We start from the raw sequence: 57,671 nt of genomic DNA, 5'->3' as shown, positions 1-57,671 counted from the left end.
CACCATGTTGTATTTAATTTGAAAAACTACATTCAAAAAGATTTTAAATGATTAACATTTTGTCATATTGACAAATTATTTGTCATCTGCTATAATGTATTCATCACTTCGTAGAGTAATGCACTCTACGAAAAATCCACATCATGAAGGAGGAACAATCATGGTTTACAAAGAAGGTCATAGTTCGTATGGACATTGCTGGATTGAGGGTGATGGTGTAACATTTTACGTTTATGTGATGGATGGCAGATCCCAATATGGTCCGTTTTCATCGCTTTCCGATGCAATCAGTGAGTATAATCGCTATTGTTCTTAATCAGCGTGTCTGAAGGACAGAGAACAGAAACTGTGTTCTCTGTCCTGTAGTGATTAAAAAGATGGGTTAAAATAATGATACTCTGCAGAAGGAGACATATATTTTGGTAAGAGATAAATGGTTTATATCCGCTGATTACAAAACGGCCAGTACGTCCATTCTTTATGATAATCTTGCTTCGCTTCGTGCAAGAATTGGAATTACGCAGGAGGAACTGGCAAATGTGATAGGAGTTTCCAGGCAGACTTATTATGCAATAGAAACTGGCACCAGAAAAATGACTTGGGTGATATATCTGACCTTAGTATTCTTTTTCAATAGTGTTGAGGAAACATCGGAAATGCTGAAAGAGTTGCGGATATTTCCTATTGATTTGGTTGTTCGATTTAATGAACAGCTTGAAGATGTTGAACCTTTGGATGTTTGAAATTGTTTAAAAAAGGGAACGTTTCGGTAAGATGGCGTGTCGCTTTTGGATTGACATACGATTAAACTGTTGCACAAATGGAAGGATAATGCACTTGGAAAAAGGAAATAGTATAAAGCGTGCTACATCAGCAGAAGCTCAGGAAGAAGGCAAAAGAAAAATAAAAGCTTTCAGATCGGAAATATATGATCTACTGGATAAAGGAAATAAAAAAGTTTTTACTAATCACGGAGAGAATGGTAGTCAGAACAAGCTGACAGAAGGCAAGGATAATGGCAGATCAGAAAACCGGTAACGGTGTAAATTCAGACGATGAAGCCATGATGGATTACAGGCTCAGCGATGCCGAATGGCAATTAATTTTGAGGAAGTACGAAAAGTGTCAATCAGAGTTAAGTCCGTTGGCTCGGAGCAATATATCCAGGCTAATCCATTCAATAGCAGCTTCGAAAACGATTACAACGGTACAGCAGGTTAATCTGCTCATAACCTTACTGCTTTATAAAGAAGATGTACAAGAATACGAGGAAACGGAACAAACGATTTCTCATAAGAATAATACAGGAATTAAGGCATTTGATGATGACGATAAAATAATGAGAATAAATGAAATTGTGGAGCAACTTCGGCTGTTGATTATGCAATACCAAGCACATGATAAATGTAAAATAATGTGCCATGAGTTGGTGCGTAACAGGAGGTGAGACTGTGGATGTAAAATTGAATCCGTTATATGGCTCAACAGTAGACCAGAACCCTGTCGCGACGGATGGCAATCCTTTTGTGCTTATTCCTGGAAGTTTTAAGAATAAGCCAACTCCTCTTTGCATGAGCAAAGACACTTTGAGTAAACATACAATGCTGATTGGAGGAACGGGTTGTGGCAAATCAAATGTTTTTTATCACATTGTTAACCAGATAAAAAAGAAGCTGACACCTAACGATGTGATGATCGTATTTGATACAAAAGGTGATTACTATGATCTTTTTGGAACAAGCAATGATTATGTTATTGGCAGCGGAGCTTCATTCGAGGGTAAAAGTGAGAAATGGAATATCTTTAAGGAAATAGTCTCTGATGGTTGGGATCAAAGAAACGCGGAATTAAATGCCCATGAGATAGCGTGGTCGATATTTCGGGAGGCTATTGAGAAGAGTAAAGATCCGTTTTTCCCTCAAGCTGCAAGAGATCTACTCGCTGCAATCTTTCTATGCATGATTGAAGAAGGCCGGGAGAATATTGAATACCGAAAAGAATGCCTCTTCAACTCCGAACTGAAAAGAGCCCTAGACGAGTCCACAATATTTGATGTAAAGGCCATGATTGAATCTCATCCTCATTTTGCATCGGTGCTAAGTTACATAGGAGACGGCACAACTGGTCAGGCTCTTGGAGTCTATGCCGAGATGCTTGGAACAGTCAGGAAACTGCTTGTTACCTGTTTCGATGATAAAGGAATGTTTTCTATACGGGACTTCGTCAGAAAGACCGGAGGGAAGACGCTATTTATTGAGTACGATATTTCTCTGGGGCAAACAATGACGGCAATATATAGCTTACTTTTTGACCTTGCATTGAAAGAAGCCCTTGGAAGGAACAAACCTCAAGGAGATGTTTATCTGATCTGCGATGAGTTTAGGTTAATTCCACATTTACAACACATCGATGACGGCGTGAATTTCGGACGGAGCCTTGGCGTCAAAATAATAGCTGGTCTCCAAAGCATTAATCAGCTGACAGAAGCGTATGGTGAATATAAAGGAAAGAATATTCTTGCCGGATTTTCGTCAGTGTTTGCTTTTCATGCTAACGACAAGTACACAAGGGACTATATTGTAGGACTGCATGGGAAAAATATAGTAATGGAACAATATAAAACCCTGTCGAACTCAATTCATGAAGAAAGACATGAAGCACATGTTGTGGAAGATTGGAATATGAGTGAATTGGAGATTGGCGAAGCTGTTATCAGTTTCCCATTTGACAGGCCTTTCAAATATAAGTTTGATTTGTACAGGAAGGTTTAATCTATGAGGAATTATCTGAATGGATTAGCCGGAATGCATATAGTGGGAGCGAATAATCGAATGAACAGGAGAACCCTTCGAAAAATTCAAGAAGCTAATGAAATGAACCAAGGAATAATTCGGTATCGTCCCAGTCAGATAGAGGCATTTATAGATGATACGGTTCCAGTTGAAAGCCTGCTCTTTTCCGGCGGAGCAAATTCGATTCGTGTTCGCAAGATGCTAAGAGCTATAGAGTGCGCCTGTATTCAAGGTTATATGGTGCTTGTGATGCATTGTGGCAATTCAGAGCTGGAACAAGGTTTAAACGGGTATTTTGGAGTTAATAATGTTTGCTTGGCAAACAGGAACAACCCGATTTATGATCCATTCGTAGGTGCTTCCAATGCGGAAATTGCCAGACTTGTTATTTCTTCGGCACCGAAGAATAATAAGATCAATTCTGTCGGGAGATACTATCTCAACGGAGTGAGCGATTATATCAAGTACAATCATAAAAGTCCGAGATGCTATATGTTTATTAACTGTCCGCACCTTACGTTTATCGATAGAGTAAATGATGCTGAAAGCCAGGGGAGAATTAGTTCAAATGAGGCCAGAATGGTAATCTCTCAGATCATGCAGGGTGAGGTCGAGAGGGGAAACATCGAAAATTTCTTTCATGAATTGTCTCTTCAGGGAAGTGCTGTTTTAGCGAAGAAGTCAAATGCAGCATATGCAGTAAACCTTTTAGCTGCAGCCAACAGGCAGCAGATTTTTTCAGTGGATATACAGTCAGGGGCAAATGCATTATTGATCAACCTTCTTGTGAATGAAACAGAGGCAGTTATTTCACAAGGGAGCAAAATGCTTATTGTTGTCGACAGTTTAAAAATTAATGCTGGTGAAGCTTTAATGAATTATATAAAACGCGGAGGAAGTGCCAATGGTGCAATTGTATCTTCCGATGATGTGTTTGCTGAATTTGGCGGGTCAGATAGCGATTTCTTTGCGTTTGCAGGAAAATGCTCTAAACTGATTATTTCAAAGCATTCCTCGGCGTATAGCTGCCAAAAACTGTCGGATGCCATAGGCTCATATGATAAGCAGGAAGTGAGCAGTTCGTTTTCCAGAAATGTAAATTATTTTGGGAGATGGGGGGTCGGTTCCGGACAAACAGAAAATATAAGTATAAAACGTGAAAATATAGTTAAGCCTGAAGAAATTCAAAGGCTGAATAATGATGAGGTTTATATCCTTGACAAGGATTCTGGAGAATTGTCCTATACCTCAGTAATTTAGGAAACTATGGTCAATGGCCATTGTTTATAAAAATGTAAAATCAAACCAAAATCAAAAACCTTATAGGAGGAAAGTAAAATGGAAGAAATGGTTCAGAGAGGTTTTGGCGACTTTGCTCCCCAGATTGTTAAGGCTAGTGAGCCGCATATGGCTTGCTTGTTCCTTCTTGACACATCAGGGAGTATGCAAGGTGAACCAATTAATGAGCTCGAATCTGCGCTTAACAGATTCAAGATTGAGGTCTGTGAAGACAAGACAACAAGAGATGTACTTGATGTGGCAATCGTAGAATTTAATTCCACTGTGAATGTGGTGCAGGAATTTGTCCCGATCGAATACATGGAGCCGGTGTCTTTAAAAGCTTATGGCGGAACAGACATGAATGGCGGTCTAAGGACGGCAATTGATATGGTTATTGAAAGAGGAAGATTTTATAGTCTATCTGGCACACAGCCTTATTGCCCTTGGATTGTCATGATTACAGATGGTTATCCGAACGATTCAATAGATAATGTTGCAGAGGAGATTCTCTCTCTTGATCAGCAGGACAAACTTCGCCTTTGGTCGCTTGCCGTAAAAGGAGCCGATACTAAGCCTCTGAACAAATTGGGACATGGCAAGAGAGTGCTTGCGTTAGAGGGCTATGATTTCTCAAAGTTCTTTGACTGGGTTAATAAAAGCATGCGTTCTATTTCGGTAAGTTCTCCAGGAGAAAAAGTGCGTGGACAGGAACTGCCAGATAATGTTAACAAGGCAATAGATGATGATTGGATGTAAGAAAATCCAATATTATCTGCAACGGAGGCTGATAATAATATGATTTATACTTATGGAATAACGCAACAAGGAACATACCATGTAAAGCATGGCTTGATTTGTCAGGATGCTCACAATATTATCAAATGTGATGAGTCGTATGTTATTGCCGCCGTTGCAGATGGACTGGGTAGTGAAGAACATTCGGATATTGCTTCGCAGATGGCGGCAAAAATCTCTACAGAGTACTGTGCTGAGAACATAAAAGATGATTGCTCTGATGAACAGATTATGGAAATTATCAGAGACTCTTTTGCGCTGGCACAGTCTCGTATTGAGAAGGTTGCGACTGACAACGGACACGACTTAGATCAATACGATACAACACTCTCCTTGGCCGTATTTAGGGGGAATGCTCTTTATTATGGCCAGTCGGGAGATAGTGGAATTGTAACGCTGACAGCGGAAGGTCTCTACAAAAAAGTTGTTGAGCAACAAAGAGATGAAGAAGGACGTGTTTTTCCACTATATTTTGGTGAAGATAAATGGGTTTTTGGCAAATTTCCTGAGCCGGTGGTAAGCGTTTTTCTGGCGACTGACGGAATGCTTGAAACGCTTTTCCCTGTATACATTCGAAATGAACCTGTGAATATTTATGTTGCGCTGGCAAGATATTTTATGGGACCAGATTCCCTGCATATTGAGGAATCCGGGGAAGACTACGTAAAAGAAAAAGTGTCAGAATTTATGGACAGCATACCGGATGCACAGGTCAACGATGATAAAACTGTGGTGGTTATGGTAAATCCGGATTTTGAAATGAAAATACAGGAGCCAGATTATTATGCAGAACCAAATTGGGAAGAACTGCGCCGCAGGTACGAAGAAGCATGGAAAAGAGCCGCATATCCACATCTTTTCAAAGATGCAGAAAACGATCAAGAGGAAATAAAGAATAACATGGAAGCGAACGGTGGCGCCGGGGATGAAGAAGATAATGATAATTCTTGCAGTAGTGTTACCAGGAAAAGTGCAGGTAACGAAGGAGCTTTATCAGATGAAACACAGGATTTGAAGAAGGTTCCTTGTGAGGGATTCATCAACGATGAAGAACAAAAGGGAAAAACTCAAATAAAATATGGTGCCAAACTTGATAAGGGAAAAGGTGTGTTCAAGAAGCTTTTTTCTAAATCTGAAAACAGTCCCGATACAGAATGATCGTGCATTTTTGAAAGGAGATTTGATGATGGGCATTACCTCAAAAGCAGAAAGGCATGCTTTAAATAAAATCATCGAATCTCTTTATCTTTATTCTGATGAGATAACGGTGGCATCTTTATTTTCTAATGAAAAATTGCAATCGTGTCTTCAGAACGAACTGGTATGTAATCCGGAGTTGTTTTTCGTAAACGGATTTAAGTTGATGTATAGCCCGATAACTACGGCGGTATATCCAAGCTACGGTTATGATGAAGCGACATTTAAACGGATTTTGGATTCGTGTCGAAAAAAGAGGAGCCAGTTGGTATCAAGAATCCAAGGAAATGATAACTATTCCAGAGTTCTTCAGGCACACGATTTTCTGGCACGGAATGTCAGATATATTAATGGAATTGATAAAGATCTTCACACCATTGTAGGGCCTTTTACCAAAAAGCAAGGGGTCTGTGAGGGATATGCAAAGGCATATAAATATTTGCTTGATATGATGAATATTCCTTGCCGAATTGTATATGGATATGGCTGTGATCCGGGGGTTGAGATTGAAGAAAGTCATGCATGGAATATGATCCAATTGGACGAAAACTGGCTTCATGTAGATGTGACTTTTGACACGACTATCAGAAGCGGACAAGTTCTCAGGTATGATTACTTCGGGTTATCAACTGAACAGATTGCCAGGGATCACCGGTTTGAAAAAGAAAAGTATCCAATAGCTGAATGCTTAGGCTATGGATATTATGAACGGAATAATCTTGTGATGACTACAAGGAAGCAAATGAGAGATTATTTATCAGGCGCACTTCATTCCGGCAAGACAGATTGTGTGTTTAAGCTTCCAGATTCATCATCTGGAGAAAATCTTGATGCTAAGGTTTCATCGGAGATCCAGAATCTTTTGCAACAACTGAGAATGAATCTTCGGTACACCATAAATTTCAATTTGAAGCAGCGGGTATTTCATGCGAGCTTTGAAAGATAGGAGAAATTAATGAATTTGGATATGAAGGCCGCATTCGGCAAATATTTTCCAAAACTTGATTCATTATATAATAGCACCTTTGGAACAAAACCGACGGTGCCTTATTCGAAAACTATTAACAAAGCACTGCTAATTGGTTCTCCAGATGAGGATGGAGAAATACAATGGGCTCCAAAAGAGCAGGATGTGGAATCTGACTGGGGTGTTTGTGAAGATGAACTGGGCTTCAAGTTATCCCGAGAGCTTAAAGATTATTACAACACGTGCTACTTTCTTGCGATTTCTGGAGTGTTTGGAAGCTGTGAACTGCATTTTTACAAGATTGACGGCTTTGAGCCATTAGAAAGAGTTATTCTGAGGAACTTCAATGATGCTCAATACACATTTCCAGGAACGGAGATGTTTCTAATCGGAAATGCCACAGTGAATGATGATGACAGTTATTTCATATATTATGACAACGCTACGGGCAAATTATTTTGCTATGAGTCTGATACAAAAAATGAGGTGCTTCTGTCATATTCTCTTGCTAAGACAATAGGGAACATGGAGGCAAGCTTGTGATGGGAGTGAGTTTATACGAAGGAATTACCAAGAGCGAGCTTAATGCTGATAGAACCACATCTGAAGGAAAAACGTATACTATTAACCATCCGAACGAATTATTGGTAAATATGCGATATAAGGGGAATGCTGGTCCAAACGTAAACTCGCAGGGATGGGAAAGAAGCAGCTCTTATTATTTTAAGGAGCTTCAAGGTCAGCATCCAGAATACTTCAGTAAGAAAAATAATATGCTGATAGAATCCGGAAAATCACCTGTTGTTGATAAGAAGTTTGTGGATAATTTCCCGCAATATAAAGAGTATAAAGGCGAAACATTGGTTCATCATCATATAGGACAAGACGGACAGGCTGTTGCCTTGCCGCAAAGTGTTCACAAGGGTTATGGGGAAATACATACTGTTGAGCATGATCTGGGGATAACTGACAAGGCTAAGGCTTTCTCCCAATCTTGTGGGGAGGCATGTAAAAAGAATCCATCTCTTTGTGGGCAGACTTCAGACAAGTTTAAGGCAGCACATAATAATAGAACAAGGAAAAATAATTATGACAATGGCGTAGCATCTGAAAATAAAGCCAACGTAAATAAAAACTCAATAAAAGGTGCTACTCATGGCACGCAAGGTACAGCAGATAGCCACCAAGTGTCAAATTCACATGGAAAAAGTACGAGCCAGTCACGTGGCTGAGATGGCACGTTAATAATATATGCGAGGTATTCAGTATTATGCAGAACAGAGAAACAAGTTTTGAAAAGGATCCACATCTTAGAAGGAACGATTCTCTTGCCCAAAAGTCGGCAAGTAATTCCGGTAATAAATGGGCTGAAGCTATGAAAGGTGTCTCTTCTTATTCTGAACATATGAGGCAGGTTGAAGCGAGAAATGCGGCAAATAAAAATGCTTTCAAACAGGCATCTGGAAAAACAGGTTCAACACAAAGCCAGGCCAACGCTTTTTCAAGAGCATCTTCTCCTGCTCAAAACACCTCGCGAACAGTTTCTAATAATGCTGTCAAATCTTCCTCAAACACGCAGTACAGGAGCACATGGGGAACGGGGCAAACGACATCGGCTTGGCATGGACAGTCTGCAAGCAGGTCAAAGTAATATAAATCTTAATGTGGGAGAGCTAAGAGAATGGTTAGGACGTATGAAGAATACATAAAGTTGCTCGAAGCAGAGCTGAAACAGCACAACTATAATGAATTGAATGAAAGTGAGATAGCAGCATTTATCAAAAAACATCAGCTCGATAAAAATCAGGGTATAGTGGTAAAGGACGTTTTATCTGATGTTAGGACTCTGATTAATTTACATAGTAAGGGGAAAACAGCGTATCCCTCCAGCACTGTCAATTCGAATAGTACCAGATCCTATGCTCAAAGCATTACACCGACCGTCAATTCGAATAGTACCAGTTCCAATGCTCGAAGTGTTGCGACAAGCCACGCATATAATTTGAAGCAGGGGCAACTCGTTGGATTGTCCGGTAAGATATATACATTGGAAAATAGATCATTTAGTAAGGGTGGAGAGGGAGAAATTTTCAGGCTCGTTGGAAATCAAAATCAAGTGATTAAAATCTATTTCTCGAGTAGAGTATCGAAAGAATTGGAACAAAAGTTACGTTATATGGCAGATAATCCACCTGAATCTAGTGTGCTAAATCAAGTGGCGTGGCCAATAGATGTTGTTTATGATGAAAACAGGATTTTTAAGGGCTTTGTTATGCCAAAGCTTGATATTAATGCTGAGTTGGGAGACGTCTACCCATATCCACCGACCAACCCAGAGTCAAAGATAGCTCTGAATTATAAGCTGATTATAGCCATGAATATATGTACGGTTATAAATGCTGTCCACAGAGCAGGGTATGTATTTGGTGACTTTAATCCAGGTAATATTGGAATTAATATGAAAACTGGAATGGTAGCTTTTCTTGACACAGATAGTTACCATATAGTTCTTGACGAAAGGAATAACAAAGCATTCAGGTGTAAGGTGTGTAAAGATGGATATGTTGCCCCTGAGCTACTTAAGCAATGTGAGCCATACAAAACAGATGCTTATGCTAATGCACCGCTACCTACATTCACAAAGGAAACCGATAATTTTGCGCTAGCAATTCATATTTTTAGGCTTTTAATGAATGGCTACACTCCTTTTAATGGTATTAAAGAAACAGAGAGGATCTCATCTGCATCACCTGGTGTAGGCAACCAAGCCATTAAACGAAACTTATACTGTTTCAATCCTGGAAATAAGCCGCAGGCGACTGCTGTTCCTCCTGTAAGCATTTTGCCGGATAAAATAAAGAAATTATTTAAAAGAGCATTTATTGATGGTGCAAAAAATCCAAAGAAGAGACCTGATGCTTCAGAATGGTATTCAGCACTTTCTGAGTATGAAAAGGGTTTAATTAAATGCTCAAAATATCCCAATCAGCATTTGTATAAAAAAGGGCTCTCATCTTGTCCGTGGTGTGAAGCTGATGAAAGATTCTATCAGTCCATTACAAACCAAAGGCCGTTCCCCTCTCCTGTTGTAACACCGCCAACGAATACTATAAATAGTTCGTCAGGTGTTTCAGGTGTTGTTAAACCACCTTCTTCAACTCAAACAGTAACAGGTACACCTGTAACAAAATACAATGTCCAACCATCACAGGGAGCGTTAGCTGGCTATGCTAATGTGAAGACATCACAAGGTAAAACTAGAATCCCTTTACAGGACAAAATAGCGAATGTTGCAGGATTTCTATATCCGATTAGTTGGATTATTTTTATTGCTAACATCTGTTTCTGTCTTGCTCCCTTTGTGAGCAATGGATCAATTTCCTACAACGATTCTATGCTATATGGTTTGAATTATAAACTATATACAGTTTCAAGCCTGGTTTCGATAGCATTAATGTGTTTTGCAACTAACCTAAAAAATACAAGTTCTGTAGGAATTGTGTTCAGTTGGATTTGGGGATTTATAACCTGTTTCGGTGTTACCACGGTAAGGTATACACAGATGGGATTTAACTCTACAAGTGCATCGAACGCATGGAAGTTCTTTGGTATTCTTATCGTTACTTTTGTTGCCGCAATAATTAGCAGTGCAAAACTTGGAGATAGAATCAGAGTAGGAGCTGCCAACAGACAGTCCCGTCTGAAACAGAGATTTAGCACTTTCGACGTAATTTTTCTCGTTTTGTTAATTGGTGTGTCGGCATTTTGCATACCATTGTTACTTGATCTTAACAAGTTTTATTCCTTTGCAAGTAACTATAACTTATTCGCAATCGCAGTTTGGGTAGTTCCAGTAGTGTTCTTTATCATGTTTATGGCTTCTTGGTCAGGAAATGAAGTCGTTGGATCATGGTTTTGTGCTACTATGGCAGTTCTTTTTGAATGTGTTGTTTTAAGACTTGCAACTATGGATAGCGCAGGGGCTATTATTCTTTGGTTTGTCTTAGCATGTGTGGCTTTGGGACTAATTGCTTATATGCAGTCAGAGGTTGAAAATATAGTATCAATAGTGACTTTTATTTCATTTTTTGTATTCTTTATAGTGGGTGCATTTACGGACTTAACCATACTGGGAAATGGAGTTAGTGCAGTTGGAGAAGGAGCACATTGGTGGACAGTCGCTCCCGCAATAATAGATGTTATCGTTGCTACAATTTTTTCAATATCGGAAATTGTAAGGAAATAAAATATTCTAGTTATAACCAACAATTGAGAAAGTGTATGGATGTTTCAAGATGGATAGCATAAAATGTCATTTGATTACTTTAGAAAAACATGGGGGTATAAAAAAGACAAAACGTCTTGATGCCGGATCAGAATCTGTGAAATATATGCTCACTGCACATGATGGTAGTAAGTATCTTCTCAAAATATACAGCTATAATAATGAGCGTAATGTGCAATTGAATGCCGAAATCAATAGACGTATCTTGGAGAATGGCATCCATACTCCATTGATACTTGAAGTCGGGAAAACCGATGTGGATTTACTCCCATATGAACTGCTTGAATGGATTCCTGGCACATCGGTTGACATATTGCTATTGGGAAATGCTCCAAGTGAAGAAAAGTACAAAAGAGGTATTGCAGCTGGTAAGTATCTTAAAAGGATACATGAATTGGATTACCATGCTGTATGTGAACCTAAACATATGCTCTTGAACAAACGAATAAAATATATCCTTGAAAAATATGTGGAACTTGAAATCGCCGGACAATACACATACAGAGGGAGCATCTTCAGAGATTATATTCTAGGGACACCTTACTGTGATACAGAAAGCAAACATTGTTTGTTGCATGGTGATTTTCATATAGGAAATATAATTGAAGGTAGCACTGGGGATATATGGATTATTGATTGGGTTTACAACTTAATAGGTAATCCTATTGAAGATTTTGTTCGTATATTTGTGAGCGCCGAAAAAAGCTCTGAATTTGCAAAAGGACAGATAGACGGATATTTTGGAGGACATCCCTCGGAAGGCTTTTGGGAAAGCTTGAAAATGCTTGTTGCAATACAGCAGCTTGAAATCTTGTTGCTCCCATTAGGAAAACTATCAGATGGACGAGATGTATGTGAGCACCAGCATGAGATTATTTTTGAGCAGTACAAGGGGATGGAGTCTATAATACCCAAATCCTTCTTTACAGACAGGGACACCATCCTTACCGATGGTAAAGTCGTTTTTGTATTTGACTTTGATACCACGTTTTTCATTCAAATCAATGAAAGGCGTGATGTTTTCCTGTTTACAGTACTCGTAGATAGGCATTGCATCATGGGCAGAATCTAAAAGGAGCTTTGTAACGATGAAATCAGGAAGAAGGGATTTCATTCTGAAAAATGTTTCTAAAAATCCATGAGAATCATGTTTAGAAGCAGGATTTAATAAAGGGAAAACAGGCAGGTCGCTTTCAGAATCGGATGCAACCAGCATATATAAATCATATCCATGATACCAACAGTCTCTGGAAGAATCCCATCCGATATCGCAGTCCGGTTGGGAAAAGTATCTGTCACAGCTGCATTCAGAAATACCCTTTTTGCGACAGCAACAAATACGGCTGCTTCTTATTCTATGAGAGGTAACAACAGGAGTGCCGTCACCTGCTACAGATAAAGAATCAGCATTGATTAATCCTTTAGATACAGACACATCAAGAAACTGCTTTTTATAAATTTGAAGCAGTGAATGATAAGGCTGCTGTTCAGGAATAAAAGTAGTGTGGTCATGCCTGGTAATCAGCTGGTCAACGGTTACTTTTTCAACAGATGCAGCTTTTGCACCTTTGCTTTGTGGTTTCTTTACATTCGCTTTTACGGGATGAATCCTGGGAGAAAGATTATTATCTTCAGAATCCCATAAGCGGTTAAAAAAATCATAAAAAGTACCGACACCCGGTATATTTCCTACTTCGAAACCGCTGAGTATTGCGTACAATGGATTGATTTTAAGTTGAGCGACCCAATCGGTTATGGAAGTAACCTTAAAGTCAATGGATAAAAGATAAGAGCGTTGCATGCAGGAAGGTGTTCTTGGAGCCGGACCAAATTTAGAGTATTTATCACGCATGAGTTCATCAGTGTAAGATAAATCCAAAGTCCAAAAACGTTCAATGATATCCCAAGTAGAGCGGGCAATTGCATCCGGGTTAGGATAATATTTACGAAGATTTTTAACAACAAAGTTTTGGTAGTCGGCATGGCTGCCACAGTTAACAGGTAACATAAAATCGCCTCCAATCGAAAAATATGTATTATAAATAAGGGCGCGTAGCGCCGCATTTTTCGATAGATTTGTCAAGTGTTTTTGTCAAAAAAAGTGGGGGATTTTAATAAAAAAGGAATCTGAAAGCCTTATATTTACTGGCTTAGAGATTCCGAGAGATTATTAAATTAAATGGGAGGAGAGATTATGAACAAAATAGGAAAAAGGATTGTAACTGTAGTTTTTGTATTTACATTTTTGGTTAGTTATATCTTTAATGTTAACGCGTATGCAGAAACTGCCCGTACCAGAGAAGAGGCACTAAATTGGGTCAGAAGTCAGGAAGGTAAATTTTTAGACTTTGACAGACAATATGGTGCACAAAATGGTGCACAATGTGTTGATTTTTTGAGTTTTTATTATCAATACTTAGGTAAGCCTATACTTTGGGGAAATGCTAATGCGTTTACCTGGAGCAATCCACCTGCCGGTTGGACAAAATACCCTACTACAGGTAACTTTGTGCCACAGCCCGGTGATGTGGCGGCGACTACTGCGGGTCCTTACGGCCATGTAGGAATTGTTCTAAGTGCCAACAATGATACGGTTGAGATTATGGATCAAAACCGAAGCGGGAAGAATAGCTACGGTAACTATGATCCGGTTAAAAAGGGCATATTTAGGAAGGCTTACTTCACACATTATATTAGACCTGATTTTAAAACAGATTCAGTGCCTCCGCTCCCAAGCACTACAACTGAAATATATAATGGTTGGTATATAATCAAAACTCTTGGCAGCAGCAATATGGTTGTTACAGCTGATAGTAACATGGGAGTTGAAGCTCCTAATGTATATATCAGTAAAAACAATTTAGCTGATAATCAGCTTTGGTATTTTGAAGTTTTAGGAGATGGAAGTTATAAAATTGTAAATAAACTTAGAAATAAGGTGCTTGATGTCAAGGATATACTTAAGGATAACGAAACTAATATTTTGTTGTGGAACTGGACGGGAACAGATAATCAGAGATGGTATCTGACAAAAAATCCTGACGGAACTTTTGGGCTTATAGCCAAGCATTCACATTTCAGATTTGATGTAGAGTACGAGTGGTTAGATAAAGAAGGAGCAAATATCTGGCAGATTGTACCAAATGGCAGCAGGGCACAGAAGTTTATTATAGAAAATCCTTTCAAGCCGGCTTCAACTACGACTTCTGTAAGCAATGGTAAATACATCATAAAGACAGTTGGTAACGCTGACATGGCTGTAACTGCTGATGATAATATGAGCGTTGAAGCACCTAATGTATATATAAGTAAGGCTAATGGTCAAAAGAATCAGGTGTGGAACTTTGAAGTTTTAGAAGATGGAACATATAAGATTACAAACGAACTAAGAAATAAGGTTTTTGATGTAAAGGATATCAGTAAGAATCTTGGAGCTAATGTTCTTTTGTGGTATTGGACGGGAACAGATAATCAGAGATGGTATCTTGTAAAGAATGCAGATGGAACCTTTGGAATGATGGCTAAGCACTCAGGTTTTATGTTTGATGTAGAAAATGAGTGGATAGAAAAAAATGGTGCAAATATCTGGCAGATTATCCCGAATGGAAGCAAAGCTCAAAAATTCAGACTGGAAAAACTCAATGAAGATTCAAAGAAAACAGATGAAAATGCTAAAAAACAAGAAGATGCAAAGAAGCAGGAAGCAAGTTGTATTGTAAGATTTTTAGATAGTAGCGGAACCCTTATTAAAAAAGAATCTGTTAAGAAAAATGCCAATGCTACAGCTCCGGTAGCTCCGTTAAAAACCGGCTATATCTTCAAAGGCTGGGATAAGAATTATACCAATATAACCGGTAATACTGATATTTATGCAGTATATGAGAAAATTACTGAAAACAGCGTTGAAAATAGTGCTGAGAATAATAATGAACCTGTTAAAAATCAGAATAAATACGATATTACATCTGGTAATGTTGAGGTAAGACTTGTTCCTGTACTAAAAAAATATAAAAATAATAAATATGCATTAAATATATCAGAGGATGCTGTTTATAAGGCATTAGATGAACTGGAAGATGAGGGCGTAATAACTGTCGAAGCTAAGGCTGTTCCTGAGAACTTTAAGAAATTAACAGTTAATCTTACATTAAAATCTATTGAGGATATGTTAGATGAAGAGTTGGAAACTCTTAAACTTGAGTTACCTATAGGAACTGTTACTATATCAGGTGATGCTTTAGAAGATATCTGTAATAAAGCTGCCGGTAAGAAAATTGAAATCCAGATAAAAAGAGTAGTAAGAAAAGATGTAAGCAAAAAGACCTGGAGCAAGCTTAAGGGAGCAAAGCTATATTTTTTGGATATAAAATCAGGACATAAAACCTTACCTAACCTGAACAAAGATGATATAAGTGCAGATGGTCTTTTTGTAAACATGAAAAAGAATGAACTTAGAAAGCACTTAATTTATATTAAAAAATAGGTTAGAGCTTATATAAGAATTATATGCTTGTTTTAGGTTATCTGATTTTAACATTTAAAAGCCTTATATCCGAACTAAAACCGGTTTGTAAGGCTTTTATAAACTTGGTAAATATATAAGTGATCAGGAGGAATGATAAATGAAGCTAAAATTAAAGTGGTATATGTATGTGGTTAGTTTTTTAATTATAGTATCTTTCGTACTGGTAGTTGAAGAAAAGGTATGCGGTGCAGAATTGCACAAAGAAACCTTGGCAGTGACGAAGAATGAGGCAGCAAAAAAATCTACGGCTAAAAAGAAGGCAGAAATAAGGAAGTTTGAGAAAGTAATCCTGCCTGCTTACGAGAAGTATGTGAGAGAGAATTTTTCGAAAGCAGTGGCACATGATTCCCCTTATTCATTTATATATCTGAATAATGACAATATACCTGAACTTGTGGTAGAGGGGGGATTTTCCGCTGCAGGCTGCTTGGTTTGTACATATAACAAAGGTGTTGTTGCATTAAATACCGACAGACTTATGCTGGGATATGTAGAAAAGAAAAATATTCTTCATAATCCATTTGCATATATGGGTTATTTTTCTGATGATGTATATTCGATAAAAAAAGGGAAGTTTGTAAAGGTATGGTCAGGGCATTATGAAGATAAAGAGGATGGAAAAATCCCAATAGAACATACATATTATTATAAAGGTGTTGAAATTTCTGAAAAAAAATATAAGGCTAAACTGAAACGAGCCTTGGGTAATAACAGTGAAACAACAGGGGAATTTATCAAAGGTGATACAATTAGAGAGGCATATAAAAAATTCAAAAAGGCTAAGGGGATTAAATAATCTGCTATTTGACAAAAATCCTGCCTCTATGCTATAATCTATCAGTTACCGGGCATCTCATTACGGAGATGCCCTTTTCTTTCAGTAATAGATAATCAATAAGAGAATGTTATTTGAACACGAAAGGTGGAATTATAATTTGAAATTTAATGAAATGGAACTTGATGAGCGTATATTAAAGGCTGTAAAGGAGCTTGGCTACGAGGAGGCAACTCCTATCCAGACTGAGGCCATACCTGTAGCCATCACAGGAAAGGATATCTTAGGCCAGGCACAGACAGGAACAGGAAAGACAGCAGCATTTTCTATACCTATCTTAAATAATATTGATTCGAGCAATAAGCATTTACAGGCCGTAGTACTTTGCCCTACCAGAGAACTTGCGCTTCAGGTATGTGGAGAGATAAGAAAGCTATCCAGATATATGCATGGCATCAAGCTGGTGCCTGTGTACGGCGGACAGGACATAGTTAAGCAGATAAAGTCCTTGAAGCAGGGAGCACAGATTATAGTGGGAACTCCTGGCCGTGTAATGGATCACATGCGAAGGAAGACAGTGAAGTTTGACCAGGTTAAGATTATGGTACTTGATGAAGCTGACGAGATGCTTGATATGGGATTTAGAGATGATATAGAGACCATCCTAGCTGAAGTGCCTGAGGAGAGACAGACCATGCTTTTTTCAGCTACCATGCCAAAGCCAATCCTTGACATCACAAGGAAGTATCAGAAAAAGGCACAGAATATAAAGATAGCTAAAAAAGAGCTTACAGTTGAGAACATAGAGCAGTATTACTTTGAGGTAAGAAGAAACTACAAGGATGAGATTCTTTCAAGACTTCTTGATATCTACAATCCTGAGTTAAGTATAGTATTCTGTAATACCAAGAAGAAGGTAGAAGAGGTTGCAGGTGAACTTCAGGGCAGAGGCTACTTTGCAGAGGGTCTTCACGGTGACCTTAAGCAGCAGCAGAGAGACAGGGTAATGGGCAATTTCCGTAATGGAAAGACCGAAATCCTTGTAGCTACTGACGTGGCTGCTAGAGGACTTGACGTAAAGGGAGTTGACCTTGTTATCAACTACGATTTGCCACAGGATGACGAATACTATGTACATAGAATCGGAAGAACCGGAAGAGCCGGTAAATCAGGCCTTGCCCTTTCCTTTGTAAGCGGTAAAGAGGTGTACAAGCTTAAAGAGATTCAGCGTTACTGCCATACTAAGATTAGGCTTAAGCCTGTGCCATCACTTGATGATGTTACCAATACAAGGGTAGACAGCCTCTTTAGCGAGCTTTCAGAGATTATTGAGAATGAAGACTTAACCAAGATGACAGAGCTTATCGAGCAGAAGGTAAATGAAGAAGACTTCACCTCTCTTGATGTGGCAGCGGCTTTCTTAAAGCTTTATCTTTCTTCTAAGGAGAGCAGCAGTGATGAGGCGTCCGATTCGGATGTTGATTTTGGAGGAAGCAATGAAAGCGGTATGGTGAGACTCTTCATCAACATTGGAAAGAAGGACAGGGTTAAGCCTGGTGACATCCTTGGAGCAATAGCAGGTGAGTCAGGCATCTCAGGCAAGCTCGTAGGAGAAATCCAGATGTATGACAAGTACACCTTTGTAGAGGTGCCTGCAGAGAATGGTAAGGAAGTTCTTCATGCTATGAAGAATGCGAAGATTAAAGGAAAGAAGATAAACATAGAGCCTGCAAACGCGAGGTAATGATATGAAGACGGAATATGTGGATCTAAGGGATGAATATGACATAAAGGAAGGTATAAAGAAGGCTGCAGGTATCATAAAGAAAGGCGGCCTTGTGGCCTTTCCAACGGAAACTGTGTATGGCCTTGGTGCTAACGGACTTGATGAAAACGCAGTTCCTAAGATATATGAGGCAAAGGGAAGGCCTTCCGACAATCCTCTTATCCTGCATATTAGTGAATTTGATGAAATAAAGAGTATAGTAAAGGAAATACCAAAGACTGCCCTTATCCTTGCTGAGGAATTCTGGCCGGGACCTCTTACTATGGTGCTTAAAAAGAGTGATATCGTGCCTTACAGGACTACAGGAGGACTAGAGAGCGTTGCGGTAAGGATGCCTTCCAATAAGATAGCAAGAGAGCTAATAAATGCTTCAGGTGTACCTATTGCGGCTCCAAGTGCCAATTCATCAGGAAGGCCAAGTCCTACCAAGGCTTCACACGTCATCCTCGACCTTGATGGTAAGATAGATATGGTGATTGACGGAGGGGCAGTTGACATAGGCCTTGAATCTACAATTGTAGATGTAACAGGAGATGTACCTGTAATACTTAGACCGGGCTTCATTACTGAGGAAATGCTGTCTGAAGCCATAGGAAGGGTAGAGATTGATGAAGTGGTTAAGAGCCTTAGCCCTGATAAGGACTTAAAGCCTAAGGCGCCCGGTATGAAATACAGGCATTATGCACCTAAGGGCAAGATGACCATATACAAGGGTAAGCCTGAAAGGGTAGTAGAGAGAATAAATGAGGAAATAGCAAAGTCTGCGGGAAAGAAAACTGCTGTACTTGCAACTGATGAAACAAAGATGTATTATAAGGCTGATGTGGTTATATCCGTAGGCAGCAGGGAAGATGGAGAAAGCATTGCGCACAATCTTTTTGACGCTCTCAGGAGGTTTGATGATGTTGGCGCAGAAGTCATTTTTTCTGAGGGATTTGATGAGAATAGGCTTGGCTTTGCCATCATGAACAGGTTGCATAAATCTGCGGGATATAATATCATAATGATAAAAGAGTAAAGAATTTTTACTTTTTCCAACAGCTTTTGGCTTGTACAGGAGGTAACTGTGTACGATAGAATTATATTTGTGTGTGAGGGAAATCATTCCAAGGGGCCAATCGCAGAAACCATATACAAGAGTCTGACAGAGAATGAGAATATTCAGGCTATATCAAGAGGGCTTGTTGTACTTTTTTCTGAGCCTGTCAATGAAAAGGCTGTCTCAGTCCTTGAGAATCACGGTCTTACCTGTGCGGTGGAGTTCTCAAAGGAGCTTACAAAGGAAGATATAACTGAAAATGCGCTCATACTCACAATGACTGACAAACAAAAGAAACAGACCATCGATAAATACGAGATTGAAAACAATATATTTTCAATAAAGGAGTTTAATGGCGAAGAAGGGGAGGTAAAAGACCCATACGGTGGAACTCTGGTTGACTATGAGGAGTGCTATAATGAACTTCTGAGACTGATTAAAAAAACTATATACAAACTTGATGAAATGGGGAAATGATTATGGAGAACAAAGCAATAGCTATTGGGAGTGACCATGGCGGGTTTGAACTAAAGCAGGAGATTATTAAGCATCTGACTAAAAAGGGAATTGGCTTTGAAGATTTTGGCTGCTTTTCTGAGGCTTCCTGTGACTACACTGACTATGGAAAGGCTGTGGCAGAGGCTGTAGCAGCAGGGAAGTATGAAAAAGGCATACTAATCTGTGGAACAGGTATAGGCATATCCATTACAGCCAATAAAATAAAGGGCATCAGATGTGCCCTTTGTAGTGATTGTTTTTCAGCAAAAGCTACCAGAGAGCATAATGATGCCAACATCCTTGCTCTTGGCGGCAGGGTAGTTGGCGTAGGACTTGCTCTAAAGATAGTTGATACCTTCTTAAATACGCCATTTTCCAATGAGGAAAGGCATATAAGAAGAATCAGTAAGATAGAGAGCTGAGATATTCTTCAAGTGCATATATAGGCTCCTGAAGTAAAGAGTATTCATCATTGTAGATATAATCGAGCAGGGCGTGGAAGCTGTTAAGAGCTCTTACCTCCTGCTCTTTTGTTATGTAATTTTTCTCTACTGCTTCGGCAAATTCATCCAGATCAAGGATTCTTATGCTGTTGTCAGGATAAACGACTAAATCGATGAGCAAATCAGTGAAATTAATATTTTTTCCAATAAAGCTAAGTTCGGATATATCGTTATACCAGTATAGAAGCCTTCCGTCACCGTCAAAGAGCTTGCTTACCTTTATACCAAGTTTAGGGTAATAGGCAGAAAATCCCCCCGAGATGTCAGGACGAGTACGGATGGCTCTCCAACCTGTGACAATTAGCTCATCAGACACGTAGTAAATGGTATCATTTGTTAACGATATTATTTCATCGGGAATATAGCGTTTTCTGTTAACTATATAAGTTTGATAAAGATCAGTACTAAATTTAATCATTTTTTGCCCTCTCTGACTGTGTTAAAATTATATAATCTATGGTATCATTTTAGTTAGAATAAGTAAACCATATTTATAGGAGAAATATATGAATATTCCAAAATTTTTGAAAAAAGATGATGTTATAGGGGTTACAGCTCCATCTGCAGGCTTTATAGAACAGGCAGACCTTACAAGGCTTGAGAGCGCCAGACTCAATCTCTCTGAGAGAGGCTATGAGCTTATAGAGACTGATAATGTGAGAAAATGCTACAAGGGGAGAAGCTCTACGGGGAAGAAGCGTGCTGAGGAATTTCTCTCTCTTATAGAAAATAAAGATGTAAAGTACATTGTCTCAACAAGCGGTGGAGACTTTCTTATGGAAATGCTTGAGTACCTCGACTATGACAAGATAAAGGCTAATCCTAAGTGGATACAGGGGTATTCTGACAATACAGGACTTATATATCCTATTACTACTATCTGCGATATGGCTACTGTTTATTCGGGAAATATCGGCGACTATGGGATGTCTCTCTGGCATGCGGCAGTTAGAAACAATCTGAAGATATTAGAGGGAAATGACATTGCGCAAAAGGAATTTGACCTCTTTGAAAATGAATATGTAAAGAAGATAACAGGCTTTGAGGGCTACAATCTCACTGAGAAGGTAAAGTATGAGTTTGTTTCTGAGAATAAAACTGAGAGTTTTAGCGGCAGGCTGCTTGGAGGCTGTCTTGATGTGCTGATTATGCTCTGTGGCACCAGGTTTGACAAGACTGTTGACTTCGTAAGGAAATATAAGGAAGAAGGCATAGTATGGTATCTGGAGAGCTTTGCACTTTCATCAGCCAGACTTCAATGTGCACTTTGGCAGCTAAAGGAAGCAGGCTGGTTTGAAGGGGCTAAGGGCTTCTTATTTGGAAGACCTTGCTTTTTTGCTGAGGAGTATGAAACAGACTTCAATGAATCAGTAAAGACAGCTCTTGATGGTCTTAATCTGCCTATAATTACAGGCTGTGATATAGGACACAGACCCCCAAGGCTAACTATGATAAATGGTATGATGGCAGAAGTTAAATTTGACGGCGAACACTTTGAAATGAGATATCCGGAGGTAAGAGAGTGAAAAAGAACTTTTTTGCCAGATTATTTGGGCATTTATCTACAGTGGGAAAGCATAGGTCACTGGTTAGAAAGCATTGCTTTAAGCTGGGACTTTATCGTCAGGGGCTTATGCACGATTTATCAAAGTACTCATTTGTAGAGTTTTGGACAGGTGTTAAGTACTATCAGGGAGATAAAAGTCCTAACTTTGCCGAGAGGAAGGCAAATAACGGCTACAGCTATGCCTGGCTTCATCACAAGGGAAGAAATAAGCATCATCTTGAGTATTGGATAGATTATGACCTAAGCGACGGTGCAACCATGATGGGACTGGAGATGCCTGCCTGCTACCTTGCGGAGATGTTCTGCGACAGGCTAGCTGCAAGCAAGACTTACAGGGGAGATAGTTACAAGGATTCAGACCCTTATGAGTACCTGATGCTTGTAAAAGACCATTACATAATTCATCCCCAGACCTTGTCTGAGCTTGAAAAAATGATGACTATCCTAAAGGATGAAGGAGAAGAGGCTGCATTTAGCTATATCAGGAAAGAAATATTAAAAAAATAAACTGAAATTTATAAAAAAGATAAATACAAATCATAAGTAGAATACTGGACTTTCTCTTTTTGAGATGTATAATTATTCTCAAGTCGGAAAACTAATAAACAACTCCTATATCAGTGGGTGTCAAATGTATATCGTTGACACCCACTTCGTATAGTAAAGGAGTCTGAAAAAGGAGAAAGAAATGGGCAAAAAGTACAGTTCTGTGCAAGATTTTCTAACTAAAAAAGGTATTGAAATCTCGTTCAAACGTTATGGAATTGACGTCTTAGGCTCGATGGCTATGGGACTTTTCGCATCACTTTTGATAGGAACGATACTAAACACAATCGGCCTCAAGCTTGGTATACCATTCTTTTCGGAGACAATATGGCCAATAGCCAAGGAAATGACCGGACCTGCCATAGCTGTAGCAATTGCGATGGCTCTTAAGGCTCCTAATATGGTGGTGTTTTCATCACTCATTGTAGGCTATGCGGGCAATCAGCTTGGAGGCCCTGCCGGTGCCTGGATTGCATCCTGGCTCAGTGTGGAACTAGGCAAGGTTGTATCCAAGGAAACAAAGGTAGACATAATAGTTACTCCTGCAGTAACCATAATATCAGGAGTTAGTATAGGCACTCTTTTAGGACCTGTGATAAACAATCTGATGAGCGGCCTTGGGAAAACCATCATGCTTGCAACCTCTCTTCAGCCATTCTGGATGGGAATAGTAATATCAGTAATTGTCGGCATAGTCCTGACCCTGCCGATAAGCTCCGCAGCACTTTGCATGATGCTTTCTCTTGCAGGTCTTGCAGGCGGAGCAGCAACAGCGGGCTGTAGTGCCCAGATGATAGGCTTTGCAGTAATGAGCTTTAAGGAAAACGGCTGGAGCGGGCTGCTTGCTCAGGGGCTTGGTACTTCTATGTTACAAATCCCGAATATACTTAAGAACTGGAAAATATGGATTCCACCTACACTTGCATCAGCGATAACAGGGCCTATTGCCACTACGATTTTTAAAATGGAGAACATACCTCTTGGCTCAGGCATGGGAACCAGCGGACTGGTAGGACAGATAGGTACAATTACTGCTATGGGTGAGGCAGGAGCATCTGCATTTACAATCTATACAGGAATAGTGGTGGTTCATTTTCTATTGCCGGCTGTATTAAGTCTTATATTTTGCAAAATTCTGAAAAAAATGGGCTGGATAAAGGAAGGAGATTTAAAATTAAACTTATAGAAAAATTAAATAAAAAGTTTGATTGATTTGATAAAACAATAGCAACAAAATTGACAAAATTAACTGGGGAAGGTACAATTTTATTGTGAAATATACATTTTTAAAACAATTCAAAAATGTATAAAATTTTATCAAAAGGGGGATTTTAGTATGGAGTTCTTCAGTACTAAAAAAGGATTATTCACATTGGGAATAATCGCAGGATTGGGTGCAGCACTTCTTGCATTTCTTGGCAATCCTAAAAACATGGCGTTTTGTATAGCCTGCTTTATCAGAGATACAGCCGGAGCTATGCATTTTCACAGCGCAGAGGTAGTTCAGTATGTAAGACCTGAGGTAATAGGAATTATAGTCGGAGCTTTCGTTATCTCATTACTTACCAGGGAATATCGTTCAACAGCAGGTTCTTCTCCTGCACTCAGATTCTTCCTTGGTGTAATAATGATGGTATGTGCTCTCGTATTCCTCGGCTGCCCACTTCGTATGGTACTTAGAATGTCAGCAGGCGATATCAGCTCTTACGTAGGCTTAGTGGGGTTTGTAGCAGGTATAGCTACAGGAGCCTTCTTCCTTAAGAAGGGCTTTTCACTTGGAAGAGCTTATACAGCTAAGAAAGAAAGCGGATACGCACTTCCTATAGTTGTGGCAGTAATCTTCGCGCTCTTTTTAGCAGTACCTTCACTTTTTGCCTTCAGTGAAAAAGGACCTGGAAATATCCATGCTCCTGTAATTGCATCTATAGCTGTTGGTATCCTTATCGGATTTATCGCTCAGAAGAGCAGAATGTGCTTTGCTGGCTCAGTTAGAGATATCATCCTCTTAAAGGATTTTAGACTTATTTCAGTAATCGGCGGTATTTTCCTTGTTATGCTTATCTACAACATTGCGACAAGTAACTTTGCCTTTGTAGCATATGGACCAATCGCCCACGCACAGACACTTTGGAACATTCTTTCAATGTATGGTGTAGGCTTTGCAGCTGTTCTTCTTGGTGGCTGCCCTCTTAGACAGCTTGTACTTGCAGGAACAGGTTCATCTGATGCTGCTATCACTGTTCTTGGTATGTTCGTTGGTGCTGCTCTTGCACACAACTTTAAGCTCGCAGCAGGTGCAGCCGCAGTAGCAGATGCAGCCAAAGGAATAGAGGCATCAGCAGGCGGTCCTGGAATAAATGGCCAGATATTTGTAGTTGTTTCAATTATAGTATTGTTTGTAATTGCAGCCGTTGGTCTAAAGAAGGCTGATAAATAGGAGGGAAAATGAAAGAGATAGATGTAAGAGGCTTATCCTGTCCGGAGCCGGTCCTTATGCTCAAAGAGGCTCTTGAAGCAAATAAAAATGATACATATAAGATTCTTGCCAATGAGGCTCATACAGTGAAAAATCTAAAGAACTTTGCCGAAACCCATGGCAAGAAGGCGGACATCAAAGAGCTTGGGGCAGAATATGAGGTAACTGTAAGCTAATGAGACGTGAAAAGCCGGTTAAGTTATATGTGACTTTTTATACATACGCAGAGGCTATGGCTATGGATGCTGCCTGCAAGAGGGCCAATATTGGTGGAAAGTTAGCATCCATACCAAGAAAACTTTCCGCAGGCTGTGGAGTGGCCTGGGAATGTGACTTAGAGCTTAGAGCCGACATTGAGAAGCTTCTTAAACAGGAGAATATTGAGTTTGAGGAAATGGCAGAATTATCCGCTTGACAGAATGTGATTAATGTAGTAAGATTTCTGTCAAAGATATTCTCTTATTCAGAGTGGCGGAGAGTGAAGGCTCTGTGAAGCTACGGCAACCCCTGAGATATGGAAGGTGCCAACCTGAGCGAAGTTATACTTCGAGCAATAAGAGGATTTGATTATTTCGTCAAGTCCAATGAGGTTAATTAGAATAAGAGAGGTTATCGAAAGATAGCCTCTTTTCTTTATGAAAAACAATATCTTTACAGAAAAACTCAGTATTATGAAAAAGGAGAAACAATGGATAAGTTTATTTTTACATCAGAATCAGTAACAGAAGGACATCCTGATAAAATCTGTGATGCAATATCAGATGCCATACTTGATGCCTGCCTTGCAGAAGATCCAATGAGCCGCGTTGCCTGCGAAACAGCTACCTGTACAGGCTTTGTACTCATAACAGGAGAGATAACCACCAATGCTAAGGTGGACTATGCCAGGATTGCAAGAGATACTATCAAAGAGATAGGCTATGATGATTCAAGAAAGGGCTTTGATGGTGAGACCTGCGCAGTTCTTGTGGCAATAGACGGTCAGTCACCTGACATAGCTATGGGTGTTGATAAGGCGTATGAGGTACGTGAGCAGGATATGACAGAGTCTGAGCTTTCTGCTATAGGAGCAGGAGACCAGGGAATGATGTTTGGATATGCTTCAAATGAAGGTGATGAGCATATGCCTTATGCACTTTCTTTGGCGCATAAGCTCACAAGAAGGCTCACAGAAGTAAGAAAGAATGGTACCCTTCCATATCTAAGACCGGACGGTAAGAGCCAGGTGTCTGTGGAATATGATGAGAACGACAGGCCTGTAAGGCTTGAAGCAATTGTCGTATCCAGCCAGCACGACGAAGATGTTAGCCAGGATAAAATCAGAAAAGACATCCGTGCAGAAGTAATAGATAAGGTTGTAGATAAGTCAATGGTAGACGAGCACACCAAGATATATATCAATCCTACAGGGCGCTTCGTAATAGGAGGACCTCACGGAGATGCAGGACTTACCGGAAGAAAGATAATAGTAGACACCTACGGCGGTGCTGCAAGGCATGGCGGCGGTGCATTCTCCGGGAAGGATGCTACCAAGGTAGACAGAAGTGGTGCTTACGTGGCAAGATATGTAGCTAAGAATATAGTTGAAGCAGGATATGCAGACAAGGTAGAAATCCAGCTTTCATACGCTATTGGCGTAGCAGAGCCTACTTCAGTTCTTGTGGATACCTTCGGCACAGGAACAGTAAGTGAAGAGAAGCTTGTGGCAGCTGTAAGAGAGGTATTTGACCTTCGCCCGGCAGGAATAATCAAGATGCTTGACCTTAGAAGACCTATATACAGAGGAACAGCTGCTTATGGGCACTTTGGAAGAACTGATATAGACCTTCCTTGGGAGAAGACTGATAAGGTAGATGAGCTTAAGAAAATATTAGGGTAAGAGGAAGCAAAGTTTTGAAAATCTCATGTTTGTGGAACTAAGCCTTTTGCAGTACCAAGCTGCTTAATATCAAAAAAGACTTCATAAAAGCCTATGGCAGATATGAAGTCTTTTCTTTTATTCTTAAAACAGAATATAAAACAATATTTCAAAATGTAATAATGCAAGGTCAAAAGTATAAAAACGGTGAAAGCTTGATTGCAAGAGAATCTATTATCTTTTGGCACCCGCATCATGTAATACAAAGTAAAACTACTAAATTACTCTACTGAAAGCAGATAGTAGTATACAGGCTGCCCGCCAAAATGTACCTCAATGTCAAGTCCTTTGTAAATGCCTGCAACCTTTTCAGAGAGTGCGTTGGCAGCAGATTCACTCACATCATTTCCGTAGTAGAGGCTGATAATGCTGGAATCCCCGTCTACAAGGTGGTCAAGCATCTCAAGTACAGCCCTGTCAACTGAATCACATACGGAGATTATGCCTTCATCACCTATACCCATGATGTTGCCCTGGCTGATGGATTTACCGTCAATTGCTGTATCGCGGACTGCGTATGTAACCTCTCCTGACTTAGTGTACTGCAGGGCATCAGTCATCTTTTCGGTATTTTCCTCTACATCACCGTCATTTACATAATTTATAACAGCTGATATACCCTGAGGTACAGTCTTACTTGGGATAACAATTATATTCTTATCCTCTGTAAGCTCCTTAGCCTGATTTGCAGCCAGGATGATATTCTTGTTATTAGGCAGGATGAAGATATTCTCAGCATTTACCTTATCAATTGCATTTAAGATATCATCTGTGCTTGGATTCATTGTTTGTCCGCCTTCAAGCACAAAGTCAACTCCAAGCCCCTTAAATATTTCGCTAAGGCCTGAACCAGCTGATACAGCTATAAAGCCGTCTTTCTTTTTAGGCTCATTTGCAGCCTTTTTTGCTTCTTTTTCAGCCTCTTTTTCTCTATTTGCTATCTGGGTAGCATTCTCAATAACTCTTTCATGGTGCTCTTCTCGCATGTTGTCTATCTTCATACTCGTAAGCTGTCCGTAGGTAAGAGCCTTCTGGATAGCAAGTCCCGGGTCGTTAGTATGAACGTGAACCTTAACTATCTCATCATCTGCAACCACTACTATACAGTCTCCAAGTCCCTCGAGATAGTGCTTAAAATCAGCCTCATCCTTCGCAGTAAACTCTTTTTCCGACATTATAATGAATTCTGTACAGTAACCAAACTTAATGTCGGCGGTTTCGATATCATCAGTGATTCCAGACTTTCCTGATGAAACTTGTGCAGTTGTAATGTTGCCGTCTGCAAGTGGAACTACTTTACCAAGGATAACATCATAAGCACCCTTAAGTACTTCTATAAGGCCTGCACCGCCTGAATCTACAACGCCCGCTTCTTTAAGGACAGGAAGCAGTTCAGGGGTAGAAGCAAGAACTTTTTCCATATGTGAAAGGACTTCACCAAAGAATTTAGCTATATCGTCTGTTGTGCCTTCAAGCTCAAGAGCCTTATCAGCGCCACCCTTAGCAACTGTGAGTATAGTTCCTTCCTTTGGCTTCATTACTGCTTTATAGGCTGTTTCTGATGCTTTGTCAAATGCAGAAGCAAGAACTGATACATTTACATTGTCAGCATGTGCAGTAATCTCCTTGCAAAAGCCTCTTAAAAGCTGTGAAAGAATAACACCTGAGTTACCTCTTGCTCCTCTTAGGGAACCGCTTGACATAGCCTTTGCGATACTTTCAATGGTAGGATGCTCTACCATAATTACGGCCTTTACAGCAGACATAGCTGTAAGGGTCATGTTGGTACCGGTATCTCCGTCAGGAACAGGGAATACATTTAGCTCATTAATTCTCTCTTTTTGAGACTCAAGTCTCGCAGCACCTGCTAGGAACGCCTTCTTTAACAATTGTGCATCTAATCTGGATATTGCCACTTGTCATCCTCCTTAGTCTACGACTCTTACACCTTCAACATATACGAAGATGTTCTTAACTTTCATTCCGGTAAATTCTTCAACCTTGTATTTAACATTTTCAATAAGGTTGTCAGCAACAGCAGAAATACTTACGCCGTAGGCTACAATTATATGAAGCTCAGCAGTAATTTCGTTATTTTCAATGGTGATTTCAACACCCTTGCTAAGGTTATCTTTCTTAAGCAGGGTAGCAAGACCGCTAATCATACTGAGGGAGGCCATACCAACTATACCGAAACACTCGATGGCAGCTGAACCCGCATAGCTTGCGATAACGTCTTCGTTTATCGAAACCTCTCCAATATTTGTATTTACATATCCTTTCATAAAACCTCTTTTCCATGTGATAACACATTGATTTTGATGTTTTGTGCATACTACAAGAATTATACCCATTATGAGATAAAAATTCAAGTTTGATATCTGACTTTATTTTTTCTGATAAATATGGTAGTATTAGAACATAGTCTAATACTGAAAAGGAGAAGAAAAATGTCAGAATTTGAAAACAGTGATGAGAAGGCTTATAGAAGCATGAATTTTATAGGAATAGTGAATATTTCACTTGGTATAGTTATGGTTGTGGTTTCTGCCGTATGTGGAGCTTTTATCATAGCCGGAGGGGCAAAGCTTCTTAAGGACAAAAAAGGAATAACTTTTTAATGGAGATGTTTAATGAAGCTAAGCGCTAAGGAAAAATTTTCAAGAATAATTGATGCCATGCTTTATGGCGATTTTACTACCAAGAAGTATTTGTACGGAATAGTATTATTTACCATAGCTACCCTTGTAACAGGAATAATGGCTGTCTTTGGTGCAGGGATATGGTTTGGGCTTTCTGCGATGCTTGTCGGAGTGGTGGATTTGATATGGTGGCAGTCAATGACCCTTACCGCAAATGACCTGAAAGAACAGGGCAGTAAGGAAAGGTATTTGCAGGAAAAAAAGACAAAGAAGCTCGAAAAGGAAAAAGAAAAGGCTGAGGAAAAGGCAAGGAAGGAAGAAGAAAAACGCCTTAAAAATGAGCCTCAGAGCGAGGTAGAAAAGGCACTTGGTAAGGCAGAGGAGGGCGCCGGTGAGAATGTCGGGTATAGGATAAGCAGCGAAGAGATAAAATATGTCTTAAAAAAGTATAAGGCAAAAAAAGACCACAGAGAGATAATCATTGACTCCTGTGAATCTTTGGGGCTTAAGGAAGCTCCTGCTTATATCTGGGCGGACAAAAAGAAGTATTACTTCCTCATTCTTGGAGACGGAGAGCCTCTTAAGCTTGACTACCCGCTTGAATACAACCTTAAGCTTCATTATGAAGTCGGGGTAAAGGCCAATCCTGATGCTGAATACAAGAAGTTTAAGGGAGTGAGCGTTGTAGCCATTGCCTTTGCACCTTTTTTACCTGATTATTATCAGAAAAGAACGGATACAGGAACTGCATTTTATAAGAACCTCTACAGGCTTGGGAAGGACATGTATTTTACCAATACCTCAGCTAAGAATGTGTTTGACATCACGGGAGCAGACTTTGAGATAAAGGATGATGTGACTGAGGATATGCGCCACGGAGAAGACTTTAAGAACGCATACAAAGCAAATATTCTCTGGCGGGACGGAGCCATTACTTCCAATGAGTACAAGAATATCATCACAGGGCTTTTAAGCAGCCTTGCGAGAGCCGATATAAGGTTTGATGACTTCAACAGAATACTCGAGCAGATGAGGGAGTATAACTTCATCACCAAGGCTTATAAGGATTTCTACATAGACTACAGAAAGAAATACAGAGAGAAGATGGCAAAATAGAATAAACCAGATGACAAATCCTTTTGCAGGGTAACTTGCAGAAGGATTTTTGTCGTTTAGAACCACTCTTAGACAAATGTCGGATAGAGGACAAATATATTCGTTACTAATTTCACAAATAAACAGATTTGAACATATGGCCAATTTTGTGTTTATGACTAAAAAATACCCTAAAACACCTTGTCAAGATGTTGATTTTTAAATTATTATAAGTATAATCAATGTAACAACATATTCATCTCTGATAAATAGCAGGGTAATATGATAAAACACACTCAAGGAGGAAGAAGAATGAAAAAGGGGCTTAAGAAGTTTTTGGCTCTGGGGCTTTCCACAGTGCTTGCGGTAGGAGCGCTTGCAGGCTGCGGAACACAGGGTGACTCAGGCAAATCAGGAAGCGCAGGAAAGGCTTCGGGAAGCACAGCCGGAAGTGCATCAGGAGTAGTACTTAACGATGGTGGCACTTATCCTGTAGTGAAAGAGGGTAAGCTTGAACTCTCCGTATTTACAATGAGCATGCCTAATGTACAGGATTTTGCTACCAATGACTTTACAAAGTTCTTGGAGGAAAAGACAGGCATCCATATTAACTTTGTGACAGCAGGAAGAGATGAGTATGAGGAAAAGCTTAATCTCCTCTTACAGTCAGGCGACTATCCTGACGTAATACTTGGAGGCGCACCTAACCTTGCTAAGTACGGCGTTAAGGAAGGAGTTATTATCCCTCTTGATGACTATCTTACTGAAAAGAATGTACCTAACTACCTTAAGATAGTTGCTAACTATGATATAAACAAGACAAAGGAAGCAGACGGCAAGATATATTCCTTAGGTGGAGTAAATGACTGCTACCACTGCCAGTACGCAAGAAGAATGTGGGTAAATCAGAAATATCTTAAGGAAATGGGAGTTGAGATACCTACTACTACAGAAGAGTTTAAGAATGTATGTAAGAAGTTCTTAGAGTATAAGAAGGGTGGAATTGCAGTTGCAGGTGCAGCTCAGGGCTGGCATACCCGTATGCAGGACTGGCTTATGGGTTCATTTACCTTTGTACCAAGTAAGTCCGCAACCCTTAGTGCAAGAGACTATGTAGTCCTTAACGATGAAACAAAAAAGGTTGAAACTGTAGCTATTACAGATGCTTATAAAGCAGGTCTTAAGTATATGAACGAGCTGTATAAGATGGGAGCTATCTATGACGGTAACTTCACTCAGACAAGTGAACAGCTTAGAACTCTTGCCAATCAGGCAGATGCACCTATCCTTTTCTTTACAGCAGGTGTTAACTCAGACGTTATAGACCCTGAAAGCAACAACGAGCTTTATAGAAACTACGTACCTGTAGCACCTCTAAAAGGACCTGATGGAACCCAGATAGCTTGGACCATCCGTAACTCAGGCTTTGGCTCAGGTGGTTTCTGTATAACAGATAAGTGTAAGAATGTAGAAGCAGCTCTGCGCTGGGTAGACTTCTTCTATAATAGTCCGACAGGTGACCTTTGTTCTCAGTATGGAGCTGAAGAAGGAAAAGACTGGGTGCTTAACCCTAAGGGAAAGGTTGGCTTAAATGGCGAGCCAGCGCTTTATGAAGTACTTAACCTCTACTCCTCAGACCCTCAGAACCACGACTGGCAGGATGTAGGACTTAGAGTTGCTCCTGCTTCATACCGTCTTGGACAGGCAGTTGATCCAAATGTAGACCCTTATTCACCTGCTGGACTTGAGAAGCTCTTGTTTGATACATCAAAGAACCTTTACGAGCCATACGCCAACAATACAAAGCTCCTTAACCTCTCAGAGCTTAAGCTCACAGATGAGGAGAGTACAGCGGTATCTACAATGGCAGTTGAGCTTGAGAAGATTATTGAAGAAAACTCTGTTGCATTTATAACAGGAACCAAGGATATAGACGCTGAGTGGGATAGCTACAAGGACGCTGTTAATAAGGCAGGAATTGAAGAAATCCTAAAGACATATCAGACAGCGTATGACAGACAGACTAAATAGTGTTTTTGCCTGAAATTAGGCAGATAAAGTTAAGGAAGCTGTCCACACTTTGGACAGCTTCCAGACATTTAAGTGACTTATGTGAGGACAGGAAGTGATTAAGAGGTAAGAAAGGAATTATGCAGCTATGGCAAAAAACAGTGCTACGATTAGTAAAAGTAACAAGATTAAGTCTGCAAACTGGCAGTTTTGGGTTATTATAGCCGTTCCAATCATTTACGCGATAATATTTGCCTATATCCCTATGGCGGGTATAGTCCTTGCCTTTCAGGACTTTTCTATCAGGAAGGGTATATTTGGAAGCGAATGGGTGGGACTCAGATATTTTAAACAATTCCTGACTTCAACAAGTAGTGTTTTGGTTATCAAGAACACCTTGATTCTCGGTATATATTCATTTTTAGCTTCATTCCCTGTACCTATCCTGCTTGCGATAGGAATCAATGAAATGAGAGCTAAGAGATATAAGAAGGCTGTGCAGATGGTTACTTATGCACCATACTTCATATCCATAGTTGTACTTGTAGGTATGATGATGCAGATGATGGACCTTAGAAGCGGTATTATCAATGTCTTCATACAGAAGTTAGGTTTTTCTCCGATTAATTTCTTCGGCGACCCTAAGATATTTAGGCATCTCTATGTATGGAGTGGTGTATGGCAGTCTGCGGGCTATGCTTCTATCATTTACCTTGCAGCACTTTCGGGAGTAAGTAAAGAACTACAGGAAGCGGCTATAGTTGACGGGGCGAACAGAGTTAAGAGAATACTGCACGTAGATATTCCTGCAATCCTGCCAACTATTATAATCATGCTGATATTTAACTGTGCAAGCATAGTGAGTATAGGTCTTGACAAGGTCTTCCTTATGCAAAACTCTCTAAATGCTTCAGTATCTGAGGTTATATCAACCTTTGTGTACAAGGTGGGTGTAGTTAACTCCAATATCGGATTTTCTACAGCTGCCGGACTCTTCCAGTCAGTTGTGTCATTTGTACTTCTTGTAATAGTCAATAGGGTATGCAAGAAGATTACAGAGAATAGTTTATGGTAAAGAGGTGATATAATGGAAAATACAAAATTCAGATACATGAGCATAGGTGACAAGACATTTACAGTTGCCAACTATGTAGTGCTTACAGCGATATTTTTGATAGTGCTTTATCCGATTATCTATGTGATTTCAGCCTCATTTTCCAGCCCTCAGGCAGTTATTAGCGGAAGAGTTCTCTTGCTTCCTGTAGAGCCTACCTTAAGAGGATATGAGGCGGTATTTCAGAATGCAAAGATACTTTCGGGTTTTGCCAACTCTATATTTTATCTGGTTGCGGGAACTGCTATTAATATAATAATGACAATACTCTGTGCCTACCCACTCTCCAGAAAGGAGTTTAGGGCAAGAGGAGCGGTGGCTATGTTCTTCATCTTTACAATGTACTTTAGCGGTGGTATAGTGCCATCTTACATCCTTGTAAAGAGCCTCCACATTATGGATACAAGGTGGGCTATGATAATACCTACAGCTATGTCTACCTACAATATGATAATCTGCAGGACCTACATAGTAAATTCCATTCCTGACGAGCTGTACGAGGCATCTCAGATGGATGGATGTACACCTTTTAAGTATATGATGAAGGTAATCGTACCTCTTAGCAAGCCTATAATTGCAGTTCTTGTACTCTACTACGGAGTTGCAAAATGGAATGATTATTTTAACGCAATGCTTTATCTCTACAAAGAAGGTCTTCAGCCTCTAACCATAGTTATGAAGGAAATCCTCATTCAGAACAAGGTGGATTTGACTAAGGTGGGTAATGCTTCGGCTGTAGCAAAGCTTCAGGGAATGTCAGAGCTTCTTAAGTATTCTACAATAGTAGTAGCATCTCTCCCTGTTATGCTTCTTTACCCTTTGATTCAGAAGCATCTTGTTAAGGGTGTAATGGTTGGAGCAGTGAAAGGATAAGTATGGAAAATTATATATTGGAATGTTGCGTAGACAGGCTCGCATCAGCAATAAACGGTGAAAAGGGCGGTGCAAACAGGTTCGAGCTTTGTGCCAATCTTGTAATAGGCGGAACTACTCCAAGCTTAACATTATTCAGGCAGGTTAGGAAGCATACTAACCTGCCAATTCATGTACTTATAAGAAACAGATTCGGAGATTTCTGTTATAATGATGACGAGATAGAAGAAATGTGCGATTCCATAAAAGCCTTTGCGGATGAAGGAGCTGATGGGGTTGTGGTTGGAGCTTTGACACCTGAGGGAGACTTGGACGAAAGAGCTCTTAAGAAGTTCATAGAGGCAGCAGAGAAGGCTAAGGTCGTGCTTCATAGAGCCTTTGACATGTGTAAGGAGCCATTTGCGGCACTAAGTAAAGCTAAAGAGCTTGGGATTGACACCATCCTTACTTCAGGACAGAAAGGAAACTGCGTAGATGGAAGCCCGCTCATAAAGGAGCTGATAGAGAGGGCGGGTAAAGAAATCAACATACTTATAGGAGCAGGCGTCAGTGCTGATGTTATTAAAAAGGTATATGAGATGACGAGAGGAACCAATTATCATATGTCAGGAAAGAGGGTAATAGATAGCAGGATGACTTACAGAAGAGAAGAGGTAAGTATGGGACTTCCCTCTCTTAGTGAATATGATATATGGGAGACTTCAGCTGACGAGATAGCAAAGGCTGTAAAGGTGTTAAAGGAATTATAGGAATTTTGAAACAGGAGGAAGTATGTTTTCAAAAGAGTTTAACAAGAGAATAGAAGAAAGGCTTAATCAAAGAATAAATGAATTAGGTCTTAATGTGTTAAAATCCGAGCTTTATAGCTTAAAAGAAACCGAAGATACTGATGTAATGGAAGCCTTATATTATCTGTATGCATTTATGCCTCTAAGTGATATAGGTGACTACAAGATAGAGACCTTCCTTGATTTTGCAAGACATGGAGCCTTTCTCTTTAATGAGGGAGAGTTTAAGGGAGCGGCAAATGAAGAAATGTTTGCAGAATATGTACTTGGCGCAAGGATAAATAATGAGGATATAGTTGAGAACAGAAAAATCTTCTATGACAGGGTGAAGTCTCTTATCAAAGGCAAGACTATGAAGGAGGCTGTAATCGACATAAATTACTGGTGCTCATCAAAGGTAACCTACAGGTCCACAGACGGAAGAACAGCCAATCCATTGACAGTCTACAACAATACTTACGGAAGATGTGGTGAGGAGTCCACCTTTGGAGTTTCAGTATTTAGAAGCGTGGGCATACCTGCAAGACAGGTATATGTGCCTCTTTGGTCACATTGTGACGACAACCACGCCTGGGTAGAGGTATGGTGTGACGGGAAATGGTACTTTCTCGGAGCCTGTGAGCCTGAGGATGAGTTAAATCAGGGCTGGTTCTTAAATGCTTCTAAAAGAGCCATGATGGTTCATGCAAGATGCTACAATCCTGAGCTTGAAAAGGATGTGAATGAGGCTGTAGGTATACCTGTAGCTGTAAATGCCCTTAGCACCTATGCTCCAACCAGAGAAATCTTTGTAAAGGTTATGAATGAGGCGGGAGAGCCATTTTCTGGCATCAAGGTGTATTTTAAGGTAATTAACTACAGTATGCCGGGGGAGATAGCTGTTACCTGTACCGATGAAGAAGGTGTAACAAGACTTAAGACAGGCAGAGGCAGCCTTATAATATCAGCCTATGAAGATGGAAACTACGGTGAAGTCTTAGTGGATACTGCAGAGGATATACAGATAACATTGGTGCTAAGCCCTGATGGCTATAAGAAGACGGAAGGTTCATTTATTATGAGGGCACCAAGCCTTGTAAACAGTGGAAAGGCTGAAAATAAGGCAAAGTCTGAAGCAAGTGATGCAAGGAAAAAGGAAGAGGCTGAGAAAAGAGCTTATAAGGAAGCAAGCTTGTTTGACAGGGAAGCGGCTGAAAGGACCATCAAGAGATTTAAGGGAAAGGACGGGGAGATTCTTAGCTTTGTCCTTCTTAAATCCTGTGAAAACCAGAGAGAATTGCAGAAGTTCATATCAGAAAAGAGAGAAATCCCTGACAAGTGGAAGGTGGGGCTGATTGACAGCCTTCCTCAAAAGTACTATCAGGACACTGATGCTGATACCCTGTTTGAACACTGCCTCTATACTGATGAAAAGCTATATGAAAAATATCCTGAAGAGATTTTTTACCAATACATACTTTCTCCAAGAGTGGATTTAGAAAAGATAGTTCCTTACAGGAAGTTCTTGTCTGAGAAGTTTAAGGATGAGAAGGTATCAAACTTAGATGAGATTAGGGCATTGTTTACTAAGGTGGATGCTCTTCTTAAAGAAAAGCCTGAGTATGAGTATGGAAGTTTAGTAAGCTCAGCAGTTGGAGCATTTACACTGGGCTATGCAAGCAAAAAATCAAAAAGAATAATTTTTATTCAGCTCCTTAGAAGTCTTGGTCTTCCTTCAAGGTTAAACCCTAATGACAGGACCATGGAAGTATATATAAATGGTGGCTTCGCTGCCATTGAAGAGAAAAAGGAAAGCCCTAAGGGGAGCCTCGAGCTTGAATTTGAGGCAGGTGTCAACTGGAGTTATTATGATAATTTCAGTATCTTAGCCTACTCTGAAGGAGAGTTTAAGCCACTTTATCTGGATATGGAAGACATAAAGAAAGATGGAGGTGTACTTAAGTTGAATGTGGGAACCTATAGGCTTATAACAAGCAACAGGCTTCCAAACGGCAATATATTTGCAAAATCAGTGCTTGCAGAAGTAAAAGAAGGTGAGAGTACCAAGCTGTCCGTAGCCTTTTACGAGGCAGGCATAAGCGATATGCTTTCTGACTATCCTATTAGAAACATAGAATTTGAAACTGAAAAGAAAGAAAAGACTTCGATTGGTGAACTCACAAAAGATAAGAACGGTATCTTCATCTGGCTCTCTGCAAAGGCGGAGCCTACAGAGCATATCTTAAATGAGCTTCACGATAAGAAGGAGTTGTTTAATAAGCTTAAAACTAAGCTACACCTCGTGGTTAAGTCTGAAGATGAGCTTGAGGATGCCAATATAAAAAGGATTGCAGAAGAGCTTAGCAACAGGGATATCCTTTTTGAAAGCTTTGATACAGAGGCAGGAAAGCTTGCCAGAGAGCTCTACCTTGAACCGGGACTCTACCCTCTTATCTGTGTAGTGGATAAGGAAGGAAGGGGAGTTTACGCAACTGCAGGCTACAATGTGGGAACAGCAGATATGTTACTTAAAATATGCGGATATTTAGAGGAGGAAAATCATGAATCAGGTCATTAAAGATAGGACAGAGCGTACAAAGTGGTACAACAGTGCAAGATTTGGAATGTTTATCCACTGGGGCTTATATGCTATTCCTGCCAGAGGAGAGTGGGTAAGAAGTGTATACGAAATACCTAAAGAAGAGTATGAGCCTTATTTTGATGAATTTTATGCTGAAAACTACAACCCTAAAGAATGGGCAAGGCTTGCCAAAGAAGCCGGAATGAAATATGCAGTCCTCACTGCAAAGCATCACGATGGATTCTGTCTATATGATACTAAGCTTACAGATTTTAATTCTGTGAAAGCGCCTTGTAAAAGGGATCTTGTTAGGGAGTTTTTAGAGGCTTTTAGAGCAGAGGGAATAAAGGTAGGACTCTATTATTCAATAATTGACTGGAGACACGAGGACTTCCCTCATTACGGAGATATGCACCACCCTATGAGGAATAATGAAAAATGCAGTAATGAAAACAGAAACTTTGACCGCTATCTTGAATATATGTTTGGACAGATAAAAGAGCTTCTTACCAACTACGGTCACTTAGACCTTATGTGGTTTGACTTCTCTTACGGAGATATGAAATGCGACAAGTGGAAAGCTAAGGAACTTATGGAAATGGTTCGCTCCATCCAGCCGCATATCATAATCGACAACCGTCTTGAGGGCAGTGCAGAGGATGCAGGCTCAATAAGAACTCTTGAGCCTACTACATACTCAGGCGACTTTGCTTCCCCTGAGCAGATGATACCACCTGAAGGAATCAGAGACGTGGCAGGGAACCCTCTTCCTTGGGAAGCCTGCATAACCCTTAACAACCACTGGGGGTACTGCTCCTATGATAAGCATTATAAATCAGCTAAGATGGTTATAAGAATGCTTGTAGAATGTGTGAGCAAGGGAGGAAACCTCCTCTTAAATGTGGGACCTAATGCAAAGGGTGAGATTCCGGTAGAATCCGTGGTCATACTTGAAGAAGTAGGCAGGTGGATGAAGCAAAACGGAAGAAGTATCTATGACTGTGGGTATGCAGAGCTTCCAAAGCCTGAATGGGGAAGATTTACAAGGAAGGGCAATGTTCTTTATGCCCATGTAATGGAAGAACAGGCAGGAGCAATCTGCCTGCCTAACTTGGCTGGAAAGATAGAGAAGATGCGCCTTGTAAAGGACAATTCCGTTATAGATGAAACCTTTTACTGGAACTTAAAGGAGTTCTCAGAGCATTCATTCTTCTTCTTTTCACCTACTGCTGCGGACTGCTATCCTCTCCCTGATGAGATAGATACTGTGGTTGAGATATTTCTTAGGGAGGAATAGATGAGCGTAGTCTTAGGAAATGTAGGAAATACAGAGGTTATTTTTGTAAAAAGGGGTGAGAAGGGATATCCTTATGAAGAGAGGGTGGGCACTGTCTTTAAGGCAGAATATCTTGATGTGCTCTTGTTGCCGCTTGAAAAGGATAAGAAAGTCTTGTTTGTAGGTCTTGGTAAGGAAAATGTAAAAGAGCCTTCCACCTCTATGGAAATCTCTGCAAAGGCCTGTAAGGAACTTAAAAAATATGAGATAAGTGAATACAGCTTCAATGTAGAAAACTTAAGGCTTAATAAGGAGAGCTTTGTAAACTTTGCAAAGGGGATTTATCTCTCTATAAAGGCAAAAAGAAGCTACAAGAGCGATGCTAAGATAGAAGAGGCCAAGGTAGGAATAGTAGGCACAAACCTTGACATAAGCCCTCTTCTAAAGAAGGCAGAGATAATAAGCGACAGCATTATATTTGCAAGAGACATGGTAAATGCGCCGTCAAACTACCTTCACCCAAAGGAGTTTACAGAGGAAATAGCCGAGTTTGTAAAGGATACAGCCATAGAAACTGAGATATTGGATGAGGAAGAGCTTAGGAAGCTTAAAATGGGTGGAATCCTTGGGGTAGGGGGAAGCAGTGCCTTCCCTCCTTACCTTGTAGTGCTTAGATACAGGGGTAATCCTAAGTCTAAGGAAAATACTGCCATAGTGGGCAAGGGAATAACTGTAGATACAGGTGGATACTGCCTGAAACCTTCGCAGTTTATGGCAGGCATAAGGGGAGATAACGGCGGTGCGGCAGCAGTTGTGGGAGCGATAGCCATACTTGCAAAGCTGAAGGCTAAGGTGAATGTAACTGCCATTGTGCCAACAGCCGAGAACAAGATTGCCCCTGACAGCTATGTGGACGGAGATGTGCTTACATCCTACAGCGGTAGAACGATAGAAGTCTGCGATACAGATGCCGAGGGCAGGCTCATCCTTGCAGATGCAGTCACCTATGCCGTAAGAAATGAAAAGGCTACAAGGGTGCTTGATATTGCAACCCTTACAGGTGCTGTAGTAGGAATGTATGGCTTTACCATAGGAGGAGTGGTAACGGACTCTGATGAGATGTGGGAGGAGTTTTACAGGGCTTCTCTTAAAACAGGAGAGAAGCATGCCCGCATCCCTTTTGGAAGAGAGCATGAGAAGATGCTTGAAAGTGACATAGCCGATATCAAGAACCTTGGTGGAAAATTCTGCGGAACAATAACTGCGGGGCTATTTATCAGAAGTTTTGCCGAGAAAAAGCCTTGGCTTCATATAGACATAGCCGGTACAGCCTGGGTAGACACCCCTGACTATGCTTATCAGGATAAGTATGCAACTGGGGTGTGTACTGATACCATAGCTGAGTGGCTGATGGGATAATAAATTTTTGCAACCAATTTGCAAAATTTCTCTTGACAAATATACAAAAGAGTAGTATTTTATCCTTTGTAATATTGCGACTGAGTTGCAAAATCTTTATGTAAAGTTATAAAGGAGAAGATATGAAGAAAAGAGTTATTATGCTTACAGCTTTGGCTGTGGCAGTATGCGGAATATTTGCAGGCTGCTCTAAGACAGGAACTGAGACTAAATCAAGTACAAAGTCAGTAACATCTGCTACAAGCAGTGCGGCTGCTTCAAGTACAGCAAGTACCAAAAGTGAGGCCAAGACTGATGATGCCAATAAGAAGTTCAGTGTAGTGTGTACCATTTTCCCGGAGTATGACTGGATTAGACAGCTGGTTGGAGATAAGAAGGACAATTACGAGATTACCTACCTCTTAGATAAGGGTGTTGACCTTCATAGCTACCAGCCTACTGCTGAGGACATTGCAAAGATTGCAAACTGTGACCTCTTTGTATATGTAGGCGGTGAGTCTGACGGCTGGGTTAATGATGCGCTTAAAGAGAGCAAAAATGATAAGATGCAGGTGGTAAATCTTCTTGAAACCTTGGGTAAAAATGTAAAGCCTGAAGAAGTAGTGGAAGGTATGCAGGAAGAGGATGAGCACGACCATGACCACGATCATGATGATAAAGACCATGATGATAAAGACCACGACCATGATGATAAAGACCACGATCATGACCACGAAGAAGAGACAGAGTATGACGAGCATGTATGGCTTTCACTGAGAAACGCTACAGCTCTTGTAAATACTCTTGCTGAGAAGCTTCAGACTATAGATCCTGAGAACAAGGATTATTATGCAACAACGGCTGCTGATTATACAGCCAAGCTTGGAGATCTTGATTCAAGATATCTTGCAACCATTAAAAAGGCTAAGGTAAAGACAGTGCTTTTTGGTGACAGATTCCCATTCCGTTATCTTGTGGATGATTATGGACTCAAGTACTACGCAGCCTTTGTAGGCTGTAGTGCAGAGACTGAGGCAAGCTTTGAGACAGTAGCCTTCCTTGCAAAAAAGACAGACGATCTTAAGCTAAAAAATGTTCTTGTTATAGAGAATTCTGACCAGAAGATAGCAAAGAAGATAGTTGAGACTACTAAGGATAAAAACCAGAATATAGTTGTACTTAACTCAATGCAGTCTATTACCAATGAAGATATAGCAAATGGTGCGACCTATCTTTCCATTATGGAGAGTAACTTAAAGGCTCTTGCGTCAGCGCTTAAGTAGTAAGAAGACGCTGCTTAGGCTTGCGGTTATTACAAAGTATAGTGTATAGTTTTCAGGTGGGTGTCAAAATTGTTTGACACCCACATCATATTATAGATTTGGAGAAATAAAATGGCATTTATCACTTGTAAAAATCTTGAACTGGGCTATAAGGATCAGCTTGTAGCCACAGGCATCAATTTTACGGTTGAGAAGGGTGATTATTTATATGTAATAGGGGAAAACGGAGCAGGCAAATCCACCCTAATGAAGACTCTTTTGAGGCTGATGAAGCCGGTATCGGGAGAAATTACCTACGGTGATGGTCTTCTTCCCTATGAAATAGGCTATCTTCCGCAGCAAAGTCTTGCACAAAAGGACTTCCCTGCATCTGTCTGGGAAATTGTATTGTCAGGCAATCTTTCAAGGATAGGCAGCAGAGTATTTTACAGAAAAGAAGACAAGCTAAGGGCTGAGGAAAATCTTGACAGGCTTCATATTATGAATCTTAAGAAGAAATGTTATCGCAATCTTTCGGGTGGACAGCAGCAGAGAGTGCTGCTTGCGAGGGCACTGTGTGCTACAGATAAGCTCCTCCTCCTTGATGAGCCTGTGAGTGGTCTTGATCCAAAGGTGACAGCGGAGTTTTACGGACTTATAAGTGATTTAAATAAATCAGGAGTGACCATAATTATGGTTTCACACGACTTGGCAGCAATAGAGAATGAGGCAGGAAATGTTCTTCACATAGGAAGCCGTGGACAGCTTTTCTTTGGAAGTAAGAAGGATTATCTAAAAAGCGATGCCAGAGAAAGTCTCGGAGTATAGAAGGGAGAAATTATGGCAGAAATTTTAGAAAAATTGCAGTATTATCTTCAATTTCCATTTGTAATCTATGCATTTATAGTAGGAGTGCTTATAGCACTGTGTTCCTCGCTGCTAGGCGTAACCTTGGTTCTTAAAAGGTTTTCATACATAGGGGATGGACTTTCACACGTAGCCTTTGGTGCTATGGCTGTAGCAAGTGTTATAGGGCTTACGGATAAAATGATTATCATCCTTCCTGTCACAGTAATTACAGCTATCTTCCTCCTAAAGACAGGGCAGAACAGCTCCATAAAGGGGGATGCTGTTATAGCTATGCTTAGTGTAGGAGCCCTTGCGATAGGATACATGCTTATGAACATATTTAACACTAAAGGTAATGTGTCAGGAGATGTCTGTACTACCCTGTTTGGCTCAACCTCTATACTCACACTAAGTAAGGAAGAAGTTCTTATCTGTATAGTATTTTCCATACTTGTAATGGTCTTCTTTGTGTTACTTTACAACAGGCTCTTTGCTGTGACCTTTGATGAGAATTTCTCAAAGGCAACAGGAGTGAAGACAGACAGGTATAATCTCCTTATAGCGATAATCATAGCTGTGATTATAGTGCTTGGGATGAATCTTGTAGGCTCACTTCTTATATCCGCACTTATTATCTTCCCTGCACTTTCTGCGATGAGACTTATAAAAAACTTCAAGGGAGTAGTTATTTTTTCAGCATCCTTATCTGTGGTTTGTGCGGTTATAGGAATGCTTATTTCGATATTGGCATCCACACCCGTAGGCTCAACCATAGTGGCGGCTGATATGGTGGCGTTTTTTATCTGTGTTATAATAGGGAAGATAAAAGGTTGATTTGCACACTTTTTAAACACAAAGTTATGCTTTAATTAGCTGAGGAGGTTTTTATTTATGAGAAAGAGAATATTAACACTGCTTGCCCTTAGCACAGTTATTACGGTGACAGCCTGTGGCAGCAATCAGGCCTCTACCAAGATGCAGCAGCAAAATACTGTGGAGAAGGCAATAAGCAATCAGATAAATAAGGAAATAGATGACCAGGTTAAGAAGCTTGAGGATGAAGAAAAGTCTGGAACAGGCGGCCCTAGTTCTTCAGGTTCGAGTACGGGAAGTCAGATAGTAACCCAAAATGGTCAAATCTTAGGGGCAACCTCTGACTTCGAGGCAAAACTAAAAGAAGCCAGAGAGCAGAAGCCTGTTGACGGCATAGACTATGACCTTACTACAATGGGAAGTGATATGATATATGCTACGGTTTATCTTATGATGACTGACCCTGACCAGTTTGAAGGAAAGATGATTAAGATGAAAGGGCAGTACCTGTCTGCTTACTATGAGCCTAGAAAAGAGTATTACAACTATTGTTTTATCTCAGATGCGGCGGGATGCTGCAGTCAAGGTATAGAGTTTGCTACAAAGGACAAGCTAAAGCAGAGGAACCTTCGTCCCGAGGATAATACAGATATAGAAGTCGTAGGCAAGTTTGAGACTTACATGGAAGATGGCAAGATGTACTGCCATCTAAAGGACTCTAAAATGACAATATTAAAAGATGATGGAAACTAAGAATGTGATGTGAGATACCTCTAGGGGTATCTCTTTTTTTATCGACTATAGTCGAAATGCTGCTTGGATTTTAATTTTTATCGACTATAGTCGAAACGATTGTTGATTTTGCCATCTTTATCGAGTATATTTGAAACAGATAAATATATCTAAGCATGGAATTGACTTTAGTACAGCCACTCTTGTTTTTGGTGATGATAATCGTATTGAAAAATATGATGAGTCGCATTCCATGACTGAAGATAGATATGTTACTATTGGAGAAATAAACGGAATAGCTGTCATAGTTGTTGTAGTTTATACAGAGAGAGAAGATTCTATTAGAATTATATCGGCAAGATTAGCTACAAAGATTGAAAAGGAGGCATATTATAATGGTTAAAAATATTGATGTTAAAAGTAAGCCGACTCCAGAGCAGATACAGATGCTTGAAAATGCAAAAAAAATTGCAATCTCAAAAGATGATGAGTATCCGGAATTTACCAAGGAAGAATTGTCAAAATTTAAGAAGATTTCTGAGGAAAAGAAAATTGACAGGCAAAAACAGATAGTGACCTTACGACTGTCAGGTAAGGCTTTGAAAAAGGCTAAATCTTTAGGGAAGGGATACACATCAATTCTTAGCAGAATTATTGAGGGAGCATTAGAAGATCCTGAAATAATTAAACATTACATTTAATTTCCATTTGATTAATTGATTTTTTGTGATAAGATGTAGAAGTAAAAATTAACCCAAAAGGAGAATGAGAAAATGAATGATTTTGTTCTGGTTTTTATTAAGCTTATGATAGGATTTCTATCTGCAATAGCCGTTATCAATTTTACAGGTAAGGGTAACCTTGCACCAAATTCTGCCAGTGACCAGATACAGAACTATGTCCTTGGTGGAATTGTCGGTGGTGTGATATATAACAAGAATATAGGTATATTTGAGTGTCTCCTTGTTATGCTTGCCTGGTTCCTGCTTGTGACAGGATTTAGGCTATTAAAAAAGCATAATGTTAGAGTTAAACAGATTATAGACGGGAAAGCACTTATTATTATAAATAATGGTAAGGTAGATATTGAGAATTGCAAGAAAGCAGGACTATCAGCACATGATGTGGCATTTAAGCTAAGAGCGCAGAATGTATATTCAGTTAAAAAGGTTAAAAGAGCTGTAGTCGAGCAAGACGGTAAGATTATTATAGTGCTTGATGGAGAAGAAAATCCTAAGTTCCCTATAATCACTGATGGACATCTTCAGACAGATATCCTTGAAGTAATCGGAAAAGACGAAGACTGGATCAAAGAAAAAATGAGAGAGAAGGGCTTTGAAGAATACAGTCAGATTTTCCTTGGAGAATATGTGGACTGCAAGGCTATATTTGTGTCTTATGAATAGAACTGCTTGAACTCTACCGCCCAAAGTACAGCTGTAGCAATCCTGTATCAATTGGTGTCAAATACTTTTGACACCCACATCATATCATATAAGCAGACTTATTTGAGAAGTCTGAAAGTTAAGAACAAGTAGAGGAGATATTGTGGGGATGGAAGCAATTACAAAGTTAATCTGGCTGGATTCTATGGCTAAGGTGTTTCACGATGAAGAACCTGTGGAAAGCATAGAGGGCGAATGTCCCTCTTTTTTTGTAAATGAGGTCTTTAGTGTTCAACTGGGCATAAAATCGACAGATGAGAGCGACAATGACCTGGCTGAAATCGAGATAGGCGGCTTACTTGCACCATTTACAAGACTTAGAGAGGTAGTGGCTGTGCCTGTAAGGTACGCAGGAAAGGAGAGGCATGGGGGAGAATATCTAAGGAAGTCTCCAGGGCTTTTCCCTGATTTACTAAAAGATATTAAAGGAGGGAAGCTAAGGCTTGCAAGCGGCTACTGGCAGGCACTTCATTTTACCATTGACCTAAGAAATGCTGATAAAACCAAGCTTAACTTCGGTAAAAACAATCTCATCGTTACTATTAAAACTGAGGGAAATGAATATAAAAAAGAAATAGAGCTTGAGGTTTTAAGAGGGGAGCTTCCAAGGCTTAGCATTTATCATACTGAGTGGTTTCACGGCGACTGTCTTGCAGATTACTACGGGGTAGAGAGTCTTTCAGAAAGACACTGGGAGATAATGGCTAATTTTATAAGACATTACGGAAAGTCAGGAATGAATACCATACTTGTACCGACTTTTACACCGCCACTTGATACCGAGGTAGGTGGAGAGAGGACTACGGTGCAGTTGGTTGAGGTTCATAAAAACGGCTCATCCTATAGCTTTATCTTTGATAAGGTAAAGAGATTTATTGATATCTGCCTTGAAAGTGGCATAGAATACTTTGAGATGGCCCACCTTTTTACCCAGTGGGGCGCAAATGCCGCACCTAAGGTAATGGCGTATACTGAAGGAGAATTAAAGAAAATATTCGGCTGGGAGACTGATTCTGAGGGTGAAGAGTATATGGACTTCCTTTCTGCCTACCTTCCTTCTCTCACTAAAAAGCTTGATGAATGGGGACTTAACGGCAAGGTGTTCTTTCATCTCTCAGACGAGCCTGATGAAAACTGCATAGAAAAATACAGTAGACTTAGAAAAAGAATAGCTCCGTTTTTAGGTGACTATCCTATCCTTGATGCGGTGTCAAGGTATAGCTTCGTGGAAAGAGGAATAGTTGACAGACCAGTGCCTGGCAATAATCATCTGGAACCATTCTTAGAGAATAATGTCAAGGGGCTTTGGACTTACTATTGCTGTGCTCAGGGTGATAAGGTTCCGAACAGGTTTATGTCCATGCCATCAGCCAGAAACAGGATAATGGGAGTCCTTATCTACTATTTTGATATAAAGGGCTTCCTGCACTGGGGGTATAATTTCTATAACTCTCAGTATTCCATAGAGCATATCAACCCTTATGCAGTTACTGACGCAGGAGGTGCCTTTCAGGCAGGAGATGCCTTCCTGGTATATCCGGGTGTTGACGGAAAGCCGGAGGATTCTCTTAGAATGATGGCTCTAAATGAGGGCTTTCAGGACTATAGAGCTCTTGTAAAATATGAAGAAAAGGTTGGTAGAGCAGAGGTGATAGCCCTGATTGAGAGGCTTTATGGTGGGAAGCTGTCTATGGAAAACTATCCTGCAAGCTATAAATACATAGAAGATTTAAGAGATACAATAAATCAAAATTTTCCACTTTAAATACTAAAAAAGTCCATTGTGTATAAATAAAAATCCATTTAAACTGTTACTGATACAGTTTGAGTGGATTTTTTATGTGATATACATATAAGGCAGGGCAGCCTGTCTTAGGGTACCACACATCTCAAAGTGTGTGGTAAGAAGGAATATAAGAGAGAGGTATGCAGATGGCCCATGAACTTAGATTTAATGAAGATGGCAATATAAAGATAATGCAGCTAACTGACCTGCATTTTACCAATGATGATGAGGCAGACCATAAGACGGTAGAGCTCGTAAGGCAGGCACTTAGAGATGAAAAGCCTGACTTTGTTATAGTTACTGGAGATATGGTATACGGTGAGCATAATCTAGAATTCCTGCCTAAGGTCTTTGCTCCTCTTACAGAGGGAGACTGTCCTTGGACCTTTGTATTTGGTAACCATGACTCTGAATGGGGACATAGCAGGAAGGAACTCCTAGAAGCCGGCATGAAGCTTAAAGGCTGTGTAGCCTGCCATGATGCAGCATCTATTGATGGAGTAGGCAATCACGTAATAGAAATCAAGAATAAAAACAATGAAACAAAGTGGGCTATATTTGCCATTGATTCAGGTGATTATTTCCCTTGTGAAAAGATAGGTGGCTATGCCTGCATCACAAGAAATCAAATTGACTGGTATCAGGCAAAGATTCGTGAGCTTGAAAGTAGCCATAAGGACTTCTCAGCCCTTGCCTTTCAACATATAGCTGTGCCTGAGCATCAGGAAGTATTCAAATATGAGAAATGCTACGGAGTAAAGAGAGAAGGAAGTGGGGCACCGAGATTAAATTCAGGCTTCTTCTACGCCTTAGTTGAGGCAGGACATACAAAGGGGCTCTTCGTAGGACATGACCATGCTAATGATTACTACGGCAATCTCTACGGTATTACCCTGGGTTATGGAAGAGCAGGAGGCTATGGCACCTACGGCGCACCTGACCACATGAAGGGAGCAAGGCTTTTTGTACTAAATGAAAATAATACAGAGAGCTTTGAAACCTATGTCTACCTTGAAAATGGCACAGTGATTAAAGAACCTTGGTGTTATGAACCGCTTTGCAGAAGAGATGAGGCTTAATATGGAAGGTATCAAACTTGTTACATTTAATATCCGCTGTGATTATGAGCAGGATGGAATCAATAATTTCGCTTTCAGAAAGCCTATGATAGTAGAAAAGATAAGCTCTGAAAAGCCTGATATAATCTGCTTTCAGGAAGTTCTTCCACATGTTGCGGTCTGGATTAAGGAAACCTTGTCAGACTACTATGTAGTAGGTTGTGGACGAAGTGAGGACTTTACGGATGAACAGGAGAGCATAGCCTTTAAGAAGGATAGGTTCAACCTTGTTAGTATGGAGACCTACTGGATGTCGGAAACCCCTTATGTGCCTGCAAGCAGGTATAAAAAACAGAGCACCTGTCCTAGGGTTACTACAGAAGTAGTCTTATATGACATGGCTGAAAAGAAGATGTTCAGGCTTCTTAACACTCACCTTGACCACGAAGGAAGCGAAGCAAGACTCTTGGGACTTAATCAGCTGCTAAGAAAGCTTGAGGCAGAAAAAGCCTTCTCTGATATACCTGTGATTATTACAGGAGACTTTAACGCAGAGCCTGACTCTGAGGAAATGAAGTCTATAATCACATCCGGAAAGTACCAGGACTTAACGAAGGATATTGACTTTACATTTCACGATTACGGTAAAGAAAAAGAAAAGATAGACTATATATTTGCAACTAAGGATGTATTTTGCAAGAGCACTGCAAAATGGGCTGAGGAAAGGGACGGAGTTTTTCTATCCGACCATTATCCTACAGAGGCTGTAATATATCTAAGTGAAGGAGGTAACCATGGATAATAAGGCAGTAAAGCTAAACAAAAAGAGCCTGAAAAGCAAGCTCCTTCATTATTGGCCACTTTATGTGATGCTCCTTCCTGCAATAATATATTATATTTTAATCTGTTATGTGCCAATGGCAGGCAATGTACTGGCATTTAAGGAATATTCCTTTAAGAAGGGAATCTGGGGAAGCGATTTTGTAGGGCTTAGGTATTTTGAATCATTTTTTAAGAGCTATGATGCCTTAAGGCTGATTAAAAATACTCTGACTGTAGGCTTTATAAAGTGTATACTTGAGTTTCCTTTTGCCATCATCCTTGCCCTTCTCTTAAATGAGCTTAAGAACATGAAGTTTAAGAAGGCAAGTCAGACCATTACTTATTTGCCTCACTTCCTCTCAAGCGTAATCATAGTAACGATGATTCAGCGATTGCTCGCACCTAACAACGGTGTAATCAATCAGATTATAGCAGGACTTGGAGGAGACGGAAGTACCTTCTTCCTTATGGATGCAAAGTATTTCCTTGGAATTCTCTTCTCGATGGACCTTTGGAGGAACATAGGCTGGGATTCCATTATCTATCTGGCTGCGATAAGCAGTGTGGACACCTCACTTTATGAGGCGGCTCAGATGGATGGCTGTGGCAAACTAAAGAGGATGTGGCATATAACGCTTCCGGGAATCAGAGGAACCATAGGTCTCCTTTTCATTATGGGAGTGGGAGGTCTTCTCTCATCAGGCTTTGAACAGATATATCTGCTTAGAACACCCGGAAATATGCAGCTTGCGGACACACTCGATACCTACGTGGTTAGAGTAGGTTTGCAGGGAGGTCAGTTTGGATATGCAACTGCTATAGGACTTATTCAAGGTCTTGTAGGTCTTGTCCTTGTGATAGGAACCAACAAGATATGTAAGAAGCTAACAGAGGTCAGTCTTTGGTAATGTATTCTCCCTGATTATTGCTATATAACAATGGGAATGACAGGGAATAAAAACATACATAAAAAGAAAGGGGTAGTAGTTTATGAAAACAAAAAATCTCAAAAAGGTGCTTTCACTTGCACTGCTTGGCAGCATGATGGTGAGTATGCTCGGTGCCTGTGGTAATTCCTCTGAAAAGAGTGGAAGCAGTGCAGGAAAGGCAAGTACTGCATCAACAGGAAAGTCATCTACAGCCAGCGGGCAAACAGCAGATGGCAAGCCATCTACCTGGATAGCAGACAGAACAATCAACATCCAGGCATATGTAGATGACATCGGCTACAGTCTTCCAAAGGACTTTAACAACACACCTGTGATGCAGGAACTCACAAAGCGCACAGGAATCAAGTTAAACATCCAGTATACACCTGGAGACAGTGATGCTAAGGTACTTGCGTCACAGCTTGCGGCAGGAACCATTCCTGACGTAATCATTTCCTATCTGGATGACTCCACAAGACCGGAGTTCCCACTCCTCTTAAAGGCAGCGAAAGAGGGAATGTTTGCTGATGTTTCCGCAATGATGAAGGATTCTCAGGTTTACAAAAAATACTATGAAGAAGGCTATCTTCCAAGAGACAGCTACAAGAACATTGTATTCAGAGAGGAATTTGGCGATGCAGTTTATCTTCTTCCAATGAAGATTGAAGAAGTAGACCGCTCTGCACAGTACATCCCTGAGGATGCCTACCTTGGAGGTCCTTATATCCAGAAATCAATTGCAGACAAGTTAGGAATCGATCCTACTTCAATCAGAACTTCAGAAGATTTCTACAACCTTCTTGTGAAGATTAAGAAGGGCGGATTTAAGGATGACAACGGAAATGATGTATGGCCTTTAGGACCTAAGTACTGGGGCGGCTCTTATGATTCACTTGCCTTTAATATAGGTGAGCTGAACTGGGGAGTAAGCGGTAAGGGTTCTCTTGGTGGATACAACATAGATAAAAAAGACGGCAAGATTAAGCATGAGGCGGAGACAGACTATGTATATGACAAGATTAACTATGTAAGAAAGCTTATCAAAGAAGGACTTATGAATCCTGAGTATTTTACAATGGATCAGACACGTGCGGAAGAAGTAAGCAAGAGCCACAACTCTGCTATAATCGCAGATGTACACAACTATGAGAACATTATTTTCCAGACAAATGACTGGGTTCCTTTAGGGCCTCTTAACAATGTATCAGGAGATAATAAGGGAGTTGTTTCAGGCAAGACACAGCGTGGCTGCTGGGCTATATCTTCACAGGCAGAGAATCCTGAAGAAATCTTTAAGTTCTTTGATTACTTATCTACCTATGAAGGACAGCTTTTAGCAGAGTATGGAGTAGAAGGCTTATCATATAACTTAAAGGATGGAAAGCCTGTTATTACTGAGGAAGTATCAAAGAAGCTTAATGAGGGTGATGTAGACTGGCTTATCAACAATGTTGGTGCTGCTTTTGGTGGTACCGCAAACTACTTCTTTGAGTTCATGCTTACCAATGTAAACCCAATTGATAACTTTGGTGAGTCAAGACCGGGTTCAGGAAGCGGTTCAGCATTTAAGAGAAGTGTGGAGATAGCAAAAGAGTATCCACGTGAATACAAGGTTGTACCGGGACTTAAGGCTACAGCCTACTTAACTTCAACAGGACTTGAAGATGTAAAGGCACAGATGGATTTACTTAACTATCAGGAAACTCTAATCCAAGCATTCTTTGCAAAGGATGACGCTGAGGTTAAGTCCATAATCGAAGCTTTTAGAAATCAGCTTCAGTCAGCTGGAAATGACCAGTTTAAGGCTAAACTTGAAGAGCTTCACAAAGAAGATCCACAGTCAATTCAGTTCTATTAGATTATAGTTAAAAGGAGCAGGTATAGTTATGGAAGCAACAGACAGAATAATTACACCAAAGAAGAATAAAATAAAACAAAGCTTGGGAGACAGAATAATACAGGGCTTTATTATACTTGTAATACTTGCACTCTGCCTTGTGATTATTTTGCCTTGCATAAATGTACTTGCTCTTTCATTAAATGACGGTGCTGATGCTGCAAAGGGAGGGGTATATTTCTTCCCTAGAGCATTTACACTTGAGAACTTTAAGCAGGTATTCAGTGACGGAAGCATTATGAAGGCTTATAAATACACTATATTAAGAGTGGTTATAGGAACACTTCTAACCCTCATAGTTACTTCACTTGCGGCATTTGCACTCAAGGAAAAAGACCTTCCGGGAGTAAAGGTTATAACCATCTTAATTACCTTTACCATGCTTTTTGGAGGAGGAATGATTCCTACCTATGTTCAGTACAAAAATCTTCATCTTATTAACAATTTTTGGGTTTATGTAGTACCAAGTCTTGTCAGCGTGACCTACCTGCTTATGATGAGAGCTTATTTTGAAGGAATTCCTGCCAGTCTTGAAGAGTCTGCAAAGCTTGACGGCTGCGGATATTTTGGGATTTATGGAAGGATAATACTTCCTCTCTCAAAGCCTGTAATTGCAGTTATAGGCCTCTATACAGCAGTAAACCATTGGAATGACTGGTTTTCAGGTGCATTTTACATGACAAGCAACGAGAAATGGCCGGTACAGACGGTGCTTCAGCAGATGCTCGCAAGGGCTATGTCAGCATCACAAAAGGATATAACAAGTGTGGCACAGGCTCTGGTACAGGGGGCAAGTACAGTTACTTCCGACTCCCTCAAAATGGCTGCCGTAGTGATAACCACAGTACCTATTCTTCTCATTTATCCGTTTGTACAAAAGTACTTTGCAAGCGGTATAATGATAGGAGCAGTTAAAGGTTGAAAAGTGATATTTAGGATTGTGGAAGTGATGATGCAATCTGTAATGGGTGTCAAAGGTATTTGGCACCCTTATCATTTAGTAGAGTCTATACAGAATAGCATGATGATACAATAGTAAAAAGCATAAAAATCTGGTTGGAGCTTGTCTTAAAGAGAATTTTTATCTTTTGAAATGATGTTAATATAAGGAAAAATATATGAAAAAATGGGATGTATATGTTTACGGTGATGTAAACATCGATGAGATAATAAGAGAGGCGAGAGAGATTCCGCCTGACGGACAGGAATGGGAAGTAGAAAATATCAAAACCTGTATAGGAGGAGGAGCAGCGCTCTTTGCCTTAGGGCTTGGTAAGCTTGGACTAAAAACAGCCTTTAAGGGAAGTGTGGGTGATGATTTATACGGAGACTATATCAAAGATACATTTAATAAATACGATATAGATACTTCGCTTATAACCACTAAAAAAGATAAAAATACAGGGATATCTCTTAGCTTTACCAATAAAAATGACAGATCTTTCCTCACTTACAGAGGAACTAATGATGATATAGATATTAGAAATATTAAGCTTGATGAGGTTAGGCTTGCAAGGCACATCCATATCACTGGCTATATGGGAAGTAAGAACCATGAGGCCTATCTAAGCCTTATAAGGAAGATAAAGGAGGAGACTTCTGCCACTATTTCATTTGATGTGGGCTGGGATGATACAGGAGAATGGAATAAGGGGATATATGATATTTTCCCATATCTGGATGTGCTTTTTATGAATGAAACAGAGGCAGTCCATTATAGCAGGAAGTCTACTGCAGTAGAAGCGGCTGAGGATTTTGCAAAGTATGCCAAGGTTGCAGCTATAAAGCTAGGCTCAAAAGGCTCTATCGCCGTATCAGAGGGGCTAACCTATGAAGATAAGGGATTTAAGGTAGAGGCCATCGATACAACGGGGGCGGGCGACTCCTTTAACGCAGGCTTTATCTACGGATACCTTGTAAAAGGAGATATAGGTCTTGCACTTACATATGGAAATGGCTGCGGCGCACTTTCCTGTACAGGTCTTGGTGGAAATACGGCCTTTCCAGATCTTGCTTTATTAAATGAATTTATGGAAAAGAGGTAGAATATGAAGATTGCAGTAATTGGAGGCGCCGGAGTAAGAACGGTAATATTTATCAATGGACTACTAAAAAGATATAAAGATTTGCACATTGAGGAAGCCATGTTATATGATATAGATTACAAGAAGCTTGGTATTATAGAAAAGCTCTGTAATCAGGTTATAAGAAGAGAGAATAAGGACTTAAAGCTGTCTGTATGTGAAGATGTAAAGGAGGCTATAAAGGGAGCTGACTACATTGTTACTACTCTTAGGGTGGGAGGAGACCATTCAAGAGTAATAGATGAAACTGTAGCACTAAAGGATGGTGTAATAGGTCAGGAGACTACAGGTGTAGGCGGATTCTCAATGGCGGTTAGGACAATCCCTGTCCTCCTTGACTACTGCAAGCTTATAAAGGAATACGCACCAAATGCCATTATATTTAACTTTACCAACCCTTCAGGCCTTGTAACTCAAGCACTTAAAAAGGCAGGCTATAAGAATGTGATAGGTATCTGCGATGCGCCAAGCAGCTGCAAGTTCAGGATGGCGGCAAAGCTTGGAGTAGAGGAAAAAGACCTCTATGTTGAGTTCTATGGACTGAATCATTTATCCTGGATTAGAAGCGTAAAGAAAGAGGGAAAAGAAATCTTACCTGATTTACTTAAGGATGATGAGTTCCTAAGTGAAGTGGAAGAGTTTAAGATGTTTGACAAGGATTTACTTAGGGATCTTGGACTGCTTCCAAATGAATATCTGTATTACTATTATCACAGAGAGAAGGCCTTAGCCAATATGCTAAAGTCAGAGGCGGCAAGAGGAAAGAGTATTGAAAATATAAATCTTGCTATGATGAAAGAACTTGATATAATGGATGCAGATACCGAGGCAGAAGAAATGCTTCAGACTTTTCTTTACTATATGCAGCTTAGGGAAAATTCTTATATGTCTGCGGAAACAGGCGGAGAGAACAGGCCTATGCTCCCTAAGGGAGAGCTTGAAGTACCTGACGGAATGGGATATGCGGGAGTTATGCTTGACTGCATAGAAGGCCTGCAGTCCGAAGAGGGAAGGTACCTTGTGCTGTCTGTGGAGAATAACGGCAGCATACCTGAACTAAGGGATGAGGATGTGGTAGAGGTTACCTGCAAGGTATCAAAGAATGGCATTGAGCCTGTGAAGGTGACGGATGTACCAGAGGATTGCATGGTTTTAATAAGATTAATAAAGAACTATGAGAATCTTGTAGTAAAGGCAATAGAGGAAGATTCAAGAGAAACTGCTATAAGAGCGCTTATGCAGCATCCTCTCATTAGTTCCTACTCACTTGCAAAGAAGCTATTAGAGGATTATGAAACAGCATACGATAAAAAAATGTTTAACTAAGGAGGAAGCTTATGCCTTTTGATTTTAAGCATCAGGAAAGAATACACAATTTGTTGGAGGAAATAGGAGAGAACAGATATAGAAACCTTGTGCCTATTGAAGAATTTGACTGGTACGAAGATGACGGAGTGGTAGGTAACAGGGTTCCAAAGGGCGAATCTGTCAAGGTAGGTCAGGGGTTTAGGTCAAAGGGCTATGATAAATACAACTGGCTTTGCACCAAGATAAGCATACCTGAGTCCTTTGGAGATGAAAATGTACTTGGCATTTTTGACTTCGGTGTACCTATGGGAACAGGCAATAACAGTAACTTTGAGAGTCTTTTATATGTAAACGGCAAGCCTTATCAGGGAGTGGATGGTAATCACAAGGAAGTCTTCTTCAACCTGAAGGAAACGGGAAGAGAACTTGAATTAAGCTTTAGAATATGGTCAGGACTTAACGGCGGCGGCAGGCCTCGTGAGATGACCATGTCCATTGACAGGGCAGAGTTTGGTGTGCTTGATACGGCAGCAGATGATTTCTACTACCTTGCTATGACTGCGCTTGAGACTCATGAACTCCTTGATGAAAATAATGAATATAAGTCTTATATCTTAAACCAGCTGGTAGAGGCCTTCAGACTTGTTGACTTTACCAATAAAAACAGTGAGGCCTATTATAAGAGTTTGCAGACAGCCCTTGATTATCTTAGGGATAGATTTAAGGGACAGGGAAAACCGGGCGTAAATGTGACCATGCTCGGCCATACCCATATAGATGTGGCTTGGCTTTGGAGGCTTAGACATACAAGGGAGAAGACTGCAAGGTCATTTTCTACAGTTAACAGGCTTATGGAGAAGTATCCTGAATACATATTCATACAGACACAGCCTCAGCTTTATGACTATCTGAAAGAGGACTATCCTGATATATATGAACATATCAAAAGACGGGTGGCTGAGGGCAGATGGGAGCCTTCAGGTGCCATGTGGGTAGAATGTGACTGTAACCTCGCATCAGGTGAATCCATCATAAGACAGATACTAGTAGGTAAAAATTTCTTCAAAAAAGAATTTGACTATGAGAGTGAGTTCTTATGGCTCCCTGATGTATTTGGCTATTCCTGGGCCCTGCCTCAGATTCTTAAAAAATCAGGTGTCAATACATTTATGACTACCAAGATAAGCTGGAATGATACCAACAGACTTCCTTATGATACTTTTATCTGGCGTGGAATGGATGGAAGTGAGGTAACCACACATTTTGTAACCACAACAGAATTAAATGATGTAACCTACACCTACAACGGTGAAAGCAGGCCTTATGCGATAAAGGGAGTATGGGATAATTATAGAAATAAAGACTTAAACAGAGACTTACTTATATCTTATGGCTTTGGTGACGGCGGCGGTGGTCCGACCAGAGAAATGATTAAGTATATAGAGGCGGCAAAGCTTATGCCTGGTATTCCAAATGTAGAGACAGGAAGGGCTACTGAGTACTTTAGAAAGTTAAATGAAACAATAAAAGAAAATCCATATAACGGATATCTTCCTATCTGGGATGGAGAGCTCTATCTTGAGTTCCACAGGGGAACTTACACCTCTCAGGGCTACAACAAGAAGATGAACCGTTTTATGGAGTATAAGCTAAGGGAAGAGGAGATGCTTTCAGTCTTTGCTGAAAAGCTGTTTGACAAGCCTTATAACAGAGAAGAATTCCTTAAGGCTTGGAAGATAGTCCTCTGTGAGCAGTTCCACGATATACTTCCGGGTTCAAGTATCCACGAGGTATATGAGGATAGCCATGAAGAGTATGAAAGAGCCTTAAAGTATATTGAAAATGCTACTAAGGCAGCAAAGGCTTCATTTGTAACTGAGAAAGAAAATGCCTTCACCCTCTTTAATCAGGCAAACTGGGAAAGAGACAGCATTGTAAAGATTCCTGCAGGGGCTGAGGCTTATGAGTATACAGACAGTG

At 40.2% G+C, this 57,671-nt stretch carries 54 protein-coding genes, 1 pseudogene and 1 riboswitch (1 of these 56 cut by a window edge); of the genes and pseudogenes, 51 read left to right on the top strand and 4 right to left on the bottom strand.

The window, feature by feature from the left end:
- Positions 1–419: 419 nt before the first annotated feature.
- The 13 genes and pseudogenes from JJN12_RS08380 to JJN12_RS14720 all read left to right on the top strand — a co-directional run.
- Entirely contained in the window at positions 420–743 is a 324-nt protein-coding gene (locus JJN12_RS08380; RefSeq protein ID WP_208429256.1) for a helix-turn-helix transcriptional regulator, read from the top strand.
- Between the two features lie 94 nt (positions 744–837).
- Complete coding sequence (locus JJN12_RS08375; protein ID WP_208429255.1) at positions 838–1,038, top strand: hypothetical protein; 201 nt, start codon at positions 838–840, stop codon at positions 1,036–1,038.
- Entirely contained in the window at positions 1,016–1,447 is a 432-nt protein-coding gene (locus JJN12_RS08370) for a hypothetical protein (protein WP_208429254.1), read from the top strand. Before JJN12_RS08375 ends, JJN12_RS08370 begins: the two co-directional genes overlap by 23 nt.
- A gap of 4 nt (positions 1,448–1,451) precedes the next feature.
- Entirely contained in the window at positions 1,452–2,771 is a 1,320-nt protein-coding gene (locus tag JJN12_RS08365) for a type IV secretory system conjugative DNA transfer family protein (protein WP_208429253.1), read from the top strand.
- Between the two features lie 3 nt (positions 2,772–2,774).
- Complete coding sequence (locus JJN12_RS08360) at positions 2,775–4,052, top strand: hypothetical protein (protein WP_208429252.1); 1,278 nt, start codon at positions 2,775–2,777, stop codon at positions 4,050–4,052.
- 78 nt (positions 4,053–4,130) lie between these two features.
- The gene (locus JJN12_RS08355) at positions 4,131–4,829 is read left to right on the top strand and encodes a vWA domain-containing protein (RefSeq protein ID WP_208429251.1); all 699 of its coding nucleotides are present in this window, start codon (positions 4,131–4,133) and stop codon (positions 4,827–4,829) included.
- 39 nt (positions 4,830–4,868) lie between these two features.
- Entirely contained in the window at positions 4,869–6,026 is a 1,158-nt protein-coding gene (locus JJN12_RS08350) for a protein phosphatase 2C domain-containing protein (protein ID WP_208429250.1), read from the top strand.
- A gap of 25 nt (positions 6,027–6,051) precedes the next feature.
- Entirely contained in the window at positions 6,052–7,011 is a 960-nt protein-coding gene (locus JJN12_RS08345; protein ID WP_208429249.1) for a transglutaminase domain-containing protein, read from the top strand.
- 9 nt (positions 7,012–7,020) lie between these two features.
- Positions 7,021–7,575 carry a SecY-interacting protein Syd gene (locus JJN12_RS08340; RefSeq protein WP_208429248.1) on the top strand — a complete coding sequence of 185 codons (555 nt, stop codon included), beginning with the start codon at positions 7,021–7,023 and terminating at the stop codon, positions 7,573–7,575.
- Positions 7,575–8,264 (top strand): hypothetical protein, encoded by a 690-nt coding sequence (locus JJN12_RS08335; protein WP_208429247.1) that lies wholly within the window; start codon positions 7,575–7,577, stop codon positions 8,262–8,264. Before JJN12_RS08340 ends, JJN12_RS08335 begins: the two co-directional genes overlap by 1 nt.
- A 38-nt stretch (positions 8,265–8,302) precedes the next feature.
- Entirely contained in the window at positions 8,303–8,683 is a 381-nt protein-coding gene (locus tag JJN12_RS08330) for a hypothetical protein (protein WP_208429246.1), read from the top strand.
- Between the two features lie 30 nt (positions 8,684–8,713).
- The gene (locus JJN12_RS08325) at positions 8,714–11,278 is read left to right on the top strand and encodes a hypothetical protein (RefSeq protein WP_208429245.1); all 2,565 of its coding nucleotides are present in this window, start codon (positions 8,714–8,716) and stop codon (positions 11,276–11,278) included.
- A 49-nt stretch (positions 11,279–11,327) separates the two neighbouring features.
- Positions 11,328–12,062, top strand: a pseudogene (locus tag JJN12_RS14720) (aminoglycoside phosphotransferase family protein); the annotation flags it as partial.
- A 90-nt stretch (positions 12,063–12,152) separates the two neighbouring features.
- Here the strand turns inward: JJN12_RS14720 and JJN12_RS14190 are convergent.
- Positions 12,153–13,325 carry a hypothetical protein gene (locus JJN12_RS14190; protein WP_236013739.1) on the bottom strand — a complete coding sequence of 391 codons (1,173 nt, stop codon included), beginning with the start codon at positions 13,323–13,325 and terminating at the stop codon, positions 12,153–12,155.
- Positions 13,326–13,511: 186 nt separating this feature from the next.
- Between JJN12_RS14190 and JJN12_RS08315 the strand changes: the two genes are divergently transcribed.
- The 6 genes from JJN12_RS08315 to rpiB all read left to right on the top strand — a co-directional run bounded on the left by JJN12_RS08315 (position 13,512) and on the right by rpiB (position 20,362).
- A complete protein-coding gene (locus JJN12_RS08315; protein WP_208429243.1) occupies positions 13,512–15,800 on the top strand; it encodes an RICIN domain-containing protein in 2,289 nt (762 codons plus the stop codon).
- Between the two features lie 139 nt (positions 15,801–15,939).
- A complete protein-coding gene (locus JJN12_RS08310) occupies positions 15,940–16,638 on the top strand; it encodes a hypothetical protein (protein ID WP_208429242.1) in 699 nt (232 codons plus the stop codon).
- A gap of 106 nt (positions 16,639–16,744) precedes the next feature.
- Positions 16,745–18,361, top strand: coding sequence for a DEAD/DEAH box helicase (locus JJN12_RS08305; protein ID WP_208429241.1), 1,617 nt, complete (start codon positions 16,745–16,747; stop codon positions 18,359–18,361).
- Between the two features lie 4 nt (positions 18,362–18,365).
- Entirely contained in the window at positions 18,366–19,421 is a 1,056-nt protein-coding gene (locus JJN12_RS08300) for an L-threonylcarbamoyladenylate synthase (protein WP_208429240.1), read from the top strand.
- 48 nt (positions 19,422–19,469) lie between these two features.
- Positions 19,470–19,919: an arsenate reductase/protein-tyrosine-phosphatase family protein gene (locus JJN12_RS08295; RefSeq protein WP_208429239.1), complete on the top strand. Its 450-nt coding sequence runs from the start codon at positions 19,470–19,472 to the stop codon at positions 19,917–19,919.
- A gap of 2 nt (positions 19,920–19,921) precedes the next feature.
- Positions 19,922–20,362, top strand: coding sequence for a ribose 5-phosphate isomerase B (gene rpiB / locus JJN12_RS08290; RefSeq protein WP_208429238.1), 441 nt, complete (start codon positions 19,922–19,924; stop codon positions 20,360–20,362).
- Here the strand turns inward: rpiB and JJN12_RS08285 are convergent.
- Positions 20,343–20,861, bottom strand: coding sequence for a DUF402 domain-containing protein (locus tag JJN12_RS08285; RefSeq protein ID WP_208429237.1), 519 nt, complete (start codon positions 20,859–20,861; stop codon positions 20,343–20,345). The two genes, rpiB and JJN12_RS08285, sit on opposite strands and share 20 nt — an antisense overlap.
- A gap of 88 nt (positions 20,862–20,949) precedes the next feature.
- Here JJN12_RS08285 and JJN12_RS08280 point away from each other — a divergent pair, with 88 nt between their 5' ends.
- The 7 genes from JJN12_RS08280 to metK all read left to right on the top strand — a co-directional run bounded on the left by JJN12_RS08280 (position 20,950) and on the right by metK (position 26,911).
- Positions 20,950–21,969 (top strand): S66 family peptidase, encoded by a 1,020-nt coding sequence (locus JJN12_RS08280; RefSeq protein WP_208429236.1) that lies wholly within the window; start codon positions 20,950–20,952, stop codon positions 21,967–21,969.
- Positions 21,966–22,517 (top strand): DUF5662 family protein, encoded by a 552-nt coding sequence (locus JJN12_RS08275; RefSeq protein ID WP_208429235.1) that lies wholly within the window; start codon positions 21,966–21,968, stop codon positions 22,515–22,517. The genes JJN12_RS08280 and JJN12_RS08275 overlap by 4 nt, the downstream gene beginning before the upstream one ends.
- A 181-nt stretch (positions 22,518–22,698) precedes the next feature.
- Positions 22,699–23,742, top strand: coding sequence for a PTS transporter subunit IIC (locus tag JJN12_RS08270; protein WP_208429234.1), 1,044 nt, complete (start codon positions 22,699–22,701; stop codon positions 23,740–23,742).
- 150 nt (positions 23,743–23,892) lie between these two features.
- Positions 23,893–24,993, top strand: a complete 1,101-nt coding sequence (gene yedE, locus JJN12_RS08265; RefSeq protein WP_208429233.1) for a YedE family putative selenium transporter — start codon at positions 23,893–23,895, stop codon at positions 24,991–24,993.
- A gap of 8 nt (positions 24,994–25,001) precedes the next feature.
- A complete protein-coding gene (locus JJN12_RS08260) occupies positions 25,002–25,208 on the top strand; it encodes a sulfurtransferase TusA family protein (RefSeq protein WP_208429232.1) in 207 nt (68 codons plus the stop codon).
- Entirely contained in the window at positions 25,208–25,447 is a 240-nt protein-coding gene (locus JJN12_RS08255; RefSeq protein ID WP_208429231.1) for a DUF3343 domain-containing protein, read from the top strand. Before JJN12_RS08260 ends, JJN12_RS08255 begins: the two co-directional genes overlap by 1 nt.
- 41 nt (positions 25,448–25,488) lie before the next feature.
- Positions 25,489–25,592: riboswitch (SAM riboswitch) on the top strand.
- A gap of 128 nt (positions 25,593–25,720) precedes the next feature.
- Positions 25,721–26,911, top strand: a complete 1,191-nt coding sequence (gene metK / locus JJN12_RS08250) for a methionine adenosyltransferase (RefSeq protein ID WP_208429230.1) — start codon at positions 25,721–25,723, stop codon at positions 26,909–26,911.
- Between the two features lie 260 nt (positions 26,912–27,171).
- Here the strand turns inward: metK and JJN12_RS08245 are convergent, their stop codons facing one another.
- Complete coding sequence (locus tag JJN12_RS08245) at positions 27,172–28,866, bottom strand: DAK2 domain-containing protein (RefSeq protein ID WP_208429229.1); 1,695 nt, start codon at positions 28,864–28,866, stop codon at positions 27,172–27,174.
- Between the two features lie 12 nt (positions 28,867–28,878).
- Positions 28,879–29,235, bottom strand: coding sequence for an Asp23/Gls24 family envelope stress response protein (locus JJN12_RS08240; RefSeq protein WP_208429228.1), 357 nt, complete (start codon positions 29,233–29,235; stop codon positions 28,879–28,881).
- A 165-nt stretch (positions 29,236–29,400) separates the two neighbouring features.
- On the opposite strand from JJN12_RS08240, the gene JJN12_RS08235 reads away from it, so the two are divergent.
- From JJN12_RS08235 to JJN12_RS08115, 25 genes are all read left to right on the top strand, one after another.
- On the top strand, positions 29,401–29,571 hold the full coding sequence (locus JJN12_RS08235; RefSeq protein ID WP_208429227.1) for a hypothetical protein: 171 nt from the start codon (positions 29,401–29,403) through the stop codon (positions 29,569–29,571).
- Between the two features lie 12 nt (positions 29,572–29,583).
- Complete coding sequence (locus JJN12_RS08230) at positions 29,584–30,708, top strand: hypothetical protein (RefSeq protein ID WP_208429226.1); 1,125 nt, start codon at positions 29,584–29,586, stop codon at positions 30,706–30,708.
- Between the two features lie 291 nt (positions 30,709–30,999).
- The gene (locus JJN12_RS08225; RefSeq protein WP_208429225.1) at positions 31,000–32,718 is read left to right on the top strand and encodes an extracellular solute-binding protein; all 1,719 of its coding nucleotides are present in this window, start codon (positions 31,000–31,002) and stop codon (positions 32,716–32,718) included.
- Positions 32,719–32,845: 127 nt separating this feature from the next.
- On the top strand, positions 32,846–33,772 hold the full coding sequence (locus tag JJN12_RS08220) for an ABC transporter permease (RefSeq protein WP_208429224.1): 927 nt from the start codon (positions 32,846–32,848) through the stop codon (positions 33,770–33,772).
- Positions 33,773–33,784: 12 nt separating this feature from the next.
- Positions 33,785–34,684 (top strand): carbohydrate ABC transporter permease, encoded by a 900-nt coding sequence (locus JJN12_RS08215; protein WP_208429223.1) that lies wholly within the window; start codon positions 33,785–33,787, stop codon positions 34,682–34,684.
- A gap of 2 nt (positions 34,685–34,686) precedes the next feature.
- Positions 34,687–35,433 (top strand): copper homeostasis protein CutC, encoded by a 747-nt coding sequence (locus JJN12_RS08210; RefSeq protein ID WP_208429222.1) that lies wholly within the window; start codon positions 34,687–34,689, stop codon positions 35,431–35,433.
- Between the two features lie 22 nt (positions 35,434–35,455).
- Positions 35,456–38,029, top strand: a complete 2,574-nt coding sequence (locus tag JJN12_RS08205; protein ID WP_208429221.1) for a transglutaminase-like domain-containing protein — start codon at positions 35,456–35,458, stop codon at positions 38,027–38,029.
- Positions 38,013–39,329 carry an alpha-L-fucosidase gene (locus JJN12_RS08200; RefSeq protein WP_208429220.1) on the top strand — a complete coding sequence of 439 codons (1,317 nt, stop codon included), beginning with the start codon at positions 38,013–38,015 and terminating at the stop codon, positions 39,327–39,329. Before JJN12_RS08205 ends, JJN12_RS08200 begins: the two co-directional genes overlap by 17 nt.
- Positions 39,330–40,727: a leucyl aminopeptidase family protein gene (locus tag JJN12_RS08195; protein ID WP_208429219.1), complete on the top strand. Its 1,398-nt coding sequence runs from the start codon at positions 39,330–39,332 to the stop codon at positions 40,725–40,727.
- Between the two features lie 122 nt (positions 40,728–40,849).
- Positions 40,850–41,989: a metal ABC transporter substrate-binding protein gene (locus tag JJN12_RS08190; protein WP_208429218.1), complete on the top strand. Its 1,140-nt coding sequence runs from the start codon at positions 40,850–40,852 to the stop codon at positions 41,987–41,989.
- Between the two features lie 111 nt (positions 41,990–42,100).
- The gene (locus JJN12_RS08185) at positions 42,101–42,796 is read left to right on the top strand and encodes a metal ABC transporter ATP-binding protein (protein ID WP_208429217.1); all 696 of its coding nucleotides are present in this window, start codon (positions 42,101–42,103) and stop codon (positions 42,794–42,796) included.
- Between the two features lie 12 nt (positions 42,797–42,808).
- Positions 42,809–43,651 (top strand): metal ABC transporter permease, encoded by an 843-nt coding sequence (locus JJN12_RS08180; RefSeq protein WP_208429216.1) that lies wholly within the window; start codon positions 42,809–42,811, stop codon positions 43,649–43,651.
- Positions 43,652–43,708: 57 nt separating this feature from the next.
- A complete protein-coding gene (locus JJN12_RS08175; protein ID WP_208429215.1) occupies positions 43,709–44,383 on the top strand; it encodes a hypothetical protein in 675 nt (224 codons plus the stop codon).
- 130 nt (positions 44,384–44,513) lie between these two features.
- Positions 44,514–44,765: a BrnT family toxin gene (locus JJN12_RS08170; RefSeq protein ID WP_208429214.1), complete on the top strand. Its 252-nt coding sequence runs from the start codon at positions 44,514–44,516 to the stop codon at positions 44,763–44,765.
- A complete protein-coding gene (locus JJN12_RS08165) occupies positions 44,758–45,063 on the top strand; it encodes an antitoxin (RefSeq protein ID WP_236013737.1) in 306 nt (101 codons plus the stop codon). The genes JJN12_RS08170 and JJN12_RS08165 overlap by 8 nt, the downstream gene beginning before the upstream one ends.
- A 72-nt stretch (positions 45,064–45,135) precedes the next feature.
- Positions 45,136–45,768, top strand: coding sequence for a DUF421 domain-containing protein (locus JJN12_RS08160; RefSeq protein ID WP_208429213.1), 633 nt, complete (start codon positions 45,136–45,138; stop codon positions 45,766–45,768).
- A gap of 148 nt (positions 45,769–45,916) precedes the next feature.
- The gene (locus tag JJN12_RS08155) at positions 45,917–47,572 is read left to right on the top strand and encodes a DUF4091 domain-containing protein (protein ID WP_208429212.1); all 1,656 of its coding nucleotides are present in this window, start codon (positions 45,917–45,919) and stop codon (positions 47,570–47,572) included.
- A 161-nt stretch (positions 47,573–47,733) separates the two neighbouring features.
- The gene (locus JJN12_RS08150; RefSeq protein WP_208429211.1) at positions 47,734–48,672 is read left to right on the top strand and encodes a metallophosphoesterase family protein; all 939 of its coding nucleotides are present in this window, start codon (positions 47,734–47,736) and stop codon (positions 48,670–48,672) included.
- 1 nt (position 48,673) lies between these two features.
- Positions 48,674–49,453, top strand: a complete 780-nt coding sequence (locus JJN12_RS08145; protein ID WP_208429210.1) for an endonuclease/exonuclease/phosphatase family protein — start codon at positions 48,674–48,676, stop codon at positions 49,451–49,453.
- Complete coding sequence (locus JJN12_RS08140; RefSeq protein ID WP_208429209.1) at positions 49,446–50,381, top strand: ABC transporter permease; 936 nt, start codon at positions 49,446–49,448, stop codon at positions 50,379–50,381. Before JJN12_RS08145 ends, JJN12_RS08140 begins: the two co-directional genes overlap by 8 nt.
- A gap of 82 nt (positions 50,382–50,463) precedes the next feature.
- The gene (locus JJN12_RS08135; RefSeq protein WP_208429208.1) at positions 50,464–52,260 is read left to right on the top strand and encodes an extracellular solute-binding protein; all 1,797 of its coding nucleotides are present in this window, start codon (positions 50,464–50,466) and stop codon (positions 52,258–52,260) included.
- 28 nt (positions 52,261–52,288) lie between these two features.
- On the top strand, positions 52,289–53,221 hold the full coding sequence (locus JJN12_RS08130; protein ID WP_236013735.1) for a carbohydrate ABC transporter permease: 933 nt from the start codon (positions 52,289–52,291) through the stop codon (positions 53,219–53,221).
- 196 nt (positions 53,222–53,417) lie between these two features.
- Positions 53,418–54,344, top strand: coding sequence for a carbohydrate kinase family protein (locus tag JJN12_RS08125; RefSeq protein WP_208429207.1), 927 nt, complete (start codon positions 53,418–53,420; stop codon positions 54,342–54,344).
- A gap of 3 nt (positions 54,345–54,347) precedes the next feature.
- Entirely contained in the window at positions 54,348–55,709 is a 1,362-nt protein-coding gene (locus JJN12_RS08120) for a family 4 glycosyl hydrolase (RefSeq protein ID WP_208429206.1), read from the top strand.
- Between the two features lie 11 nt (positions 55,710–55,720).
- On the top strand, positions 55,721–57,671 hold the 5' portion of the coding sequence (locus JJN12_RS08115; protein WP_208429205.1) for an alpha-mannosidase. 1,142 nt of this gene lie beyond the right edge of the window; only the first 1,951 of its 3,093 coding nucleotides appear in the window; the start codon lies at positions 55,721–55,723; its stop codon lies off the right edge, out of view.

Source organism: Catonella massiliensis (genome assembly GCF_016651435.1).
Classification (GTDB): domain Bacteria; phylum Bacillota; class Clostridia; order Lachnospirales; family Lachnospiraceae; genus Catonella; species Catonella massiliensis.
The sequence above is the reverse complement of the archived record's forward strand: the minus strand, read 5'-3'. Positions and strand labels throughout refer to the sequence as shown.

Bases quoted from the DNA above. Each gene is read 5' to 3' on its own strand.
- JJN12_RS08370 (WP_208429254.1), top strand. From the start codon at position 1,016: ATGGCAGATCAGAAAACCGGTAACGGTGTAAATTCAGACGATGAAGCC.
- JJN12_RS08360 (WP_208429252.1), top strand. From the start codon at position 2,775: ATGAGGAATTATCTGAATGGATTAGCCGGAATGCATATAGTGGGAGCG.
- JJN12_RS08355 (WP_208429251.1), top strand. From the start codon at position 4,131: ATGGAAGAAATGGTTCAGAGAGGTTTTGGCGACTTTGCTCCCCAGATT.
- JJN12_RS08350 (WP_208429250.1), top strand. From the start codon at position 4,869: ATGATTTATACTTATGGAATAACGCAACAAGGAACATACCATGTAAAG.
- JJN12_RS08345 (WP_208429249.1), top strand. From the start codon at position 6,052: ATGATGGGCATTACCTCAAAAGCAGAAAGGCATGCTTTAAATAAAATC.
- JJN12_RS08340 (WP_208429248.1), top strand. From the start codon at position 7,021: ATGAATTTGGATATGAAGGCCGCATTCGGCAAATATTTTCCAAAACTT.
- JJN12_RS08335 (WP_208429247.1), top strand. From the start codon at position 7,575: ATGGGAGTGAGTTTATACGAAGGAATTACCAAGAGCGAGCTTAATGCT.
- JJN12_RS08330 (WP_208429246.1), top strand. From the start codon at position 8,303: ATGCAGAACAGAGAAACAAGTTTTGAAAAGGATCCACATCTTAGAAGG.
- JJN12_RS08325 (WP_208429245.1), top strand. From the start codon at position 8,714: ATGGTTAGGACGTATGAAGAATACATAAAGTTGCTCGAAGCAGAGCTG.
- JJN12_RS14190 (WP_236013739.1), bottom strand. From the start codon at position 13,325: ATGTTACCTGTTAACTGTGGCAGCCATGCCGACTACCAAAACTTTGTT.
- JJN12_RS08315 (WP_208429243.1), top strand. From the start codon at position 13,512: ATGAACAAAATAGGAAAAAGGATTGTAACTGTAGTTTTTGTATTTACA.
- JJN12_RS08310 (WP_208429242.1), top strand. From the start codon at position 15,940: ATGAAGCTAAAATTAAAGTGGTATATGTATGTGGTTAGTTTTTTAATT.
- JJN12_RS08305 (WP_208429241.1), top strand. From the start codon at position 16,745: ATGTTATTTGAACACGAAAGGTGGAATTATAATTTGAAATTTAATGAA.
- JJN12_RS08300 (WP_208429240.1), top strand. From the start codon at position 18,366: ATGAAGACGGAATATGTGGATCTAAGGGATGAATATGACATAAAGGAA.
- rpiB (WP_208429238.1), top strand. From the start codon at position 19,922: ATGGAGAACAAAGCAATAGCTATTGGGAGTGACCATGGCGGGTTTGAA.
- JJN12_RS08285 (WP_208429237.1), bottom strand. From the start codon at position 20,861: ATGATTAAATTTAGTACTGATCTTTATCAAACTTATATAGTTAACAGA.
- JJN12_RS08280 (WP_208429236.1), top strand. From the start codon at position 20,950: ATGAATATTCCAAAATTTTTGAAAAAAGATGATGTTATAGGGGTTACA.
- JJN12_RS08270 (WP_208429234.1), top strand. From the start codon at position 22,699: ATGGGCAAAAAGTACAGTTCTGTGCAAGATTTTCTAACTAAAAAAGGT.
- yedE (WP_208429233.1), top strand. From the start codon at position 23,893: ATGGAGTTCTTCAGTACTAAAAAAGGATTATTCACATTGGGAATAATC.
- JJN12_RS08260 (WP_208429232.1), top strand. From the start codon at position 25,002: ATGAAAGAGATAGATGTAAGAGGCTTATCCTGTCCGGAGCCGGTCCTT.
- JJN12_RS08255 (WP_208429231.1), top strand. From the start codon at position 25,208: ATGAGACGTGAAAAGCCGGTTAAGTTATATGTGACTTTTTATACATAC.
- metK (WP_208429230.1), top strand. From the start codon at position 25,721: ATGGATAAGTTTATTTTTACATCAGAATCAGTAACAGAAGGACATCCT.
- JJN12_RS08240 (WP_208429228.1), bottom strand. From the start codon at position 29,235: ATGAAAGGATATGTAAATACAAATATTGGAGAGGTTTCGATAAACGAA.
- JJN12_RS08235 (WP_208429227.1), top strand. From the start codon at position 29,401: ATGTCAGAATTTGAAAACAGTGATGAGAAGGCTTATAGAAGCATGAAT.
- JJN12_RS08230 (WP_208429226.1), top strand. From the start codon at position 29,584: ATGAAGCTAAGCGCTAAGGAAAAATTTTCAAGAATAATTGATGCCATG.
- JJN12_RS08225 (WP_208429225.1), top strand. From the start codon at position 31,000: ATGAAAAAGGGGCTTAAGAAGTTTTTGGCTCTGGGGCTTTCCACAGTG.
- JJN12_RS08220 (WP_208429224.1), top strand. From the start codon at position 32,846: ATGGCAAAAAACAGTGCTACGATTAGTAAAAGTAACAAGATTAAGTCT.
- JJN12_RS08215 (WP_208429223.1), top strand. From the start codon at position 33,785: ATGGAAAATACAAAATTCAGATACATGAGCATAGGTGACAAGACATTT.
- JJN12_RS08210 (WP_208429222.1), top strand. From the start codon at position 34,687: ATGGAAAATTATATATTGGAATGTTGCGTAGACAGGCTCGCATCAGCA.
- JJN12_RS08205 (WP_208429221.1), top strand. From the start codon at position 35,456: ATGTTTTCAAAAGAGTTTAACAAGAGAATAGAAGAAAGGCTTAATCAA.
- JJN12_RS08200 (WP_208429220.1), top strand. From the start codon at position 38,013: ATGAATCAGGTCATTAAAGATAGGACAGAGCGTACAAAGTGGTACAAC.
- JJN12_RS08195 (WP_208429219.1), top strand. From the start codon at position 39,330: ATGAGCGTAGTCTTAGGAAATGTAGGAAATACAGAGGTTATTTTTGTA.
- JJN12_RS08190 (WP_208429218.1), top strand. From the start codon at position 40,850: ATGAAGAAAAGAGTTATTATGCTTACAGCTTTGGCTGTGGCAGTATGC.
- JJN12_RS08185 (WP_208429217.1), top strand. From the start codon at position 42,101: ATGGCATTTATCACTTGTAAAAATCTTGAACTGGGCTATAAGGATCAG.
- JJN12_RS08180 (WP_208429216.1), top strand. From the start codon at position 42,809: ATGGCAGAAATTTTAGAAAAATTGCAGTATTATCTTCAATTTCCATTT.
- JJN12_RS08175 (WP_208429215.1), top strand. From the start codon at position 43,709: ATGAGAAAGAGAATATTAACACTGCTTGCCCTTAGCACAGTTATTACG.
- JJN12_RS08165 (WP_236013737.1), top strand. From the start codon at position 44,758: ATGGTTAAAAATATTGATGTTAAAAGTAAGCCGACTCCAGAGCAGATA.
- JJN12_RS08160 (WP_208429213.1), top strand. From the start codon at position 45,136: ATGAATGATTTTGTTCTGGTTTTTATTAAGCTTATGATAGGATTTCTA.
- JJN12_RS08155 (WP_208429212.1), top strand. From the start codon at position 45,917: ATGGAAGCAATTACAAAGTTAATCTGGCTGGATTCTATGGCTAAGGTG.
- JJN12_RS08150 (WP_208429211.1), top strand. From the start codon at position 47,734: ATGCAGATGGCCCATGAACTTAGATTTAATGAAGATGGCAATATAAAG.
- JJN12_RS08145 (WP_208429210.1), top strand. From the start codon at position 48,674: ATGGAAGGTATCAAACTTGTTACATTTAATATCCGCTGTGATTATGAG.
- JJN12_RS08140 (WP_208429209.1), top strand. From the start codon at position 49,446: ATGGATAATAAGGCAGTAAAGCTAAACAAAAAGAGCCTGAAAAGCAAG.
- JJN12_RS08135 (WP_208429208.1), top strand. From the start codon at position 50,464: ATGAAAACAAAAAATCTCAAAAAGGTGCTTTCACTTGCACTGCTTGGC.
- JJN12_RS08130 (WP_236013735.1), top strand. From the start codon at position 52,289: ATGGAAGCAACAGACAGAATAATTACACCAAAGAAGAATAAAATAAAA.
- JJN12_RS08125 (WP_208429207.1), top strand. From the start codon at position 53,418: ATGAAAAAATGGGATGTATATGTTTACGGTGATGTAAACATCGATGAG.
- JJN12_RS08120 (WP_208429206.1), top strand. From the start codon at position 54,348: ATGAAGATTGCAGTAATTGGAGGCGCCGGAGTAAGAACGGTAATATTT.